The organism is Pseudomonas bharatica, assembly GCF_048586865.1.
Taxonomy (GTDB): Bacteria; Pseudomonadota; Gammaproteobacteria; order Pseudomonadales; family Pseudomonadaceae; genus Aquipseudomonas; species Aquipseudomonas bharatica.
The window spans coordinates 1-55,756 of the sequence record NZ_JBMAWR010000014.1 but is presented as its reverse complement, the minus strand read 5'-3'; the positions used below and the strand labels follow the sequence as shown (position 1 = coordinate 55,756).

Below are 55,756 nucleotides of genomic sequence, written 5' to 3'. Positions count from 1 at the left end.
CCCAGCGGCAAGCCGGCCAGGGCGGCCTTGTAGGTCATGCCCTGGGCCAGGCGGATGGCATCGCTCATGGCGCTGTTGTCATCCGGGTAGGCCAGGTAGCGACAACCACCCAGCGCCGGGCCCAGTTGCTCGTTGTGGATAGCGATCACCGCCTTGAGGCCGGTGGCCGGGTCGGTACAAAGGTGCAGTGATCGGGTGCGGGTGCTTTGCATGAGAGCGAACATCTGCGGGCCCTCTTGAACAGTGCTGCATCCAGTATAGGTGTGCCCTCGATGGCTGCCGCAGCACTGGACGAAACGCCGTGCCAGGGCTAAAACAGAAGCTCTTGACGGAGATCGCCATGAACCCACGCCACGCCTGCCTGGCCTGTCTGGAACGCACGCCCCCGGCCTTGTTCGAAGCCGGATTGTGGGTGGCTGCCGAGCATGACGCCAGGGTCGATCCGGCGCAGGTGATGCGCGGGCTGCGCGAGGTGCAGCATGAGGTCAGCAATGACCTGCCGCTGCTGCCGCTGAACGAGCTGGCCCAGCCACTGCTGCGCAAGCTGTGCTCGATGGGTTTCCAGGAAGACGAATACCACCCCTTGCGGCCCCAGGCGGCACTGCTCGATCAACTCATGCAACGTCGTCGCGGCCAGCCGCTGGCCCTGGCCCTGCTCAGCCTGGAGCTGGCGCGGGGGTTGTCGATTCCGTTGGAAGGGGTGAATTTCCCTGGACATTTCCTTTTGCGCGTACCGGGTGCAGACCATCTGCTCGACCCCTGTGGCGGTCGGCGCTTGTATCCGGCCGATTGCCGGGAATTGCTGGGGCGCCAGTTCGGCCCGCAAGTGCCGTTGACCGCCGAGCATCTGAAAACGGCCAGTGCACGGGAGATGATCCAGCGGCTATCGCGCAATCTGCGGCAGTTGCATTCGACCCACGGCGACGATATCGCGGCGCTGAGGGATGCCGAGCGGGTGATGGAGCTCGGAGCGCCACTGGCCAGCGATTACCTGGCCCGGGCCACGCTGTACCAGCATCTGGATTGCCCGCAGGCCGAGCGTCATGACCTGGAGCATGCATTGCTGCTGACCGATGACCCGATCCAGCGACTGCGGCTGACGGAGCGGTTGGGGCATTTGCCCAGCGGGAAACGATCCGTGCATTGACCGCCGGGTTTACGCGGACCTTGTGGGAGCGGGTTCACCCGCGATGACGATAGTGAACCCACCGACGTCATCGCGGGTGAACCCGCTCCCACAAGGCCCGTGGAGGCCGTTAGCCTGCAGCCGGTGTATCCGGCTGCCGCGAAGGATGCGCCAGCACGAACGCCGGATGCTCCTCCGCCAGCCCCACCACCCGCAGGATCCGCGGGTACCCGCCCAGATCGACATTGAAGCGCCTGGCCGCGTACACCTGCGGAATCAGGTAGACATCCGCCAGCCCCGGCTGCGCGCCGAAGCAGAAGCCTTCGTCACCGATCAACCGTTCCACCGCTTCCAGCCCCTGGCTGATCCAGTGCGCGATCCAGCGATTCACCGCATCCTCGTCCTGCCCCGTCTCGCGCAGTAGGTTCAGGACGCTGACGTTGTGCAGCGGATGGATATCGCAACCGATCAAGGCCGCCACTCCCCGCGCCCGGGCCCGTTGCACCGGATCGTGCGGCAGCAGTGCCGGCTGTGGATAAACCTCTTCCAGGTACTCGATGATCGCCGGCGATTGCACCAGCAATTCCCCGGAATCGGCCTTGAGCATCGGCACCCGGCCCTGGGGATTGAGCGCAAGGTAGTGTTCCGCGCGCTGCTCGCCCTTGAGCAGGTTGACCGGCAGCGACTGGAACTCCAGCTGCTTCAGCGCCAGGGCAATGCGAACCCGGTACGACGAGGTGGAGCGGTAGTAAGTGAAGAGTTCCATTGGGTTCAGGGCCCTTTCAGTTCGCCGCAACGACTTTCCCACGGCATTCGCCGAAGCCGATGCTGGCCATGCCGTCGCGTCTGGCGCGGGCGCGCAGGATGATTTCATCGCCGTCCTCGAGGAACTTGCGTACCTCGCCCGACGCCAGTTCCACCGGGTGCTTGCCGCCCTCGGTGATCTCCAGCAGGCTGCCGTACTGCCCGGGCTCGGCACCGGACAACGTGCCGGAACCGAACAGGTCGCCCGGCTGCAGCTGGCAACCATTGACACTGTGGTGCGCCACCAACTGCGCCACGGTCCAGTACATGCTCAGGGTGTTGCTCAGGCCCAGGCGATGCGCAGGCAGGTTCTGCTCGCGCATGCGCTCGGTGATCAGCAGCACTTCCAGTTCGATATCGAAGGCACCGGCCGCCTGGTCACGCGTGTCCAGAAGGTACGACAGCGGTTGCGGGTCGCCGTTCGGACGGGCTGGCTGGGCGCAACGGAACGGCTCCAGGGCTTCGGCGGTAACCACCCAGGGCGAAATGGTGGAAATGAAGCTCTTGGACAGGAACGGCCCCAGCGGCTGGTATTCCCAAGCCTGGATATCCCGCGCCGACCAGTCGTTGAGCAGGCAGAAGCCGGCGATGTGCTCGGCGGCGTCACCAATCGGTATGGCCTGGCCCATGTCGTTGCCCTGGCCGATCCAGATGCCCAGTTCCAGCTCGTAGTCCAGGCGCGCGCAAGGGCCGAAGCTCGGCTCGCTCTGCCCGGCCGGCAGGGTCTGGCCATTCGGGCGCCGTACTTCGGTGCCGGACGGGCGAATCGTCGAGGCGCGACCGTGGTAGCCGATCGGTACGTACTTATAGTTGGGCAGCAACGGGTTGTCCGGGCGGAACAGCTTGCCGACGTTGGTCGCATGCTGGATGCCGACGTAGAAGTCGGTGTAGTCGCCGATCCTGGCCGGCACGTGCAGCTCGCATTCGCCGGCCGGGTACAGCGCGGCCTTGAGCGTGGCCTGGTGCTCGCTGCCCTCGCCGAGCAGCGCCAGCAGGCGCTCGCGCAGGGCTACCCGGGCACTGCGACCCAGGGCGAAGAAGGCGTTCAGTGCACCGCCGCGAGTGGCTTCCACGGCCGCCCTGGCTTCGCCTTCGAACAGACCGGCAGCCAGTACCGCTTCGAGGTCAAGGATGGCGTCGCCGATGGCAACGCCGCTGCGGCGCTCGCCGCCGGCACGGCTGAAGATACCCAGCGGCAGGTTCTGCAACGGGAAGTCGCTATGCCCATTGGCGTGTTCGACCCAACTGCGGGCAATGGCGGTCTGGTTCATGCTTATCTCCAATTCGGGGTGAAGGTGCTCGGCAGCGTGGCCCAGCACCTATCGTAGTCGTTCTGCAACTGCGGGCAGTCCAGGGCATGGCGGGTCGGACGCAGCACCTGGCCGGTCTCGAACATGAAGGCCATGGTGTTGTCGATCTTGCTCGGCGCCAGCTCCGCGGCGATGGCCTTGGCGCAGGTTTCGGCATCCGGACCGTGGGCGCTCATGCAACCGTGCAGCGAGGCGCCACCAGGCAGGAAGCCTTCGGCCTTGGCGTCGTATTCGCCCTTGATCAGGCCCATGAACTCGTTCATCAGGTTGCGGTGGAACCACGGCGGACGGAAGGTGTTCTCGGCCACCATCCAGCGCGGCGGGAAGATCACGAAATCGATATTGGCCATGCCCGGCACGCTGGTCGGCGAGGTCAATACCGTGAAGATCGACGGATCGGGATGGTCGAAGCTGACCGTGCCGATGGTGTTGAAACGTCGCAGGTCATATTTGTACGGCACGTTGTTGCCGTGCCAGGCGACCACGTCCAGCGGTGAATGCTGCAACTGGCAGCCCCACAGCTCGCCAAGGAACTTCTGCACCAAAGGCACCGGGCCCCGGGCTTCCTCGTAGTGCGCCACCGGCGCGAGGAAATCTCGCGGATTGGCCAGGCCGTTGCTGCCGATCGGGCCCAGGTCCGGGATGCGCAGCGGTGCGCCGTGGTTCTCGGCGATATAGCCGCGGGCTTCGCCATCCGGCAGCTCGACGCGGAACTTCATGCCGCGCGGGATCACCGCGATCTCCAGCGGCTCAACCTCCAGCACGCCCAGTTCGGTGACCAGGCGCAAACGGCCCAGTTGCGGCACCAGCAGCAGTTCACCGTCGGCGTTGAAGAACACCCGCTCCATGGAACGGTTGGCGCGGTAGATATGGATACTGACGCCGGTCGGTTTGTCGCCGGCCGAGTTGGCAGCCATGGTCATCCAGCCATCGATGAAGTCGGTGGGCTCGCCGGGCATGTCCAGCGGGCTCCAGCGCAGGCGATTGGGGGTGACCGCGCCCAGCGGGCCACCGGCCAGTTGCCGCTCCAGGCGCACGAAGGCCGGGTGCAGCGCCGAAGGGCGGATGCGGTACAGCCAGGTGCGCCGCTGTTCATGGCGGCTCATGGTGAAGGCGGTGCCGGAGAGCAGTTCGGCGTACAGGCCGTAGGGTGCTTTTTGCGGGGAGTTCTGGCCGACCGGCAGGGCACCGGGCAGGGCTTCGCTGGCGAACTCATTGCCGAAACCGCTTTGGTAAGCGAGGTCGGACGGGTTGTCGATGTTCATCGAGCCTCCATGGGGTGGCAGATTGTCAACCCTGTCGCCCAGGCAAGAGGGAAGTGCTTCTGCATTGTTTATTCGTAAACGGATTACGCATAACGTAATTTGCTCGCACCATGACGTCAAGCTATAAAGATCGCCGTCCATTCCGGACCGCCGTGCGGTCCTTCGCGAGCAAGCTCGCTCCCACAGAGAAAACAGCGCCCATGAGTAAAGCTCCGTCCAGCACCGATAGCGGTAAACAGAAGGTTCGTTCGGCGGAGGTCGGTACCGACATTCTCAAGGCGCTGGCGGAGCTTTCCCCCGCTACCTCGCTGTCGCGCCTGGCCGAGCATGTGGACATGCCGGCGAGCAAGGTGCACCGTTATCTGCAGGCACTGATCGCCAGCGGCTTCGCCGAGCAGGACCCGGCCACCAACCATTACGGCCTGGGACGCGAGGCGTTGCGCGTGGGCCTGGCGGCGCTGGGCGGGATGGACGTTCTGAAAGTGGCGGCGCTGCCGCTGTCGCAATTGCGCGACGAACTGAATGAAAGCTGCTTTATCGCGGTGTGGGGCAACCAGGGCGCGACCGTGGTGAATATCGAACCGGCAGTGCGCGCGGTGACGGTGGTGACCCAGATCGGCTCGGTGCTGCCGCTGCTGAGTTCGTCCACCGGACTGGTGTTCGGCGCCTATCTGCCGGAACGGGAAACCGTGGAACTGCGGGATCGGGAACTGGCGCAGAGCGGACACGGCATCGCCCATTACGATGCCCTGTTCGCCACCATCCGCGAACACGGCCTGCATCATGTCCACGGCCTGCTGATGCCCGGTGTCGACGCCCTGTCGGCCCCGGTGTTCAACGCCATGGGCCAGATCGCCGCGGTAATCACCGTGGTCGGGCCAACCTCGATCTTCCATGCCGATGAACAAGGCCCGGCAGCGCAGCGCCTGGTTGCCACGGCAAACGCCATCAGCTGGCGGATGGGCTATCAGGCGACAGTGAACTGAATTGGTGCACTGTTGCCGAGGATGCAACAGTGAATGTCAGAAAGGGCTATTTTTCCGTGGGTTGCGCCTGACTATCCTTGCCTTGCCCTGACGATCCGGTGTTCGCCAGGGCGCGAAGTTGACGCTTCGGACCCCTTAATGGTCGGTTAATGCTTTTCCCCTAGAGTGCTCCCGATTGTTGCTCCGAAGCGTCCCCTTCAGTTCACCGACGTCGATTTTGAAGCTCCTTGATCTGCGTCTTTGTTGGCCGCTGCGTTTGCAGCGGCCTTTTTTATTTTTGGGGCTTGCACGGACCTTGTGGGAGCGGGTTCACCCGCGATTACGTCGGTGAGTCCAATATGGCAATCGCGGGTGAACCCGCTCCCACAGGGCCCGCGGTGTGCGATTAATCGCAATGAAACCGGTGCAACAGCCGATGCGCCACCGGCGCCAGGATCAGGCCGATACTGGCGACGAACACCAGCCCCACATACAGCCCGTACACCGCGAAGAACAACTTTCCGCCCTGGGTTTCCGGCAGCGCCACCGGCCCCATGCCGCCCAGCAGCAGGGTGGCGTTGAACGCCGCGTCGTACCACTTCACCCCTTCCTCGAAATGCAGGTGCCCGGCCACGCCGATCAGGATCGAGCCCAGCAGCAACAGCAGCGCACCCAGCGCATGAAGCAAAAGCCGGCTGCGGAACTGTTCGGCCGAGATGACTTCTTCGTTCTTCGATTCATACATGTGCGCGCTCCTTGTCGCGATGACGGGCTAGCCAGCTTAGGAAAGATCCGCCGATCGCGACAGAAATCAGCGCCGGGCAAATCGTTGCAAATTGCTCATCATCTGCTCGAGGGCTTGCAGGCTGTCCTTCGGATGCACGGCGTTGTCGAAGTCGCCGATTTGCCCCCAACTGGCCGCCACGTCTTCGACGCTGAAGCCTTCATGGGGATCGAAGCCGGCGCCGAGGCTGCGCTCCCAACGCACCTGGCCGATCCAGCCACCGCCGACCTCATAGAGGTTGCCGCTGTCCTGGCAGCGGTCGCTGCCCAGGTAGACCACCAACGGACTGATCAGCTCGGGCTTGAGTTGCTCGAACACCTGCGGCGGGATCAGCCCTTCGGTCATGCGCGTGCCCCCGGTGGGGGCGATGGCGTTGACCAGCACGCCGTTCTTGCGCCCTTCCAGGGCCAGGGTGCGGGTCAGGCCGTAGAGGCCGAGCTTGGCCATGCCGTAGTTGGCCTGGCCGAAGTTGCCATAGATGCCCGACGTGGACGAGGTGAAGATCACCCGGCCCCAATTCTGCTCGCGCAGGTGCGGCCAGGCGGCGCGGGTCACTTTCCAGGCACCTTCGACGTGCACCTTGTAGACCAGGTCCCAGTCGGCGTCTTCCATCTTGTGGAAGGTCTTGTCACGCAGGATCCCGGCGTTGTTCACCACGACATCGACCCGGCCGAAGCTGTCCAGGGCCTGTTCGACGATGCGCTGGCCATCGGTCACCGAGTCATGGTTGGCCACCGCCTCGCCGCCCGCCTCGCGGATCTGCGCCACCACCCGGTCGGCCGCCGAGGCGTTCGCCCCTTCGCCGTGGGTCGAGCCGCCCAGATCGTTGACCACCACCTTCGCCCCGTGCCGGGCGAACAGCAGGGCATGGGCGCGGCCAAGGCCACCGCCGGCCCCCGTGACGATCACCACTCTATCTTCCAGGCGTACCGAATCGGTCATGGCTCAACTCCAACTGAACAGGGAACGGAGCCGCCAGTGTCGGCCAGCACCCGTGCCCGGACAACGAACCGGGCGGGCGCTGAATGGCGGATGATAAGTGACGCTTGGGTCAGGACCAGGCCACCTTCTGCAGGCTCCAGGCCAGCGGCTGGTGACGGAAATCCAGGTAATGGCGCAGCACCTGGGCCGGCGACTCGGTGTGCGGATAGTGCCCGATGCCATGGAGCAGAACGGTATCGGGCTCGGGGATCAGTTCCTCGTAGCGCTCGACCATGTGCGCGCCCGACAGCGGGTCTGCCGCTCCGTTGATGAAGCGCAGCGGCAGGCTCGCGTTCTGCAAGGCCCCGACCCAACGCTGGCGATGTGCCTGGTGTTCGATCAGGTATTCCGAAAGCCGATGCAGGATGCGATTGCCGCGATTGGCCACGATCAGGCTCCAGCAGTCGTCCAGCGCGCTTTCGCTGGGCTGGGTACCCGGCCCGTAGATCTGTCCGGCATTGCGCACCAGGTCGTCACGATCGAAGACCCGCGCCACCAGCCAGCCGAGCCGGCTGATCAGCAGGCGCTGAAGCAGCAACGGGCGATGGCACTCGGGAAACAACCCGGCATTGAGAAACGCGCAACTGGCGATCCGGCCCTGCCCTTCGTGATGCCGCGCCAGCAGTTCCTGGGCGACGCTGCCGCCATAGTCATGGGCCAACACATGCACGGGCTCATGGATATGCAAATGCTCCAGCAACGCCTGCTGCAGATCGGCCTGCTCCAGCAGGCTGTAGCGATGCCCCGGCGGTTTGGCCGAATCGCCGAACCCCAGCATGTCGCAGGCGACTACCCGAAAGCGCTGGGCCAAGGGTTGCCAGAGGTAGTGCCAGTCCCAGCTGGCGGTAGGAAATCCGTGAATAAGTAGCAGTGGCTCTCCCTGCCCTGCCGTCCAGTAGCGAATGCTCTGGCCGCGGAACGTGTATCCCAGGCTCCGTGTCCGCCAGACGCACAAAGGTATCTCTGCCAAAGGCATAGCGAGATCTCGGCTGGTGGTTGTTATCAGTGTTGGTCACGGCGGCACATGATTGTGCTCTGTCGCTGAGCATAGTCAGCCGCCGCCAGGGCGGGAGTTGCCTTGGCAGCCAGCTTGCTGACCTTGCGGGTCACGCGCCGAACGGCTTATAGCGCCATCGTCAGCAACGGCGCGGCGAACAGGTTGAGCAGACCGGTCAGGACCATCACCAGCCCCGCCACCGAGCCCTCTTCGCCGCCCACCTCCCGCGCCCGGCTGACACCGGCGCCATGGGCACCGACACCGAACAGCGCGCCCCGGGCCAGCGGCGTGCGCAGCGGCAGGTAGCGCAGCAGCACGCCACCGAACACCGCACCGAGCACCCCGGTGAACATCACGAACACCGCCGTCAGTTCCGGCACACCGCCCAGTTGCTGCGCCAGCGGCATGGCGAACGGCGTGGTGATGGAGCGCGGCAGCAACGACAGGCTCACCGAACTGTCCAGCGCCAGCAACCGTGCCAGCACCCAGGAACTGGCGATGGACGCCGTACTGCCCATCAGCATCCCCAGGCACAGGGCCTTCCAATGCCTGGCCAGCAGGCGCCGCTGCTGCCAGATCGGTACGGCGAAGGCCACGGTCACCGGGCCGAGCACTGCCATCAGCCAGTGGGTATCGCGAGAGTATTCGGCGTAGGCGGTATGCAGCGGCACGGCAATGGCCAGCAGCACCGCCGGCACCAAGATCAGCGGCGACAACAGGTAGCGCCCGGTGCGCCGGTACAGCCAGCGGCTGCCCAGGTAGGCCAGCAGGGTCAGGGCCAGCCAGAACAGCGGCATCGGTTCAAGACTCATGACGCAGGCTCCGGCGGCACACCCATTCCACGGTAAAGGCGGTGACCACCATTACCAGCAAGGTACTGACCGCTATCACCAGCAGTATGCGCCAGCCGTCGTCGCGCAGCAGCGTGCCGTAGTCCAGCAGGCTCATCAGCGCCGGGATGAAGAACAGCAGCATCTCGGCCATGAGCACCCCGGCGCCGCGCTGCAGGGCGGCAGGCTTGAGCCAGCCGAGGGCGAACAGCACCAGCAGCAGCGCCAGGCCCATCACACCGCCGGGTATGGGCCAGCCGAACCAGGCCACCAGTTGCCCGCCGAGCAGGTACAGCGCCAGCAGCACGCCCAGCTCGGCAAGCAGGCGCGCAAGGCATTTGAGATTAGCGAAAGTCATGGACGGGGTTCCTCTGCAGGTCCCCATTTTAAAATTGCGCTCACCCATGCAAAAAGCGAATTGTTAGACTGCACGACATTCCAGAATGGAATTCAAGAGCATGGACTTCAAGCAACTGCGCAGCTTTATCGAAGTGATACACCGCGGCGGCTTCACCCAGGCCGCGCAAACCCTGCATATCAGCCAGTCGGCAGTGAGCAAGCAGGTGGCCCAGCTGGAGCAGGACCTCGGTGTAACGCTCCTCGAACGGCACGCCTCGCGCCTGCACCTGACGGCCGCCGGCAAGGTGGTGCTGGAACGTGGCGAAGCCATCCTGCACCTGAGCCAGGCCCTGCATAACGAACTGGACGACCTCAGCCAGCTGGCCCGCGGCGAGCTCAGCCTCGGCCTGCCGTTGCTGGGCAGCGACGCGCTGTTCGCCGGGCTGTTCGCCGAATACCGGCGGCGCTATCCGAATATCAAGGTGCAAATCCTCGAAGGCGGCAGCCGCACCATCGAACAGGCGGTCCTCAGTGGCGAACTGGAGCTGGGCGGCAGCCTGACGCCGAACGATCCGGCCTTCGACTGGCAGCCGTTCTGCAACGAACCGCTGGACGCCCTGCTGCCGCTGGACCACGCATTGGCCGGCAATGCCAGCGTGCACCTGGGAGAATTGGCAGACACGCCCTTCCTGCTCTATCAGCGCAGTTTCGTGCTCAACGACCGGCTATTGAGTGCCTGCCAGGCCCTGGGTTTCACGCCCAGGGAAGGCGGACGCAGTGGACAGGCGGATTTCCTCGCCGCGCTGGTGGCAGCCGGCCAGGGCGTGGTGCTGTTGCCGCGGATCGTGGCGAGGGCGCTGGAACGGCCCGGCGTCGTGCGCCTGGCCCTGCGCGAACCGCAGGACCTGCGCTGGGACATCGCCTTCATCTGGCGCCGGGGCGCCTACCTGTCGGCGGCGGCCCGGGCCTGGCTGGACCTGTTGAAAGAGTCTCCGCAGGGGCAATGAATCAGCCGCGCAGCCTGTCGGCAAACCCGGCGAGCCACGGTTCGGCGTCGACTTCGGGGGTCACGGTCTCGCTGGCATCCAGGCGCAGCATTGGCTGGATCTCGTTGACGCCCAGCTCGGCGAACAGCTCGCGCAATTGCTCGCCGCCGCCGCAGTAGGTATCGCCGTAGCTGGAATCACCCAGGGCGATGACCCCGCCCGGCAAGCCGCGCCAGGCGGCAGGCAGGATGTCGCGGATTTCGCTGTACAGCGGCAGCAGTGCATCGGGCAGTTCGCCCATGCCGGTGGTGGAGGTCACGGCAAGCAGCGCTTCGGGCTCGAATGCCTGGATATCGGCAAGGGTCGCCCGGGCCGCGTGCCAGGCTTCGAAACCGGCGGCCTTGAGCAGCGACTGGGCGTGACGGGCGACTTCTTCGGCGGTGCCATAGACCGAACCGGACAGGATGACCACTTTCATGAGGGATTCCATTACTTGAGCGAACGCGCAGGATACTAGGTTCTGTACGAAAAGCCTTGAGACGAAGGTCAGACTGTTTTCAACGCAGCAGGAACGGGTATCGAGGCTTTTCGTGCAGCGCCTGGCACCCTTGGCTGGCACAAGGCCTTATCCCCTGCTCGCACATGCACTAGAATCGCTCATCCGAAGCCTTGGACCGGTCCCGCCGATGATCAACGCCAAACTGCTGCAACGCATGATCGATGCCTCCAACGATGGCATCGTGGTCGCCGAACAGGAAGGCGACGAAGACACCATCCTGATCTACGTGAATCCGGCCTTCGAGCGCTTGAGCGGTTACCAGGCCAGCGACATTCTCTATCGCGACTGCCGCTTCCTCCAGGGCGAAGACCGCGACCAGCCGGCCCGGGCGCGTATCCGCCAGGCCCTGGACAGCCGCCAGCCGTGCCGGGAGATCCTGCGCAACTACCGCAAGGACGGCAGCGCGTTCTGGAACGAGCTGTCGATCACCCCGCTGTTCAACGAAGCCGACCAGCTCACCTATTTCATCGGTGTGCAGAAGGACGTCACCGTTCAGGTCGAAGCCGAGCAGCGGATCGCCGAGCTGGAACGCGAACTGGCCGAGGCACGGGCGCGGATCCGAGCGCTGGAAAGCGACCAACGGTCTTAACAAAGGCACTTATCCGCTGTCCATTCAACACCCCGTAGACTCGCAGTATTCACGACCATGCAAGCCGACGCCCTTTTGACCCAGGATGAGCTGGACTATATCCAGAGCGTGCACCGCTCGCCCCAGCTCAACCGCGTGGACCCGAACTCCAGCCTGCGCCTCAATGGCCGCAGCGATGTCCAGCAATTGCTGACCCGGCTGGTGGCCAACGAGCAGGTTACGGTGCAGGCAAAGGTGGACAACCAGCACATGAGCTTTCCGCTGTTGCTGGTGGAAGACGAGTTCCATGCCCTGCACCTGCAACTGGGGGCGCCTAGCATCTATGAGGAAGGTGCGGTGGTCCGGCCCTGGCGCCTGAGCCTCGACCAGCCGGTGATGCTGGAAGACCAGCTGGGGCTGAGCAGTGGCCTGAAGGTGCGGGAGATTTCCTTCAAGGGCGTGCTGGTGGAACTACCGCAAGGCAAGAAGCCGCCGAAGTCCTTCAACCTCTGGTTCGCCCCCGACGGCATCGCCCCCATCGCCCTGCGCGGCACCTTGCAACGCATCACCGCCGAGGGCCTGGCCGCCTACCGGCTGAGCCAGCGCCCGGCTGAAGAAATCGAACGGCTGCGCCAGTACATTTTGCAGCAGCACCGGCGCGCTCACCCCGAGCTGCATGCCGGTTAACTGTCGAGGTGCCCGTCGAGGCACTGCTGCAGGCGTCGACGCATAAGGCGCCCTTCCCCGCCGAGACACACCACCTGTGACCCGACCAGGCTGTCCTGGGCCATTTCCGACGCCTCGCCGGCGAACAGCAGCGGGCAGTCCAGACCAAGACAGAGGCGCGCCAGGCGCTTGGACAGGTCCGCCGCCGGGGCGTGATTGGAGAACAGCACCACGGCATCCGGCGCCATGCGCTCGCAGATCAGGCTCAACTCTTCCAGGGGGTGTCCGGGTGCCAGCAGCGATACCGCCACCTCGCTGCTGCCGAGCATCAGGGCGCACACCAGCAATTCGAGTTCCCGGCACTGCTCCGGCAGCCCGGCGAGGAGCACGCGCGTAGGCTGTTCGTCCCGGGTCAGTTGCAGGCGCTGCCAGGCCCGGGCACGGAGGAAGGTGTCGAAGAACAGCCATTCGCTGAGGCGGCCGAAGCCGTCATGGGCAATACGCAGCTCCTGCCACAGCGGCATGACGATCTCCTGGAACACCACTTCCAGCGGGTAGCTGGCGAAGACCTGGCCATAGATGCGCTCGAGCCGCGCTTCATCGAAACCCTGCGCGGCCTGGCGCAGCAGGTTCTGCCAGTGCTGGTGGTCCTTCGCAGGCGGTTGCGCGGCCTCCTCGGGCCGGGCGTGCGCAGCCCTGTTGCGAGCGAGGATCTTGCCGACCTTGCTCACGGCCACGCCCCGCTCGATCCAGCCAAGGATCGTACGGACCTCGTCGATATCGGCGCGGGAATACAAACGGTGCCCACTTTCGGTGCGAGTCGGCTGTACCAGCCCGTAACGGCGCTCCCAGGCGCGCAGGGTCACCGGGTTGATCCCGGTCAGCCGTGCGACTTCCCGGATGGGAAACAACTCCTCGTGATCCAGGGTACGTTCGCCGGGTGGCGGCGGGGAAAATTCGATCATCGCCTTGTACGCTGCGGATTGTAGGAAAAAGACCCGCATTCTACCCCGCTCGTCAACGGCGGGAACAAACCCTTGGTCAACTTGAGAGAAAACTGACACTGACGGGTCACATTATTTACGGAATAATCCTTGCTTGAGTTCGGACGCCACCCAACACCCCGAGTGGTATCCAGGATCGAGGCTACCCGCCGCGACCCGTTTGCCCGGAGATACACGATGTCTACCTCACCCGTCACCCTGATGGTCGCACGGCGCGTTGCCGAAGGCCGTTACCAGGACATGATCGCCTGGCTGCACGAAGGCGAGCAGCTCGCCACCGACTTCCCCGGCTACCTCGGTTCCGGCGTACTGGCCCCGCCGCCCCAGGGCGACGAGTTCCAGATCATCTTCCGCTTCGTCGATGAAAAGACCCTGCACGCCTGGGAATTCTCCGCCTCGCGCAGTGCCTGGCTGGCACGCGGCAACGGCCTGTTCAAGCAACCCACCGAGCAGCGGGTCAGCGGTATAGAGGGCTGGTTCGGCAACAGTGCCGCGCAGCGTCCACCCCGCTGGAAGCAGGCGGTGGCGATCTGGCTCGCGTTCTTTCCCGTGTCGCTGGTCTTCAACCTGCTGTTCGGCCATTGGCTGGCGCAACTGGACCTGCTGCCGCGCGTGCTGCTCAGTACCCTCGGCCTGACGCCGCTGATGGTGTACCTGTTCATCCCGCTATCGACCCGCTGCCTCGCCAGTTGGCTCGATGCCCGGCCCGCGCCCGCTACGGCACGGGAAAACCGCGGCGAATCCCTGGAAAGCCGCTGACGCCCCGGGGGCGGTCAATACGGGCGAGTTCGGGTATGCTGGCACCTGACCGCGAACCTGAAAAAGTTGACCGTCCCCGCATATGAACAGCCCAATCCTAGTTACCGGTGGCAGCCAGCGAGTCGGGCTGGCGCTGGCCACGCAACTGGCGCAGGCCGGCCACACGGTGGTCAGCGCCAGCCGCAGCAAGATCCCCCCGGCGCACCCGAACATCATCCCGTTCCAGGCCGACCTGTGCAGCGAGCGCGATCGCGAAGCGCTGATCGAGCACCTGTGCACCCGGTACGACGGCCTGCGCGCCATCGTCCACAATGCCTCGCTGTGGCTGGACGACGACCTCGACAACCTGAACACCATGTTCAAGCTGCACGTCGAGGCGCCCTACCACCTCAACCTGGCCCTGGGCGAGCAACTGCTGAAGCTCGACAAGTCGGACATCATCCACATCTGCGACGAAACCTCCTCCCGCGGCAGCAAGAGCCATATCGGCTATGCCGCGACCAAGGCCGCGCTGCAGAACATGGTGCTGTCCTTCGCCGAAAAGTACGCACCCAGGGTGCGGGTCAACGGTATCCTGCCGGGCCTGCTGATCCTCAAGGAGGGCGGCGACGAACAGTATCGCCAGCAGACCCTGAAGAAGGCCCTGCTGGAATTCGAACCCGGTGCCCAGCCGCTGATCGAAGCGGTGCTGTTCCTTCTCGAAAGCCAGTACAGCACCGGCAGCAACGTGGTCATCAACGGTGGCCGCCACCTGAAGAACCGAATCGCCTGATCAACGAGACAGCCATGACCCCACAAGAGCAACTCGAACTCGAAGCGGCGGCGTTCCGTCGCCTGGTCGAACATCTGCGCAACCGTACCGACGTGCAGAACATCGACCTGATGAACCTGTCCGGCTTCTGCCGCAACTGCCTGTCCAAGTGGTACAAGGCCGCCGCGGACGAACGCCAGATCGAGGTAAGCCTGGATGACGCCCGCGAGGTGGTCTACGGCATGCCTTACGAGCAGTGGAAAAGCCAATACCAGAAAGAAGCCAGCGCCGAGCAGCAAGCCGCGTTCGCCAAAGGAAAAACCCATGACTGACCTGATTCAACTGCGTGCCAGCCTGGCCACCGGCGAACACCAGTTCGCCGATACCCTGGCCTTCGTTGCCGAGCACTACGACTACCAGCAGACCGCCTTCGACAATGGCGGCCTGGCCAGCGCCGCCGGACAGAACGAAGGTTCGTGCAAGACCCTGGGCCTGGCCCTGCTGGAAGGTTTGAGCGACCAGGAAACCTTGCTGGCGTTCGGCGAGCACTACCGCTCGGTGCTGGCAACGCCGGAAGGCACCGACCACGGCAACATCCGCGCCCTGATCGCCCATGGCCTGGCCGGGGTGAAATTCGAGGGTGAGCCGCTCAAGCGCAAGGCTTGAGCCTTTTGATGCAGCTGATGGCCTGATCGCTGGCAAGCCCTTCAGGCTGCGCTGTAGCGCAGAGAACAGTTCCTGTGGGAGCGGGTTCACCCGCGATTACTAAGGTGAATTCACTACAGCAATCGCGGGTAAACCCGCTCCCACAAAGTCACTGCAAATCAGAGAGTTATGTTTTGCTCTGGGCTCATCAGATCGACTCGTCCCGGGCCGGCGGCGGCATTTCCCAGACTGACGGCGGCATATCGAACAGCTTGTCGAAATCGAAGCGCAGGTTTTCATCGCGCAGGCCGATCACCATCACCACCAGCAGCAACAGCGCCAGCGCGCCTTCCGGCAGGCTCCAGCGCGGCACCTCGACATCGCGTCCGCGGCTGCACCACCAGGCCTGGCCGATGCAGAAGGCGGCGATGGCGAGCGCCCAAAGGTAATAGCCCGGAGCGAAGCCGATGACGTCATGGAAGCTGTAGTTGATGTTGTCCGGCAGGCGCTCGATGGCGTGGCTCATGACCGCCAGGTAAAGGGCCCAGGCACCGAGGAACAGTGCCAGCCAGCGCAGCCGCCGGCGCAGCAGCAGGGCGAGGCCGAACAGAGGATTGGCGAACCAGCCGAACAGACCGAAGACCACGCCCCAAGGGCCCTGGAACAGCGCCTGCTGGGCAGTGACCGTATTGCCGCCGCTGAGGTTCACAGCATCGAGGCACAGGGCCAGGAGATAGAGGAGAAGGCTGAGGGTGACGTAGAGACGCGCCATGCGGCGACCTTGGGTGGCGAGATTAAACCGGGACAATACAGCAATTTGATGGTTGACTTGAGGGCCTCATCGCTGGCTTGCCAGCGATGAGGCCCTCGAGTCAGACGCTTGTCAGAACTCCATGCTGAAGCTCACGGTCACCGCGTTGTCGCGGCTTTCGCTGGCCAACTGGCCGGAGTAACCCACGCCCACCTTGCTCATCGGGCCGACGTTCATGTCGACACCCAGCTCGACCACCGCTGCATCCTTGGCGATCGGTACACCGGAGTTGCTGAACCCGGCACCGCCTTCGATGAAGCGCAGGTCCGCGTCCGGCTTGGTGTCGCCGAAGGCATGCCGCCAGCCGAGGCTGCCGCGTGGCGTGACGGTCGCGCCGTTATCCAGGGTGAACGACTTGCCAACCCGCAGGCCGACGGTGGAGAACACGTTGTCCTGCTGGGTATCGCCCTCCAGGCGCCCTGCCCCGCCTTTCTCGCGGGCCTTGTCGCTGTCGTAGTTGACGTAGGCCAGGCCGGCGAACGGCTCCAGCGCCACGCCGTTGCCTGCATCGATGGCATAGCCCACTTCACCGAACACCTGGGCAGTGCGCGCCTTGTAGCTCGATTTCAGGCGTTCGCTGTAGCTGCCGGCCTCGACGTAGCGCTTGCTGTCGATGTCGTGCCAGGTGTAGCCGGCGCCCAGGCGTGCGGCGAGGGCATCCATCTGGTAGCTCAGGTAGGCCGCCAGGTGGTAGCTGTCCACCGAGGCGTCCTGCGGCTTGCCCTTGGCGCTGATGCTGCTGTTGGTGTAACCGGCAGCGATACCGGCGCGCAGCTGGTCGTTGAGGTCGTTGTCGAAACCGATCAGGAAGCCGGACAGGTCGCGCTTGACGTTGGCCGCATTGTGGCCGCCGTCGTAGTCACCCCAGCCGCCCACGGCACGGATCCAGCCTACCCCTTCACCGCCGCAACCACGACCGGTGGTCTGCTGGTTGCTGTTGGGTGCCAGGGTGCGGCGCGGGTCCTGCTCGTCGCTGCAGCCGGCATCGCGCATGCGGTCATTGACCGCGTCGCGGATGTAGCGCGAGTCCTCGATCAGCACGGTCGCGGTGCTGGCGTAGATCTCGCCGGACAGGCTTTCGAACGCCGCCACCGCATCGCCGGCACTGGAGCCAATGATGGTGCTGCGCAGGCTGGCCGGCGCCGACGCGCTGTCCAGGGCCTGGGCCACTTCACGCTGGTTGTCGGTCTGCGCCACGCTGGCGAAGGCGGTGCCGTTGCGCGCCACGTTCAGGGTCACAGCGTTGGCGCCATAGTTGAGCGTGGTATCGAGGAACGTCAGGTTGTCCAGGTTGTTGCTGGCAAAGGTGCCGTTGACCCCGCCGGTAGCCGACACCAGGGTGTATTGGCTGTCGCCGGTGTATCCGCCAAGGTTGCCCACCTGCAGGCTGCCGCCCAGGTTCGCCGTGCCACCCACGTTGAGGTAGTTGGTGGTGGCCGGCGACAGGCTCACGGCCAGGGTGCCGTCGGCGGCGTTGGTGAAGTTGCCCGCCACACTCAGGTTGGCGCCATTGGCCCCGGTGGCGACGGTGCCATGGTTGTCCACCGAGCCGACGCTACCGGTGCCGGTCAGGCCGGCGCCATTGGCGACGGTGACCTGGGCGCCGAACACGGTGCCCGGGTTGGCCGCATTGCCCACGGTCAGGCTGCCCTGGTTGACCGCGAAGGCCCCGTTGAACGGCTGGCTGCCGACGATCAGCAGGTCGCCGGTACCTTGCTTGACGATGCTGCCGTTGCCGCTGAGGATGCCGCGGAACTGGCCTGCGGTGGCCTGCTCGAACACCAGGTTGGCGTTGTTGGCGATGTTGCCTTGCAGGCTGGTGGTGTTACCCATCAGCGTGCCGCCACTGACGGTGGTGCCGCCGGTGTAGGTGTTGGCGCCGGTAAGTACCAGGGTGCCTGCGTCGAGTTTCTCGATACCACCGGTGCCGACCAGCGGCGCCGAAATGGTTGCGGTGCCGGTACCGACGCGGATCGCTGCCTGGCTGCCGCTGGCCGCCAGGGCTCCGCCCGCGCCTGCACTCAAGACATAGCCATCGGTCAGGAACTGCATGCCGGTGAAGGTCTGCTGGCCTTCCACAGTGACCGAGTACAGGGTGTTGACCGGGGCCGGGCCGCCGAACACCGCGAACTGGTTGGCCCAGGCGTTGCTGGTGGTGCCGGTGGTGTTGGTCCAGTTGGTACTGTTGCTGTTCCAGGTACCGCTGCCACCGCTGATGGTGCCGTCGGCCGCCGTCTTGCTGCCGTTCCAGAACTGCAGGGCGGTGTCGCTGCCCACCACCAGATTGATCTGGTTGGCAATGGCCGTCTGCAGGGTCAGGTCGGCCGGCAAGGTGGTGCTCGGCAGGCTGCCGTACACCAGGCCGTTGTCGGTGACGCTGCCGCCGTAGGTGAACAACTGATACACGCCAAGGCCGAAGCCACCGGCATTGCTGATGTTCAGCGTACCGTCGAGCACCAGGTTGCCCGCCACCGACACCAGGGTGGTGGAACCACCTGGCGCACCGAGGTCGAAGTTCAGGTTGCTGCCGGACGACAGGTTGAGGTTGCCCACGCTCAGCGGTGCGGTGGCGCTGCCGGCGTTCAGGTTGGCGCCATCGGCGATGGTGACGGTGCCGCTGTAGGTGCCGCTGCCGCCCAGGCTGGCGCCGCTGGCGACCTGCACGTTGGCGCTGGCCAGGGTGCCGTTGTTGACCAGGCTGCCGGCGCTGACCAGGGTATTGCCGGTAAAGCCGCTGTTGCCGGTGAGCAGCAGCCGGCCAGCGCCGAACTTGGTCAGGGTGCCCGAACCGGTGAGGCTGCCGCCGTAGGTGCCATCGGTATTCTGCGCGAAGGTCAACGCGCCGTTGTTGAGGATCGCGCCCTGCAGGCTGGTGGTGTCACCGGTCACGCTGCCGGCGTTGATGGTGGTGCCGCCACTGTAGTTGTTGGCACCCGCCAGGGTCAGCGAACCGTTGCCGTTCTTGACCAGGCTGCCGGTGCCGCTGATGACGCCACTGAGGCTGGTGTCCTGGTTGCCGGCGAGGGTCAGCTGCGAGGTCAGGTTGATTGCATTGGCCAGTTGCAACGCGCCCGTGCTGTCCAGCACGGAGGCGCCGGTCACGCTGAGGCCGCCGCTGCCCAGGGCGCCATCGTTGCCCAGCGTCAGGCTGCCGCCGTTGAGCACGGTGCCGCCGCCGTAGGTGTTGATGCCGTTCAGGGTCAGGTTGGCGCTGCCGTTCTTGGTCAGGCTGCCGCTGCCGCTGACCACGCCATCGAGGGTCAGGGCATGGCTGCCGCCGATGCTCAGGCCGCCGTTGAGCACGGTGTTGTTGGCCAGGACCACTGCGGTGTTGCTGTCCAGGGTGGTGCCGGCGGCGGCGGTCAGGTCGCCGCTGCCCAGGGCCGCGTTATTGCCGACCACCAGGGTGCCGCCGTTGAGTGCGGTGCCGCCGGTGTAGCCGTTGGCACCATTGAGCACCAGGGTGCCGCCATCCACTTTGGTCAGGGTCCCTGCGCCGTTGATCGCTACGCCCAGGGTCGCGGTATTGCCGCTATCGACCCGCACGTTGGTGGCGCCGGCGCTGGTAAGCAGTTCACCGCCGATGCCGCCGTTGAGGGTGTAGCCGTTGCCGGCGAACTGCAGGCCGGTGATGGCATGGCTGCCGTTGACCGTAACGGTACCGCCCGTGCCCTGGAACACCGCGAAGGTATTGTTCCAGGCCCGGTTGAGGGTGCCGTCGGCGCTGGTCCAGTTGCTGTTGGTGCTGTCCCAGACACCGAAGCCGCCCTGTACCGCACCGTTGCCGACCGTCTCGCTGCCATCCCAGAACAGCACGTTGCTGGCGCCGCCGACCACCAGGTTGACCTGGTTGCTGACAGCGGTCTGTACCAGCACGTCTCCCGGATTGACGGTGCCCGGCAGGCTGTTGATGGTCAGGCCGTTGTTGGTCAGGGTGCCGCCGTAGCCGGCCAGGTGGTAGACGCCGGCGCCGAAGCCGCCGAAATCGGTGACATTGAGGTTGCCGCCCAAAGTGAGGTTGCCGGCGACGCTGATCAGCGCCGGATCGCCTGCCAGTGCTGCGCCCAGGGCAGTGTTGAGGTTGGATCCGCTGTCCAGCACCAGCGAGCCGACGTTCAGGGTGTTGCCGCTCTGCAGGTTCAGGTTGCCGCCGCTGGTCACGGTTACCGCGCCGGCGAGGTCGCCGCTGCCGCCGAGGTTGGCCGCGTTGCCGACCGAAACCGTGGCGCTGTCGAGGCTGCCGTCCACCACCAGGCTGCCATTGCTGATGGTGGTCGCGCCGCTGTGGCTGTTGCTGCCGGTCAGGGTCAGGGTGTCGATGCTCACCTTGTCGATAAGGCCCGAGCCGCTCAACGAGCCGGCGAAGGCACCACCGCTGAGGGTCAGGGTGTTGCCGGCGGCCACGTTCACGTCACCGCTGCCTTGCAGGGCGCCGAGGTTGGTGTTGCCGTTGAGGTTGAGCAAGGCCCCGCTGCCGAGGTTGATCTGCGCCGGGTTGCCCAGGGCGCCGCCGTTGGTGGCGGTCAGGCTGCCGGAAAGGATGTTGAGGATACCGGCGAAGGTATTGGTACCGCCCAGGGTCAGGTTGGCCAGGCCGTTCTTGTTCAGGGTGCCGTTGCCGCTGAGCACACCGTTGAGGGTCAGGTCGTTGTTGCCAGCGAGCGAGAGCGTGCTGTCGACCTCGACATCGTTGGCCAGCACCAGGGCGCTGGTGTTGTCCAGCAGCGTGGTGCCGGTGATGCGCAACGCGCCGCTGCCCAGCGCCGAGGCATTGCCCAGGGTCAGGTCGCCGCTGTTGACGGTCAGGCCGCCGACGAAGTTGTTGGCACCGTTGAGGGTCAGCTTGCCGAGACCGTTCTTCAGCAGGCGACCGTTGCCGGAGATCACGCCGTTGAGGGTCAGGTCATTGCTGCCATCCAGGGTCAGGTCGGAAGCGCCGGAAGCCAGCAACACGTTGTTGGCCACGGCCATTGGGCTGCTGTTATCCAGTTGGGACGGCCCGGTGACGGACAGGGTACCGCTGCCCAGCGCCCCGGCATTGCCCAGCCTGAGTTGGCCGGCTGCCAGGTTCAGGCCTCCGGTAAAGGCATTCAGCCCGTTGAGGGTCAGGGTGTTGGCGCCCAGCTTGGTCAGGCTGCCGGCACCGTTGATCGGACCGCTCAGGGTCAGGTCGTTGTTGCCCAGTACCTGGAGGTTGCCGGCCAGGTTGACGGTGTTGCCCAGGGTGACCGCACCGAGGGTGTCCAGCGTAGTGCCGTTGGCCGCGGTCAGCGCGCCAGCGCCCAGCGCACCGTCGGTGCCGAGGACCAGGCCACCGGCATTGAGGGTGGTGCCGCCCAGGAAGGTGTTCACGTTGCCCAGGGTCAGCACCCCGGCGCCGTTCTTCACCAGGCCGCCGTTGCCGCTGACCACGCCATTGAGGGTCAGGTCGTTGCTGCCGGCCAGGTTGAGCTGGCCGGCGACGGCCACGGCGTTGCCGATGGCGACCGCCGTATTGCTGTCCAGCGTGGTGCCGGTGGCAGTGCTCAGCGCCCCCGTGCCCAGGGCGTTGTCGTTGCCAAGCACAAGGGTGCCGCCGCTCAGGGTGGTGCCGCCGCTGTAGCTGTTATCACCGTTGAGCACCAGGGTGCCGGTGTCCAGCTTGTTCAAGGTGCCAGTGCCGGTCAGCGGCAGGTCCAGGGTCGCCGTGACGCCAGCGTCGGTACGAACGGCGAAGTAGGTGCCGTTACGGTTGTTGATATCCAGCGAGCCATTGGTGCCCGCCACCAGTTGGTAGCCATCGGTCATGAACTGCATGCCGTTGACCGACTGCGGGCCATCCACGGTGACGGTGCCGGTAGCGCCCATGAACACCGCGAACTGATTCAGCCAGGTATCGTTGCTGAAGCCGTCGCCGAGCACCCAGTTGCTGGTGGTGGCGTCCCATACCCCGCTGCCGCCTTCGATCAGGCCGTTGTTGGTGGTATCGACACCGTCCCAGAACTGCATGATCAGGTTCGGCGAGTTCACCAGCAGGTTGACCTGGCCGGCGAGGCCGGTCTGCAGGGACAGTTCGGTAACGTCCACGCCGTTGGGCAGGTTGCCGAAACCGATGCCCAGGTTGGTCAGGCCGCCGCCGTAGGTGAACAGGCGATAGACACCGTTGCCCAGGGCACCGGCGTCGGCGATGTTGATCGAGCCGCCCAGGGTCAGTGCGCTGGCGACATTGAACAGCGAGGTGCCGCCGGTGACCGGCGAGCCGAGGTTGAGGTCGAGGTTGCTGTTCTGCGACAGCACCAGCGAACCGAAGCTCAGGGTCTCGCCGCTGTTGCCCACCAGGGTACCGCCATCGGCGATGGTGGTGGTGCCGGCGATGCTGCCGGTACCGGTCAGGCTCGCGCCGGCATCGACGTTCACACCGCCGATCCCGTTCAGCGCACCGGTTACCTTCAGGGTGCCCGCCTTCACGTTGTTGACGCCGGAGTTGGTGCTGGTACCGGACAGTTCCAGTACACCGGCGCCGAACTTGTCCAGGCCGCCGTTGCCGGCCAGCGAGCCGGCGAACAGGCTGTCCAGGTTGTTGCCGGCCACGCTCAGGCGTCCGGCATTGGACAGGTTGAGCTGGCCGGCACCGGTCAGGCTGCCGATGGTGATATCGCCAGCAGTGGTCAGGCCGCCGCCGGCCGCCAGGTTGGCAGACGCCAGGGTGTCCAGCGAGTTGGCGGCGATCGCCGTGATGTAGCCGCCCAGTACGTTGACGCTACCGGTGAAGGTACCGGCGGACAGCAGCAGCACTTCATCGCTGCCGGTCTTGGTCAGGGTGCCGTTGCCGCTGAGCGCGCCGGCGAGCTGGAGTTCGTTGTTGGTCTCCAGGGTCAGGTCGCCGTTGACCGCGACGGCATTGCCGAGAATGCGCAGTTGGTTGTTGCGCAGGGTGGTGGCGGCATTGGCGGTGATCGCGCCGCTGCCGAACGCGGCGTTGTTGCCGATTACCACCGTGCCACCGTTGAGTACCGTACCGCCATTCCAGGTGTTGACGCCGCTGAGGGTCAGGGTACCGGTGCCGGCCTTGGTCAGGCTGCCGTTGCCGGCGATGACACCGCCCAGGCTCAGGTCGTTGCTGCCGCCGACGGTCAGGCCGCCGTCGAGCTGAACGCCGTTGGCAAAAGCCAGGCCGTTGTTGGCTGCCACCAGGGTGGAGGTGCCGCCGACGGTCAGGTTGCCGGAACCGAGCGAGCCGTTCTGGCCGACCGCCAGGGTGCCCTGGTTGAGCACGGTACCGTTGGTGTAGGTGTTGTTGCCACTCAGGGTCAGGGTACCGGCACCGTTCTTGACCAGGCTGCCACCGGTACCGGCGAGCGTGCCGGCCAGGGTCAGGTCGGAGCTGCCGCCTACGGTCAGGGCGGCGAGCAGGTTGAAGTTGTTGGCCAGGGTCACGGCCGAGGTGCTGTCGAGCCTGGCGATGCCGGTGTTGACGGAGCCAGTACCGAACGCGGTATTGCTGCCGACGGTGGTGGTGCCACCGAGCAGGAAGGTGTTGCCGGTATAGGTGTTGCTGCCGGTCAGCAGCAGGTCGCCGGTGCCGGTCTTGGCCAGGTTGCCGGTGCCGTCGATCACACCATTGAGGGCCAGGTTCTGCGCGCCGCTGAGGGTCAGGCTGCCGACCAGGTGCACCGCGTTGCCCAGGCTGGCGCTGACGGTGTTGTTGAGGATACCGCCGGCGGCGGTAAGGTCGCCGTTGCCCAGCGCGGTGGTGGAGGCCAGGGTCAGGGTGCCGGCATTCAGGCGCACGCCACCGCCAAAGGTATTGTTGCCACCCAGCGTCAGCTCGGCCAGGCCGTTCTTGACCAGGCCGCCGGTGCCGGTGATGTTGCCGTTCAGCGTCAGTGCGTTGCCACCGCCAAGGGTCAGGGTGTTGCCGCCCAGGGCGATGGCGTTGGCCACGGCGATGCCGCTGTTGTTGGCCGCATCGAGGAAGGTTCCGGCGCCAGTGACGTTCAGGGCGCCGTTGCCCAGCGCCGTGTTGTCGCCCAGGCGCAGGGTGCCGCCGGCCAGGCTGGTGCCACCGCTGAAGCTGCCAGGGCCATTGAGGGTCAAGGTGCCCGCGCCGGTTTTCAGCAACGCACCGGTGCCGCCGATGGCGCCGTTGAGGGTGATGTCGTTGCCGCCGTTGAGGGTCAGCAGCGCCGCGAGGTTGACGGCGTTGCCCAGGTTGATGGCCGTGCTGCCGGCCAGGGTCGAAGCGCCACCGACATTCAGGCTGCCGGTGCCGATGGCCGCATCGTTGCCGAGGGTCAGGGTGCCGACGTTGAGGTTGGTCGGGCCGGTGTAGCCATTGGCGCTGGTCAGGGTCAGGTTGCCCGCGCCGTTCTTGGTCAGGCCCCCCGCGCCGTTGATCACGCCCGCCAGGGTCAGGTCGGAGGTGCCGGTGAGGTTGAGGTTGCCGCCGAGGTTGACCGCGTTGTTCAGCAGGGTCGCAGCGAGCGTGCCGAGGGTTACGCCGTCGGCGGTATCCAGGCTGCCGGCACCCAGCGCGGTGTTGCTGCCGACCACCAGGGTGCCACCGCTCAGGGTGGTGGTGCCGGTATTGCTGTTATTACCGGTCAGGGTCAGCACACCCGCGCCGCTCTTGACCAGGCCGCCCGCACCATCGAGGGTGCCGGCCAGGGTCAGGTTGTTGCTACCGAGCACGTTCAGGCTGCCCGCCAGGGTGATGCCGTTGGCGAGGCTGAGGGCGGTGTTGTTGTCGAGCGCCGTGCCGTTTGCGGCAGTCAGCTGGCTGCTGCCCAGGGCCGCGGCATTGCCGACGACCAGGGTACCCGCCGCCAGGTTGGTCGCACCTTGGTAGGCATTGGCGCCATTGAGGGTGAGCACGCCACTGCCGACCTTGTTCAGGCCGCCGGTACCGGCGATCACCCCGTTCAAGGTCAGGTTGGCAGTGCCCGGCAGGGTCAGGTCGGCACCGAGGTTGACGGCATTGCCCAGGGCAACGCCGACGCTGTTGTTCAGGCTGGCAGCACCCGTCACGTTCAGCGCGCCGCTGCCCAGCGCGGCACCGTTGCCGACGGTGATGGAGCCGGCCGCCAGGGTGGTTGCGCCGCCGAAGGTATTGAGACCGTTGAGGGCCAGGTTGCCCGCGCCATTCTTGATTAGCCCGCCTGCGCCGCTGACCACACCGTTCAAGGTCAGGTCGCTGGTGCCGGCCAGGGTCAGGCTGTTGCCCAGGTCGATGGCATTGGCCAGGGCCAGCGCCGGGCTGTTGTCCAGGCTGACACCGGCGCCGGCTACGTGCAGGGCGCCGCTGCCGAGGGCGGTGTCGTTGCCCAGCACCAGCGCACCCGCATTCACCGTGGTGCCGCCGACGTAGGCGTTGGCGCCATTCAGGGTCAGGGTGCCGCTGCCGTTCTTGACCAGGCTGCCACCCCCGGTGACCAGGCCGTTCAGGATCAGGTCGTTGCTGCCGGTCAGGTTGAGCGCACCGAAGGTACCGACGTTGTTGCCCAGGGTGACCGCGGTGTTGCTGTCCAGGGTGGTGTTGGCCGCAGTGACCAGGGTCCCGTTACCAATCGCAGTATTGCTGCCTAACACCAGGGTGCCACCATTGAGCACGGTGCCGCCGGTGTAGCTGTTGGCGCCGTTGAGCACCAGGGTGCCGCCGTCGACCTTGTTCAGCAGGCCGCTGCCGGTCAGGCCGAGGTTGAGGGTCGCGGTGGCGTTCGGATCGACACGGAAGGTGGTGTTGCCGCTGCTGTTGTTGACCAGTTGCAGCGCGCCCGGGCCGTTGAGCACATAGCCGTCGGTGGTGAACTGCATACCGGTGAGCGTTTGGGTGCCATTGACCGTGACCGTGCCACCCGGGGTCTGGAACACCGCGAAGTTGCTGCTCCAGTCGCGGTTGCCGGTGCCATTGACCGTGGTCCAGTTGGTGCTGGCCGCATCCCAGGTACCGCTGCCGCCCTGGATCACACCATCGCTGGCAGTGCCGGTGCCATCCCAGAACAGCACGCTGCCATTGGCGCCGCCCACCAGCAGGTTGACCTGCGCGCCGATCGCGGTTTGCAGTTGCAGGTCGCCCGGCTGGACGCTGCCCGGCACGCTGCCGATCACCAGGCCGTTGTCGGTGAGGGTCCCGGTGTAGTCGATCAGGCGATAGATACCGGCACCGAAGCCACCGATATCGCTGACATTGAGGTTGCCGTCGAGGGTCAGGTTGCCGCCCACCGAAAGCAGCGAAGTGCCGCCGGTGGATGGCGAGCCGAGGCCCACGTCGAGGTTGGAGTTGCCATTGAGCACCAGCGAACCGACGCCGAGTTGCGCACCGCTGTTCAGCGCCAGGTGGGCACCGTCGGCGATGTTCACCGGGCCGGCGATGCTGCCGCTGCCGGTCAGGGTCGCGCCGGTATTGACCTGCACCTGGCCGCCGGCCAGGGTGCCGCTGACGTTCAGCACGCCGCCATTGACCTGGGTATTGCCGGTATAGGTGTTGCTGCCGGCCAGTTGCAGGCTGCCGCTGCCGACCTTGACCAGGCTGCCGTTGCCCGAGATCGCACCGCTGAACAGGCCGCCGAGGTTGCCGCTGCCGACGCTCAGGCTGGTGTTGTTGCCCAGGGCGATCGCACCGCCGCCGTTCAGGCCACCGATCGTGGCGCTGGCGCCGAGGTTGAGTTGCGCACCGGTGGCGACATTCACACCCGAGGTATTGCCCAGCGAGCCGGTACCCAGGGTGGTCAGGCTGCCGGAGAGGATGTCCACCGTGCCGGTGAAGCTGTTGCCGCCGCTGAGGATCAGATCGGCGCTGCCGGTCTTGACCAGGCCACCGCTGCCGCTGATCACGCCGCCCAGGTTGAGGGCGTTGTTGCCGGTCAGGGTCAGGTCGGCGCCAAGGTTAATGCCGTTGCCCAGCGCGAAGGCCGCGCTGTTGTTCAAGGTGGCCGCACCGGTGACGTTCAGGTTGCCGTTGCCAAGGGCAAGGCCATTGCCCAGGGTCAGTGTGCCGGCATTGAGCGTAGTGCCGCCGAGGTAGGTGTTGACGCCGTTGAGCGTCAGATTGCCCGCACCGCTCTTGACCAGGCCGGCCGCGCCGTCGATGACGCCATTGAGGGTCAGGTCGCTGTGGCCGGTGAGGTTCAGGTTGGCGCCCAGGGTGACGTTGTTGGCCAGGGCAAGCGGCGAATTGTTGATCAGACTCGAAGCGCCGGTAACGGTCAGGCGACCGCTGCCGAGGGCGCCGGCATTGCCGAGGGTCAGGCTGCCGGCGCTGAGGAAGGTGCCACCGCTGAAGGTATTGACCCCGGTGAGGCTGAGGTTGCCCTGGCCGTTGGCGGTCAGGGAGCCGGCGCCGCTGAGCACGCCGCTGAGGGTCTGGTCGGCGCTGCCGCCCATGCTCAGCGCGCCATTCAGGGTGATGTCGTTGCCCAGGTTGATGACACTGAGGCTGTCGATCGTGCCCGGCCCGGTCACGGTAATTGCGCCGCCACTCAAAGCCTGGCTGTTGCCCAGCATCAGGGTACCGCTGGCCAGGGTGGTGCCGCCGCCATAGGTGTTGGCGCTGTTCAGGGTGACGGTCGAGGTGCCCTGCTTGGTCAGGCCACCGCTGCCGGTGACCAGGCCATTGAGCGACAGATCGGCGCTGCCGCCCAGGATCAGGCCGCCGTTGAGGTTGATCTGGTTGTTGATACTGACGGCCGTGGCGGCCTTGAGGATCGCGTTGCCGCTGGCGTTGAGCACGCCGAGGCCGAGCGCGGTGTTGCTGCCCAGGCTCAGGGTGCCGCCGTTGAGGTTGACCGGGCCGGCGAAGCTGTTGTTGCCCGAAAGGGTCAGCGTGGCGCTGCCGGTCTTGGTCAGGCCACCCGCGCCGGCAATGTCGCCGGCCAGGGTCAGGTCGCTGCCGCCGAGCACGTTGAGGTTGCCGGTCAGGGCCACGGCGTTGGCCAGGCTCACCGCCTTGTTCGCATCCAGCGAGGCGCCAGCGCCGGCAGTCAGCGTGCCGCTGCCCAACGCGGTATTGGAGCCTGCCACCAGGGTACCGCCGGTCAGCAGGGTGCCGCCGCCGTAGGTATTGGCGCCGTTCAGGGTCACGGTGCCGGTGCCGGTCTTGGTCAGGCTGCCGAGGCCGTCGAGCACGCCGTTGAGGGTCAGGTTGGCGCTGCCCGGCAGGGTCAGGCCGGCATTCAGGTGCACGGCATTGGCCAGGATCTGCGCGCCGCTGGTGGTCAGGCTGGACGCGCCGGCGATGGTCAGGTCGCCACTGCCGATGGCTCCGGCGCTGGCAATGTTGAGGGTACCGGCGTTCAGCGTGGTACCGCCGAGATAGTCGTTGGTGCCGCTCAGGGTCAGGGTGGTGTTGCCGCTCTTGACCAGGCTGCCCGTGCCGGTGATGGGACCGCCCAGGCCCAGGTTGCCGGTGCCGCCGACGGACAGCGCGCCATTGAGGATCACGGCATTGGCCAGGTTCACCCCGGCCAGCGCATTGAGCCCCGTGCCGTCCGCCGCGATCAGGGTGCCCGAACCCAGCGCGTTCTGGGCGCTGATCGCGATGAGACCGGCGTTCAGCAGGGTGTTGCCGCTGAACCCGGCGTTGACGCCGCCGAGCAGCAGGTTGCCTGCGCCGTTCTTGATCAGGTTGCCGCTGCCGCCCAGGGTTCCGTTCAGGCCCAGGTTGTTGCTGCCGGCGAGGGTGAGGTCGCCATTGAGCGTGACCTGGTTGTTGAGGATGACCGAGGCGCTGTTGTCCAGCGTTGCCGGCCCGGCGACGGTCAGGGCGGCGAGCCCCAGCGAGGTGTTGTTGCCAACCACCAGGGTGCCGGCATTGAGCTGGGTTCCACCCTGGAAGGTATTGGCACCGCCCAGGGTCAGCACGCCGGCGCCATTCTTGGTCAGGCCGCCGCTGCCGGTGACCAGGCCGTTCAGCGCGAGGTCGGCGCTGCCGCCGATGGTGAGGTTGCCGCCCAGGTTGACCTGGTTGGTCAGGGCCACGGCCGTACTGGAATCCAGCGTGGTATTGGCTGCGGCATTGAGCAGGCCGATGCCGAGTGCAGTGTTGCTGCCCAGCACCAGCGTGCCGCTGTTGAGGTTGGTCAGCCCGGCGTAGTTGTTGTTGCCGCTGAGGGTCAGGGTGCTGGCGCCGTTCTTGTTCAAGCCGCCGGTGCCGCTGATGTTGCCGGTCAGGGTCAGCGGGTTGCTGCCGCTCAGGTTCAGTTGGCCATTGACGCTCAGGGCGTTGCCGAGCGTCATCGGGCCGGCGGTATCCAGGGTGGTGCCGGCGGCGGTGCTCAGGGTGCCGCTGCCCAGGGCGCTGCCGTTGCCCACCGCCAAGGTACCGGCGGCCAGCACTGTGCCGCCGCCGTAGGTATTGACGCCATTCAGGGTCAGGGCGCCGCTGCCGGTCTTGTTCAGGCTGCCGGTGCCGTCGATGACACCATCGAGGGTCAGGGCGTTGCTGCCGACCGGCAGGTTCAGGACGGAGTTCAGGTGGACATTGTTGGCCAGCGCCAGCGCAGTGGTGCCCACCAGGGTGGACACGCCGCCGACGGTGATATCGCCGCTGCCGATGGCGCCGGCGTTGCTCAGGGCCAGGGTACCGCCGAGCAGCGTGGTGCCGTTGTAGGTGTTGGTGCCGGTGAGGGTCAGGTTGGTCGGACCGACCTTGACCAGGCTGCCGGTGCCATCGATCAGCCCGCTCAGGGTCAGGTCGGCAGTGCCACCGACGTTGACTGCACCGTTGAGGGTGATGGCCGTACCGAGGTTGAGCGCGGTGTTGGCGTCCAGGGTACTTCCGGCATTGGCCAGCAGCCTGCCCGATCCCAGCGCGCCGGCATTGCCGACGACCAGGCGCCCGGCGTTGAGCTGGGTATCGCCGCTGTAGGTGTTGGCCGCGTTGAGGATCAGGTCGGCCGTGCCGTTCTTGATCAGGCCGGCGCCAGCGACACCGTCGATCACACCATTCAGGCCGAGGGCCGAGGTACCGCCGATGGTCAGGGTGCCGGCGAGGTCCACGCGGTTGAGGATGGAAACGGCGGTGTTGGCATCCAGGGTGGTGTTGGCTGCGGCGGTCAGCCGGCTATTGGGGTTGCCCAGCGAGGTATTGCCGCCAAGGACCAGGGTACCGGAGTTAAGACGGGTACCACCGACATAGGTGCTGGCGCCGCCGAGGGTCAGGGTCGCCGAGCCGTTCTTGGTCAGCCCGCCGTTACCGGAGATGCTGCCGTTGATGGCCAGGTCGTTGCTGCCGGCGAGGTTCAGGTTGCCCAGCAACTGAACGGCGTTGTTGATGGTGCGCGAGGCATCGCTGTCCAGCGTGGTGTTGGCCGAAGTCCGCAGGCTGCCGATGCCGATTGCCGCGTCGTTGGCGATCACCAGCCTGCCGTTGGTCAGTTGCACGACGCCGTTGTAGCTGGCGTTGGCGCCAGCCAGCGTGAGGTCGCCAGCGCCGCCCTTGATCAGCGAACCGGTGCCGCTGAGCACGCCGCCCAGGGTGGTGGCGGTGCTGTTGGTCAGGGTCAGGTTGCGGGTCGCCAAGTTGATGTTATTGGCGAGCGAGAGCCCGCTGGCATCCAGGCTGGAGTTGGCGCTCAGGGTCAGTTGACCGGTGCCCAGGCCGGTAGCGTTCTGCAGGATGAGGGTGCCGCCACCCAGCGTCGAGTTGCCGGTGAAATCGTTGGCACCGCTCAGGGTCAGGGTATTGGTCCCGGCCTTGTTCAGCCCGCCGGTACCGGAAATCTTGCCTACCAGGGTCAGGTCGTTGCTGCCGGTCAGAGTCAGGTTGCCGTTGAGCTGGATCAGGTTGGTCAGGGTCTGGGCGGTGCTGGTGTCCAGCGCCCCCGTGCCGCCGACGCCGGCAGTGATGGTACCGCCGCCGGTGGCCCCGGCGTTGGCCAGGATCAGCTTGCCGGCGTTGATGTTGAGGCCGCCACCGAAGTTGTTGGCGCCGCTCAGGGTCAGGTCGGCGGTGCCGGTCTTGGTCAGCGAGCCGGTGCCGTTGATCGCCCCGCCCAGGGTCAGGGCAGCGCCGCTGTTCACCGTCAGGTTGGCGCCGTTGAGCAGGATGGCATTGTTCACGGACAACGCGCTCGAGTTCGCCAGGGTGCTGGCGCCGGTCACGTTCAAGCCTTGGGCTCCAAGCGCCGCGGCATTGCCGAGGGTCAGGGTGCCGGCGGCCAGGGTGGTGCCGCCGCTGAAGTCATTGGCACCGCTGAGGGTCAGGTTGCCGGTGCCGGTCTTGGTCAGGGCGCCGGCACCGGTGAGCACGCCGGACAGGACCAGGCCATTGGCGCTGTTGCTGACCAGCAGGCCATTGGTACCGAGGGTGATGCCGTTGCTCACCGTTGCACCCGCTACCGCAGCACCGAGGCCGCCGCCGTTGGCGGTAATGGTTGCGCCGGTGAGGGCCGCGCTGTCCACATTGAGCAGGCCGCCGTTGAGCGTGACCGCCGGGTTGACGGTGCCGCCCGCGAACAGTTGGTTGGTCAGGGACCAGGTACCGCTGGTGATATTCAGGTTGCTGAAATTGACGTACTTGCTGCCGTCGATGGTGCCAGAGCCCGTCAGCCCGACGCCGCCACCGATGGCGTTATGCAGATTGAGCGTGTTGCCGTTGTTGGCGGTACCGCCGTTGACGATACCCGCCGCAACGTAGGCGAGGCCAAGGCCGCCGAGCACACCCAGATCGACGCCGACCCCCGCCCCGCCGCTCATCACGGAACCGGTGATGGCATTGAAGGTGTTGGCGCCGGCACCGGCACCCAGGTTGATACTGCCGGTGACCGTACCGGCGTTGGTGAAGGTGTTGCCTGCGGCCGACGCCTGCATCGCCACGCGGCCGGTGATAAGGCCGGACGCATTGTTGGTCAGCACGTTCCTGGCCCCGCCGCGCAGCGCGATCACGGCCATGTCTTCCGGCAGTACAGCGGCGCTGAGCAGCGCAGCGCCGCTGATCAGGCCGGTGTTATTCACCGTGGTGGTGCCGCCCGCGCCGTTCTGCACCACCAGGCCGATCCCGCCGAGGCCCAGCAGGTTTGCTCCGAGCAGGCTGGACGTGCCCATGATCTGGCCGGTGGAGAGGTTGTTGACCAGCACCGTGCTGCCAGCGGCATTGCTGAGGTTAAGACCGGAAGCCAGGGAAACCAGGCCCGGCAGCAGCGAAGGGTCGATACGCCCGGCGTTGTTCACGGTAGTGCCGGTACCGGTGAGCGACACCGCATTGACCGTGTCGATAACGCCAGGATAGATCTGCGCGCCGTTCTGCACGTTGACCGTCAGGTTGCTGGTCGAGGTGACCAGGCCCACGGTAATGCCAGTACAGGAAATCGTCGAGCCGACTGTAGTACACAGGGCCTGCGCCTGTGGACTGAAGAATCCGGAAACCATCCCGGCTGCCGCCATGCTGACGGCCAGCGGCAAGGGTGCAAAACGAGCGGTAAAGGTTTTCTTGGCGAATCTTCTGTCCACGTGCGACTCCTTCGTGGATCAGGCAAATCCGTCTCTGAATGCGTGCTAGAGCTTGAGGAACTACACACACTGCATGTCGAAAAGCCTGACCTTGGCGAATACAGGTTCCATATGGGGAGAGATTTGTAGCCAAAAAATTGGATCCACGCCGGACAATTCGTACACGCGCTTAGTATTAATTCTTTAGTGATAACCCCTATGAACATGGGGTGAAACCGAGGTGTCATGCGGGTTTTAGCCGACGAACGGTAGGGGCTGAATGAAATTTCCTTCAGGCTTGTCGACTTAGGAAAGTATTTCAAAATGTTTCAAGGTGAACCCTTGATGAGCTTTCGAATGGCAAAACATTCGATCGGATAATCTCCATCCCGGCGAACGATCCAGACTCATTGACGACCCGATAGCCTTCTAAGTATCGTCCCGCCTCCCTCCTTCCCGGCCCCACTGTAGTGCACCGCCAGGCGTTGATTCGCGAAGCGGTCATCCATCTCGCCGGCACTTATGGCCGCCATTTACTGGCGAGCCTGGTTTTTCACATCAAGTGGACGAGGATGCTTTCATGCTCATTCGTCAGGCCACCAACGCCGACCACCCGCTGCTGCTCGACCTCTGGCTGCGCTCCGTTCGCGCCACCCACCACTTCCTGCAACCGTCCGACATAGACGCGCTGCTACCGCAGCTTCGTGACATCTACCTGCCTGCTGTCGAGTTATGGGTAGCGGTGGATGACCAGGACCTACCAACGGGCTTTATCGGCCTGAATGAAAACCATGTGGAAATGCTCTTCATCGAACCGGACCTGCGCGGCCAGGGGATTGGCCGCGCGTTACTGGATCACGCCCGCCATTCGCGCAGCGGGCTGAGTGTCGACGTAAACGAACAGAACCCTGAGGCGGTGGACTTTTACCTGCACTACGGATTCGTGCAGACCGGCCGCTCGCCGCTGGATGGCGAGGGGCGGCCGTTTCCGTTGTTGCATATGAGATTGGGGGGCTGAGGCCGGGGGTTGCTCCCGGGTTGTTATGCCCTTGTAGATCAGGAAGGCCCGCTTGGATGCGGGCCTTTTTTTGCGTTTGGTACCTGTTTCATCCTGCCCGAGCAGAAAATTAATCTGTCTCGTTTGCCCCTCGCCCGTCGCGAAGCCCCATGCTCACATCATCGATAAGTGCCTTCACCTGCTCGCCCAGATAATGGGCTGCCCAGACCGGAGCGCCGCCTTCGTCATCCACGCCACCGATTAGGGTCAAGCGGTTGATGCAGTCCATCAGCACGGACGCCTGAGCCAGCGCCTCAGTGCTCGGTACTCCAGGATTCACACGGAACAAGGGCTCACTGACGGCAGTGCAGTTACTGAACGTAGCGATGCCAGCGGTGGTGTTTACCGGGCTGAAATTCATTCGGGAATTCATGATGAGCATCGACCTATTCCATGGTGAATGCCCGAGCCTACCAAAAACCCGTTTTGGGATAAACCTGTTTCAGGTTTATTAGGTAGGTCGGCTTATCAACCGGCACACCACGATGAAGACGATTCACACCGCTGCTTATCAACGCTTCCTTCTCCTGCTGGTCAAGGCACGGAAGGAGGCCGGACTCACACAACAGGAGCTGTCGGAGCGGCTGGGAAGGCCTCAATCGTACGTTTCCAAGTTCGAGCGGGGGGAACGGAGACTGGATGTGATCGAGTTTCTGGAGATCGCGAGGAGCCTGGGGAGTGACCCACACAAGATGCTCGAAGAGATTGTTTTTGTAATGCCTACAGATACTTGATCCTTTTCGGCATCGCCTTGCGACTCTGCTTCTCCCCCGGCCCCATCAACGGCACCGCATGGGAATACCAGTGCCGGCGAATGCCGTTTTCCGAAATCGGCGCCTCGTCCCACGGCCCGAGCCCGACGCAGAGAAACTCGAACAACACCGTGCTGGGATGCCCGAAATCACGCCCGAGCTGCTGGCCCAGCCCGCTGTAATAGGCGTGAATCAGCTCATGGGCCAGGCCAATGGCAGGCGGACGGCTGAGATTGAGCGGATTGCTGGCATAGGGATTCCAGCCGATCACGGATTCGGCACCATTGGCGGACGGTGAAACATCGCGCAGCGCTGCGAGGGTCGCGACCAGCGCATGGTTCTGCGCCCGCGGCGACAGGCGTGCCGGCAGTGGATTGCCAGCGATCCAGCCGGCGACTTCATGGAGCGTGATGCCGATGTTGTAGCCCCCGGCGTCAAGCGAGCGGCCCAGGGTCTGGTCATTGAAGTAGCCCTCGTTGGAACTGGTCCAGCGCAGGTAACGGCGGTCGGCCAGCAGCCCCCATTGGTTGGCGTACTGGCGGGCTTTCTCAAGCCGGGCGAAGAACCCCGTACCGGCGCCCGGCACCGCATCCAGCAGAAGCTCGGGAGAGCTGTTGATCATATGGGTCAGCCAGCTCGCCTGGGCATAGTGCGGCACATTGATGCGATTGAGCGCCGCCTGGGTGACGCCGCCGATCATGCTCGCCGGGGTCAGCTCCTCGGCCACCAGGTTCATCGCCCCACCGCCTCGCGTCGCCACCGTGTTCCCTCCCTGCGACGGCAGGATCGACACCACGCTGGCTGCCGACAACGGCAGCAGGATCTGCCGACCGGCCGGGGTCGCATGGATGTAGCGCAGCGCATCGCCGACCAGGCCGCGGAACGTCGCGGGAAAGGTCATGAACTGTGCCACGCCAGTCACCGGATGGTTGCCGATGTAGTTGTCATCCCCCGTCACCACCGCAATCCCCGGCGGCCCCTGATGCCAGGACTGATCGGTTTCACGCCAGTATTCGACTGTCTGCACCATGGTTGCATCCTTGCTGGTGGGGGGCATGGGGATGGCGAAATAACATCGCATCCGGACCACCGATGGTTGTAGACGGCGCGGGCCCGGCAGTCAATCAGGGAAAGGGCCGGCACACCTTCTAGAGCCGAGGAAGAAGATGTCCGTAACCGGCGGCGCGAGTGAAGTCGCTCAGGCGCCAGAGACGCCCGTTCGCCCCCCATGTGCCATCGACGATGTCCACCAATTGAATCGACGTCATCAGCATCCGCTGATCATCACTTCCTCTGCATTGCTCGATAGCCTGGTGCAGGCCCGATACGTAATCCGCGCGCATCTGCTCGTCGAGGACTCCGGCCGGCACCTTGACCAGAACGATGCAGGGGATGGCCTGAGCGTGCACGTTCACACCACCACATAACCAGTTGGCAGCCTGGACCTCCTCGATAAGCACCCAGCACAGGCTACGCTGCCGCGGATCGTTGCCTATGCGCTCGTGCGCGATAGCCGCCTCGCTGACACGCTTCAACAGGTGTTCACGTTGCGCCGCGCTGAAAGCACCAGTAGGAACCTTGATAAGGATGTTGGGCATGGCTGAAACCTTGGCGATGAATTGAGCTTTATTTGGCCTGTCATTCGCTTCTGGCAAAAGTGTCCGATCCGTCCTTTTTCGAGCATAATCCGACAATGCATGATTTCACGATTGTGGTCGTACCCGGCGCATTCGCTTCTAGCGTGACCTCCACGCTGGACATCCTCGCCACCGCAGCAACCATCGCTGAACAACGCGACCTCGCCACACCACGCTGGCGGATCTGCGGCCCTCAGCCTGGACACGTGACACTGGGCCATGGCCTGGCGCTGCAGGTGGAACCGATAGAGCAGAGTGCCGAGGACAACTCCTGCTGGGTCATACCAGGCATAGGTATCAGTGATGTCGAGCACCTTGAAGAGCGCCTCGCGGAACACTGGTCAGCGCCCTTCCTCACTGCGTTGACCAATCACGTCCGGAACGGCAAGGAAGTTGCCGCATCCTGCTCGGCCGTCTTTCTACTCCACGCAGCAGGGCTACTTGACGGGAGGCGGGTTACAACTTCCTGGTGGCTGGCTCCGCATCTGCAGGCCCGTGCTCCAGGCTGCCGCGTAGACCCGGACTTCATGGTGCTGGCCGATCCCCCGCTAACCACAGCGGGGGCCGCCTTCGCGCAAACCGACCTGATTCTGCACCTGCTGCGTCGGCGCCTTTCACCTGACATCGCTGACAGGGTGGGCAAGGCACTCCTGCTGGACCGCCGGCAACTGCAGTCGCCTTTCGTCATCCCCGCCGTGCTGGTGCAGGGTAATGCCCTGGTATCGCGCCTGACCGCCCAGATCGAAGACTCGCTGCCGGAGCTTACCGGCGTGAGGGCGCTGGCCGAGAGCGTCGGCATGTCGGAACGAACCTTGTCGCGCCACGTGCACAAAGCGACGGGGCACTCGACCCGACAGCTCATCCAGCGGGTGCAGCTCAACAAGGCAAGAGCGCTACTGGAATCCGGCCAATATTCTGTCGAGGAAATCGCGACACGGGTGGGCTATCGGGACTCAACGGCGCTCAGGCGTTTGATGCGTCGTCTGTTGGATGTAACTCCGCGGCAATTGCGTCTTGGTTGATTGGTTTGCAGGGGCGCTGGTTTTTCCGACTGCTGTGGGTCAGTGGAAATGGGAATCGGAATAGGGACGGATTTATTTCTCTTTGCTCCATCCAACCAGTAGTTCTAACTTCGCCCCCTCCTGACGGAGGAGAGAATAAATCTGCCCCCTTTTCCCCTTTTCCCTGCCACTGGCGTTCGCGCCACCGAGCTGGCCTTGCTAGAAGCCGCAGAAGCGCTGTATCTAAGTGGGGCCACTTCAAAGGAGCTTAAACATGACGAAGTCATTCGAGCAGAGAGTCCAGGACGAGCTAGACAAGAAACCTCTGGGAAAGCGAGAAACCGATGTTCGGTTGACATTTCAAGAGGTCGAAACCCTGCTAGCTCTGTGTGAAGATGTGCCAATAGACGTAAAGCAATCTGAACTCTGGTGGCATATGAACAACTTGGAAGTAAAGCTGCTTGATGCCAAAAGCCGAATTCAAGGGGACGTCTATGGGGACGCGATTGATAACAAGGCAAAGGAAGAAAGGAAGAACTAGGCAGGCATTTGGCCAGAAAGGGGACAGATCTATTTTTGCCCTAAGCCCCTCCAGCCCCTAAAACCCAAAAAGGCCTGCATTCACTGCAAGCCTTGATTTTTCTGGTGCCGGAGACAGGAATCGAACCTGCGACCTTCGCGTTACGAGTGCGCTGCTCTACCGACTGAGCTACACCGGCGGTGGCAGCAACGCTACCACTGCCGCGCGGGTTACGCAATTCACTGTTTCCTAACGACTATTGAGCCGTGCTGGTACACCCCTTCGGCGCGAGATCTTCGCTGGCGTCGGTGCTGCAGGCCCAGCCGCTGGCGGAGCGGGTCAGGGTGAGGACCTTGCCTTGCACCGGGGCCGGGGCGTCGAGCAGGGCGCAGGTGATGCTGCCGGTGCCGGCGGAGGCGGTTCCCGTGGCGGTGATGGTGCAGTGGGCGGTGCGCTCCTGGCCGCCGAGCTGGGTCGGGCCGGTAACGTCCTGGGCCTGGCTGAGGCGCACTTCGAAGGCGGTCTTCAGGGCGCTGATCTCGGCAAGGCCGGCCGTGGCCTTGGTTCGCGCCTGGTGGTCAGTGTAGAACGGCAAGGCAATGGTCATCAGCAGGCCAATGATGGCGATCACGATCATCAGCTCGATCAATGTAATACCGCGTTGCATCCTCATGGGCATGCTTCCCCTCTCGAATTCCAGGTCATTTCGGCCGGGCGGGCCGGCAAGCGCGCCAGTAGGCCCGAACCGACATCTTTTGTCACCTCGCTGAACAGGGCCGCCCGGCGTGGCTCGTCTACTCTAGTGCGGGCCGGGTAACGCTGCCGGCTGGAGCTGTAACGGAAATTGTGTTTGGCCAATTGCGACAAGGACGTGGCATCACATGAAAACCAGAACCTATAGCTGGCAGGGCGTCGACCGTAACGGCGCCCGGGTCAGCGGCCGCAGTGACGGGCAGAGCCCGGCGCTGGTCAAGGCCATGTTGCGCAAACGCGGTATCCATACCACCCGCATCCGCCATTCGCGGCGGCTCGCAGCCCTGCGCTGGTCGCGGCAACTCGATGCCGCACAACTGACCCAGCTCAGCCGCCATCTCGCCACGCTGTTCCAGGCGGGAATTCCCTTGCTGCACGGCCTGGACATCATCGCCGACGGCAGCCGCCACCCACGCATGATCAAGCTGCTGGCCGACCTGAAGCGCGACATCAGCGCGGGCAACAGCCTGGCTGAATCGCTGCGCAAGCATCCGCGCTATTTCGATGCCCTGTATTGCAACCTGGTGGCGGTGGGCGAAGCGTCGGGACGCCTGGATGTCCTGCTGGACCAACTGGCGACCTACCAGGAAAAGCGCGCCGCCCTGCGCTCGCGCATGCGCAAGGCGATGCTCTATCCGCTGCTGGTGTTGATGGTCGGACTGGGCGTTGCCAGCCTGCTGCTGTTGCAGGTGGTGCCGCAATTCGAGGTGCTGTTCGCCGGGATGGGCTCGGAGCTTCCACCCTTTACCCGGATGGTCATCGGCCTCGCCGACTGGCTGTCCGCCCACATCCTGGCCCTGAGCCTGGCGTTGGCGCTGGCAGCCGTCGGTGTGCGCCAGCTCTTTCGTCATCACCAGGCGTTTCACCTGTGGGTGCTGGGCCTGGCTCACCGCCTGCCGCTGGTGGGCAGGTTGTTGCAGCATGCGGCGATGGCGCGTTTCGCCCGCACCCTGCACACCTGCCTTGCCGCAGGCATACCGCTGACGGACGCGCTGGTACCGGTGGCGAAGGCCAGTGGCAATGCACTCTACGAACGGGCGATCCGCCGCCTGCGCCAGGACCTCGGCAATGGCCTGGCGCTCAGCACGGCGATGCGCGCCAGCCCGCTATTTCCTCATCTTTGCGTGCAGATGTGCAGTATCGGCGAGACATCCGGCACCCTCGACGATATGCTCGATCGCATCGCCAATCACCATGAGCAGTCCATCGATCAACTGATGGAAAACCTCACCAGCCTGCTCGAACCGGTGATCGTGCTGGTCCTCGGTCTGTTGATCGGCAGCCTGGTGATAGCCATGTACCTGCCGATCTTCCAGTTGGGTAGCGTGATCTGACCATGAGCCTGTGGGACCTGTTCGCCAGCCATCCGCCCCTCTATCTCGGCAGCGCTCTTCTGCTGGGGTTGATCGTTGGCAGCTTCCTCAATGTGCTGGTGTATCGCTTGCCGTTGATGATGGAGCGGCGCTGGCAGGACGAAGCCCGTGAAGTCCTGGGTTTGCCGGCGGCCCCGGCCAGGCAGCGCCTCGATCTGTTTCTCCCGCCTTCCCATTGTCCGCATTGCCAGCATCGGATCCGCCCCTGGGAAAACCTTCCGCTGCTCGGCTATCTGTTGCTGCGCGGGCGCTGCTCTGCCTGCAACAGCCGCATCAGCCGGCGTTACCCGCTGGTGGAGCTGGCCAGTGCCGTGCTGACCCTGATCGCTGCCTGGCACTTCGGGGTCAGCGCCCATGCGGCAGCCTTCATGCTGTTGAGCTGGGGCCTGCTGGCCTTGAGCCTGATCGACATCGAGCACCAGTTGCTGCACGACGTGCTGGTGCTGCCGCTGCTGTGGCTGGGCTTGATCGTCAACGCGTTCGGTCTGTTCGTGCCGCTGGACCAGGCGCTATGGGGTGCGGTTGCCGGGTACCTGGTCCTGTGGTCGATGTACTGGCTGTTTCGCCTGGTCACCGGCAAGGACGGCATGGGCTATGGGGACTTCAAGCTGCTGGCGGCCCTCGGGGCCTGGGGCGGCTGGCAGATCCTGCCTTTTACCCTGCTGTTGAGCTCGGTGACAGGGGCGCTGGTCGGCCTGATCTTGCTGCGTACGCGTGGCCAGCAGGCCGGCACGCCGATACCCTTCGGTCCCTATCTGGCGCTCGCGGGGTGGATCGCGCTGCTCTGGGGTGGTCAAATACCCGCTTCCTATCTGCATTTCGCTGGATCCTGATGACAACGCCCGCTTTCACCCCCTGGATTCTCGGCCTCACCGGAGGCATCGGCAGCGGCAAAAGTGCGGCCGCGCAACGTTTCGTCGAGCTGGGCGTGCACCTGGTGGACGCCGACCAGGCCGCGCGCTGGGTGGTCGAGCCCGGACGCCCGGCCCTGGCCAGCATCGTCGAACGCTTCGGTCCCGGCATGCTGCTGGAAGATGGCCAGCTCGACCGCGCCGCCCTGCGCCAGGTGATCTTCGCCGACCCGGAGCAGCGCCGCTGGGTCGAAGCCCTGCTGCATCCGCTGATCGGCCAGGAGATCTTCAGCTACCTGGCCAAGGCCGAGTCGCCTTATGCGGTATTCGTTTCACCCTTGATGATCGAGTCGGGCCAATACAAGCGCACCGACCGCCTGCTGGTGATCGATGCGCCGCAAGACCTGCAGATCGAACGCACCCTGCTGCGCGACCAGACCAGCCCCGAGCAGGTCCAGGCCATCCTCAAGGCCCAGGCCAATCGCGAGGAACGCCTGCGCCACGCCGACGACATCCTGGTCAATGACCGCGACATCGCCTGGCTGCACGCAGAGGTCGACCGACTGCACACTTTCTACCTGACTTTACGAGGAGGCCGTGAATGAGCCAGCCCATCACCGTTGATTGCCCGACCTGTGGCGCACCCGTCGAATGGAGCAGCGCCAGCACCTACCGGCCATTCTGCTCGGATCGCTGCAAATTGATCGACCTGGGCGCCTGGGCTGCCGAAGAGCACAAGATTCCGGTGGCACCGGACGCCGAGGATGAGCTGTTTTCCGGCGAACTCATGCCGCGCGACCACCATTAAGGTTCATCGTCCTTCCACGGGGCCTGCAGATAGCGGGTCCTGTTGAAGGTTTCCAGCCATTCCGGGCGGAACACCACCAGCGCACTGATCACCATGCCGTTGATAAAGGCTTCGGGGAACATGATCAGCCACAGGTAGCCAATAAAGTCCTCCAGCCATACCGGCATCGCGAAACGCCCGTCCAGCCACAACACGCCAAGACTCGCCAGCAGGCACAGCAGTGCCGACAACGCCGCGGCGAAGAATCCCGAACAGAAGATGTACACGAACAGGTTGCGCGGCTGCGCCCGCTCGACAAGGATCGCGCAGCATTCGGTGACCAGGACCGGAACCCCGATCAGCAGCACACCGTTGACGCCCATGGCGGCAAGGTCCTGACGGCCCAGGGCGATAAGCCCAAGCTGGGCGAGGAAAGCGCCGAGCACCGCCAGTGGCCAGTCCAGCAGAAGGGTGACGGCGGTCATGCCGATAAAGTGGTAGGACACACCGGTATCGAAGTCACGGCGTACCAGCCACAGGGCGAACAGCGCGAACACCGTGCCGAACAGCAGATGCTGGCGCCGGCTGTCGGTGAACAGCTCGACCCAGCGCGTGCGCGCCACTGCCCACAGGAGCAAGGGCACGAAGGCCAGCCAGCCAAGGGTCAGGCTCAGGTCCGATAGCAGATGCGCAGAGATCACGGCAGGCAGCCCTTGTTCACGGGGAATCCTCGAAGTCTACACCCGCCCCGCCCTCCTGCCCTGCGCTGGGGCAGGCAAACCCGACCAGAATCAGCCACTTGCTCCGCGCAAGCGGGCGATTGGGCGCTAAGCTTGTTGCCATGGACGACTCAGACTACCTGCGCCTGCTCACCCTCCAGGCCGAACAAGCCAATGCATTCCTGTCCAATGCCCGCAAATGGGAACGCGAGCGTTGGGTCTGCCAGCGCCTGCTGCAAGGCTTGAACATTCCCTACCGTAGCGAGGACTTCACCCCCGCCGGGCAAGAGCCGCCGGATGTTTTGTTCCGCGATGCCGCGTTCGAGGTGTTTTTCGTCCTGGATGAGGGGCGTCGCTTGAACGACGAATGGCGCGAGGAGTTGCAGCGGCGGCGCAGTGCGTTTTCCCTGGCGCAACTGGTGCGCCGCGAAGCCCGGCCACGACGGATCGGCGCACCGGAGCTGTTGCAGCGCCTGGCGCCGACCTTGCGCAAGAAGGCGCACAACTACCGCGAGCGCGGGCTGGACCTGGGCGAGCTGGATATCATCGCCTTCACCGCCCTGAAGCGGGAAACACTGGACCTGAACAGTCACTTTCCGGCGCCGACCGAGTATTTGCGACAAGGGTGGCGGTCGTTGTCGCTGGTCGGGCCGACCTTTGCCCGGGTGATCTTCGCCCATCCGGATGCACCGGATTTCCTGCGCAGCAATCTGGGGCGCAGCATTGTTTTCGATGTGGGTATCAGTCTCTAGGTCCTCATCGCCCCCCTGTGGGAGCGGTTTCATCGGACCGCCGAACCGCCGCGATTGCGGTAGTGAAGTCACCATAGCAATCGCGGGTGAACCCGCTCCCACAGGGTACGCGTCGTGCTTTCGTTTGCTGTTCTCACAAAGCAGGATTGGCAGAAACCCGACAGCGGTGATACAAAACGCATCATTCCGCTCCCGAGCAGTTGCCGGCAGGTACGCCAGTGGCAAACGGCTACAGTGAACACTGTAGCTTTCCCACAGTCACAAGCGTCTACCTTGCCGAGGCCACCATGACCAGCCGCCTGACCCCTGAAGACCAGCGACGTGTCGATCAATACCTGCAAGCCCCCCATCATCAAGTCGAGCGCAAGCCTTTCCGGCCCTGGCTGCTCCTTGTCCTGGTGGTGGGCGTGACTGTGGGTCTGGGCCTGTTGAGTCGCCTCCTGAGTTTGCTGGTGCTATGAGCTGCCTTGCGCTCGCCCGCTCCGTCCGCCCTGCGCGGACGGTCACTCAGGCCACGAATCCGAATTCCGTAAACCTTATGAGATATCTCCATGACTCACCGTATCGTGATTGTCGGCGGCGGCGCCGGCGGCCTGGAACTGGCGACCCGCCTGGGCAAGACCCTGGGTAAAAAAGGCAGCGCCGAGATCACCCTGGTCGACGCCAACCTGACCCACATCTGGAAGCCCCTTCTGCACGAAGTGGCCGCCGGCTCGCTGAACTCCTCGGAAGACGAACTGAACTACGTGGCCCAGGCCAAGTGGAATCACTTCCAGTTCCAGCTCGGGCGCATGAGTGGTCTCGATCGCGCCAGCCAGCAGATCCAGCTCGCCGCCACCCTCGACGAAGAGGGTCGCGAGCTGCTGCCTGCACGTACCCTGGGCTACGACACCCTGGTGATCGCCGTTGGCAGCAATACCAACGACTTCGGCACCCTGGGCGCGGCGCAGCATTGCCTGTTCCTCGATACCCGCAAGCAGGCCGAGCGTTTCCACCAGCAACTGCTCAACCATTACCTGCGCGCCCATGCCGGTGACCAGGCCAAGGAAAAGATCAGCGTCGCCATCGTCGGCGCCGGTGCCACCGGTGTCGAACTGGCCGCCGAGCTGCACCATGCTGCCCATGAACTGGCGGCCTATGGTCTGGACCGGATCAAACCGGAAGACATGCACATCACCCTCATCGAGGCCGGGCCGCGGGTACTGCCTGCGCTGCCGGAACGCATCAGCGTGCCAGTGCACCAGACCCTGGAAAAACTCGGCGTGAAGGTGATGACCAATGCCGCCGTCAGCGAAGTCAATGCCGACAGCCTGAAGACCGCCAACGGCGACGTGATCGAAGCCGGCCTGAAAGTCTGGGCGGCGGGGATTCGCGCTCCTGCCTTCCTCAAGGATATCGACGGGCTGGAAACCAACCGGATCAACCAGCTGGTGGTACGCCCTACCCTGCAAACCACCCTGGACGACAATATCTTCGCCTTCGGCGACTGCGCGGCCTGCCCGCAGCCCGGCAGCGACCGCAATGTGCCGCCACGGGCGCAGGCAGCGCATCAGCAGGCCTCGCTGCTGGCGAAAAGCCTGAAGGCTCGCCTGGAAGGCAAACCGCTGGCGACCTACGCCTACCGTGACTACGGCTCGCTGGTATCGCTGTCGCGGTTCTCGGCAGTGGGCAACCTGATGGGTAACCTGACCGGCAGCGTCATGCTCGAAGGCTGGCTGGCGCGGATGTTCTACGTATCGCTATATCGCATGCACCAGATGGCGCTGTACGGCACGTTCCGCACCTTGATGCTGATGCTCGGCAGCCGGATCGGACGTGGGACCGAGCCGCGGTTGAAGCTGCACTGATGGCGGTGAGTCATTCAGCCTTTGAGTGACTGACACGGCCTCATCGCTGCGGTGCGGCGTCCCGACAAGCCAGCTCCCACAGGTTGCGCGTGCGCCACGGACTTTGTGCGATGAGGCCGGAAAGAACAAAGAAAAACCGGGCCCATCAGGGCCCGGTTTTTTTAATGCCCGCTGTGGGCATCGCCGGATTTGCCATCCAGCGAGATCCGCACGTTCTGCATCATGCCCTGGTCCTCGTGGTCGAGGATGTGGCAGTGCAAGACGAACTCGCCGATGTAGCGCTCGTAGCGGGTGTTGACGTAGACGGTGTAGTAGTCGAGCTTGTTCGGATCAGCCTTGTTCTTTACCCCGGGCTTGACGAACAGGGTGTCTTTCCAGACGCCCTTGAGGCCCGCGTACTGCGTATCGCCATCCACGTCCACGGCGCCCGGCTCGCTGAGGTCGGTCTTGCCGTCCGGGCCGATGATCTTCTCGATCTGGAACGGGTTCACGTGGATATGGAACGGATGCCCGGCCAATGCCGACTGCAATTGCCATTGCTGGGCGTTGCCCAGTTTCAGCTCACGGTCAACCACACCCGGCTGGTAGGCCTTGGCGGTTTCCGCCGTTTCGCCGATGGCGAATTGGGTCACCTTTTCCTTGTTCTGGAAAATGTTGAACACCAGTTTCTGCACTTCAGGCTGCAACTCGCTTTGCTCGACGGTGCGATGCGGCACGAAGCTGTTGAGCTGAAGACCGTCCTTCAGGTCCGCGACCACCTTGCTGCGTACCGCACCTTCGGGCATGTTCTTCTGTGCCGCCGCGATCAGGGTGTTCTTGATGTGCTCCTTGCCATCAGTGACCGCCTTGCCTTCGACCTTCACATAACCCAGCAATTGAGGCGTGTTGTTTTCCTGGGAGACGCTGCCCGCCTGTGGCGAAGATTCGTCGATCAGGCAGTATCCGCCGTCGCTCGGGAAGGACACCAGCAGATCATGGCGGTAGCCTGGCTGCAGCGTCACGGTCTCCTTGCCCTGGGCCTTGGCGTAGGTCAGTCCATCGGCGGCAATCACCTCGTACGGCACGGTCTCGCCGGTGCAACTCTGGTCGATGAAGGCCTTGGCCGCGTCGATGGCGTCGCTCTGCGGCGTCTCGAGCGTGCTCAACTGCTTGTTATCCTTCAGCTTGACGATTTTCAGGGTGATGGTGTCGCGGATGCCGGCATGCACCAGGCGCCAGCGCTGGACCTCACCGGTCCGCGCCGTGAACACCGGTTGCACCAGGCCATTGATGCTGGTGTAGCGGCCGGAGCGCTGCCACTCTTTCGGGCTGAACTGGTCATAGGACTTGACCACACCGATCTCGCCCTCCTTGCAACTCCAGTCGACCACTTCGATTTCCTGGCCCTTTTCCACGATCTTTTTCTTCTTGACCGGGCCCTCGCCCTTGTCACCGACGCAGGCATAGGGAATCTGCTGCATCACCAGCAGCCGCTCAGGGAATTCCTGCCCCTTGATCGGCTTCAACAGCGTGTCGATGTCACCGTTACGCACGATGGCGCCGCTCTTGTCGGCCTTTGGCAAGCGGTCGCCACGAATCACCAGGGCGCCAGCCATGCCGCTGCCCACCTGCAACGCCGTGGAGCCGTGCAGATGCGGGTGATACCAGAAGGTACCGGCCGGATGGTCTGACGGGATGTTGTATTCGTATTGGAATTTTTGCTCGGGATTGATCTTGAGCAGCACGTTATCGCTATTGCCCGCCGGACTGACCCACAGGCCATGGGAGTGCAGGTTAGTGCCGTTGAAACAGTGAGGATTGTTCATTTTCGCCGGATCGGTGGCCGTGCAGGTCTCATCCGGTGGAAGACGGTTATCCAGGTTGATACGCACCGTGTCACCCGGTGTGACGTCGATCGTCGGCGCGACGAACGGCACCTGCGGGTCGACATCGGTACCGGTGTAGCTGCGCAGGTACACCGGCACGTAGGTCCTGGTACCCGGGTTATAAATGGTGTTGTGGGTGTACTGGATCACCAGGTCGAGCAATCGCTCGCGACCGGCGTGGGGTTGCGGAGCAGCATTGACCGGCTGTTCCGCACTCATCAGCAGTGTTCCACGGGCCGCCTCCAGGGTCGGCGCGGCCTGTTCGAGGGAGGGCGGGTTATTGAACGCACGTTCCTGCGCAGCCTGAGCCGTCGCTGCGGCGCACATCAACGCCAATGTGCTCAGGGCGAGGTGCCTGTGTCGGTGAAGTCCTGTCATGCCAATGCTCCTGCATAGTCGAAATAAGGCGAACCAGACAGGCTCCCCGCCTGCCAGGATTGGCCATGGCGCAGGGAAAGGCACGGAAAGGAGTCCGTGAAAGAAATGGCTAAGTGCTATCCCTGCGCAGCCAACCCTAGTGAAGGTCGGTGCAGGAGCGCAACAGGAAGGGGCAGGAAAAGGTCATTGCAAAAACGAAAAAGGGCACCCTTGCGAGGTGCCCTTTTTCTGAAGATGGTCGGGGTAAGGGGATTCGAACTCCTGACATCCTGCTCCCAAAGCAGGCGCGCTACCGGACTGCGCTATACCCCGGTAAAAAAAAGGCACCGATGAAGGCGCCTTTTTTACGACTGGACGCTAATGGCGTTCCAGTCTTTTAAGATTCGAACCCAGCGAACCGGATTCGAAAATGGTGGGTCGTGTAGGATTCGAACCTACGACCAATTGGTTAAAAGCCAACTGCTCTACCAACTGAGCTAACGACCCAAAAATGGTCGGGGTAAGGGGATTCGAACTCCTGACATCCTGCTCCCAAAGCAGGCGCGCTACCGGACTGCGCTATACCCCGGCTTGAAATTTGGCTCCGCGACCTGGACTCGAACCAGGGACCCAATGATTAACAGTCATTTGCTCTACCGACTGAGCTATCGCGGAACATCAATTTCATCTACTGCAATTTCGAATGCTGTATCACTACCGCTTCGAACCCATCGACCTTGTGCATCGCTGCGTTCATGTCTCTGAGGCGCGTCATTCTACAACCTTCAAAACCTTTGTCAACCCCCAATTTGCATTCAACTTACTGATTTGCAACTTGTTTTCAGATTTCCAAAACTGCCTGGAAACCGGGATGACTTACAGCGGGGCGCACTTTACAAGCACTCGAAAGAAAATGCAAAGAAAAAAGGCCCCGAATTTCGGGGCCTTCATCCAAGCGGTGGAAAATCAGGCGAAAACGATCTCCTCGCCTTCCACTTTCGCCGTGATCGCAGTACCCGGCAGGAAGCGGCCCGCCAGGATCAACTGCGCCAGCGGGTTCTCGATCCAGCGCTGGATCGCCCGTTTCAGCGGCCGAGCGCCATAGACCGGGTCGTAGCCGACGGCGATCAGCTTGTCCAGGGCTTCCGGGCTCAGCTCCAGGCTCAGCTCGCGCTCGGCCAGTCGGCTGCGCAGGCGTCCGAGCTGGATTTGCGTAATGCCGGCAATCTGGTCGCGGCCCAGTGGCTCGAAGACCACCACTTCGTCGATCCGGTTGATGAACTCCGGCCGGAAGTGCGCGCCCACGGCATCCATCACCGCAGCACGCTGCGCCTCACGGTCGCCCACCAGATCCTGGATCTGCGCCGAACCGAGGTTGGAGGTCATGACGATCACGGTATTGCGGAAGTCCACCGTGCGTCCGTGGCTGTCAGTCAGGCGACCGTCTTCCAGAACCTGAAGAAGCACGTTGAACACATCCGGGTGAGCCTTCTCCACCTCGTCCAGCAGCACCACCGAATACGGTTTGCGCCGCACGGCCTCGGTCAGGTAACCACCCTCTTCATAACCCACATAGCCTGGCGGGGCGCCGATCAAACGAGCCACGGAGTGTTTCTCCATGAACTCGGACATGTCGATGCGCACCATGGCCTCCTCGGTATCGAAGAGAAACTCGGCCAAGGCCTTGCACAGTTCGGTCTTGCCGACACCGGTCGGGCCGAGGAAGAGGAACGAGCCACTCGGACGGTTCGGGTCGGACAGCCCGGCGCGGGAGCGCCGTACCGCGTTGGCGACTGCCACCACCGCCTCTTCCTGGCCGATTACCCGCTCATGCAGAAGGCTTTCCATCTTCAGCAGTTTTTCCCGCTCGCCTTCAAGCATCTTCGACACCGGGATACCAGTCCACTTCGAGACGACTTCGGCGATTTCCTCCTCGGTCACCTTGTTGCGCAGCAACTGGTTATCGGCCTTGCCGTGCTGGTCGACCATCTGCAGGCTGCGCTCCAGGTCGGGGATGACCCCGTACTGCAACTCGGCCATGCGGCTGAGATCGCCCTTGCGCCGGGCGGCTTCCAGCTCCTGGCGGGATTGCTCGATCTTCTGCTGGATCTGCGCCGAACCTTGCACTTCAGCCTTTTCGGAGGTCCACACCTCTTCCAGATCAGCGTATTCGCGCTCCAGGCGGGCGATTTCCTCGGTCAGTTTCTCCAGGCGCTTGAGCGCGGCTTCGTCGTCTTCCTTCTTCAACGCCTGGGATTCCACCTTGAGCTGAATCAGGCGGCGCTCCAGACGGTCCAGCACTTCCGGCTTGGAGTCGATTTCCATGCGGATGCGGCTGGCGGCTTCGTCGATCAGGTCGATGGCCTTGTCCGGCAACTGCCGGTCGGTGATGTAGCGATGGCTGAGCTTGGCCGCAGCAATGATGGCACCGTCGGTGATCGCCACCTTGTGGTGCACTTCATAGCGTTCCTTGAGGCCACGAAGGATGGCGATGGTGTCTTCCTCGCTCGGCTCCTCCACCAGCACCTTCTGGAAACGCCGCTCCAGCGCCGCGTCCTTCTCGATGTACTGGCGGTATTCGTTCAGCGTGGTGGCACCGACACAATGCAGTTCGCCACGGGCCAGGGCCGGCTTGAGCATGTTGCCGGCATCCATGGAACCTTCGCCCTTGCCGGCGCCGACCATGGTATGCAGTTCATCGATGAACAGGATGATCTGGCCTTCCTGCTTGGACAGCTCGTTGAGCAACGCTTTCAGGCGCTCCTCGAACTCACCGCGGAACTTGGCGCCCGCGATCAGTGCGCCCATGTCCAGGGAGAGCAGGCGCTTGCCCTTGAGGCCATCCGGCACTTCGCCATTGATGATGCGCTGGGCCAGGCCCTCGGCGATGGCGGTTTTACCCACGCCGGGCTCGCCGATCAATACCGGGTTGTTCTTGGTACGCCGCTGCAGGACCTGGATGGTGCGACGGATCTCGTCGTCACGGCCGATCACCGGATCGAGCTTGCCGTCCTCGGCGCGCTTGGTCAGGTCGACGGTGTACTTGTCCAGGGCCTGGCGCGACTCTTCGGCGTTAGGGTCATTCACCGCCTCGCCACCGCGCAGGTTGCTGATGGCATTCTCCAGGGCCTTCTTGCTCACGCCCTGGCTCAGCAGCAACTTGCCGAGCTTGCTGTTCTCGTCCATGGCGGCGAGCAGCACCAGCTCGCTGGAGATGAACTGGTCACCCTTCTGCTGGGCCAGGCGATCGGCCTGGTTGAGCAGGCGCGCCAGGTCCTGCGACATGTTCACGTCGCCAGTGGGGTTCTGGATCTTCGGCAACTGGTCGAGTTCCTTGCTCAACGCAGCCCGCAAGCCATTGACGTCGAAACCGACCTGCATCAGCAGCGGTTTGATCGAACCGCCCTGCTGGTCGATCAGGGCCTGCAACAGGTGGACGGGCTCGATGGCTGGATGGTCCATGCCAACGGCCAGGGATTGGGAATCGGATAACGCCAGCTGTAACTTGCTGGTCAAACGGTCTATACGCATGAGTTACCTTCCTATAAAGGGCAGGCCGGAGCGATGGACACACCTGATGAAGAAAAGCCTGCCTGAGATACCCTCTAGATAGGGATCATTCTGGAAGATTCAAGCGTAGACGGGTTGACGCAGGTCAGCGTGATTCGAGCCAGACCAGGGAGGCGAAGCGACCGGTGGTGGAAGCGCGGCGATAGGAGAAGAAGCGCGGGTCGCTCACGGTGCAGTAACCGCCACCATGAACGGCAGTGACGCCGCGCGCCGCAAGGCGGATGCGCGCCAGCTGGTAGATATCGGCCATGAACTTGCCCGGCTGCGCGCCTGCAACGAAGGCTGCATCGGCATCGGGATGGGTTGCGATGAACGCCTCGCGAACCTCGGCACCCACTTCGAAGGCTTGCGGACCGATGGCCGGGCCGAGCCAGACGAGCACATCGTCAGGATCGGTAGCGAGGGTGTCGAGCGTGGCTTCCAGCACACCACCTGCCAGGCCGCGCCAGCCGGCATGGGCTGCGGCCACCCGGGTACCGGCGCGATCGCAGAACAGGGCGGGAAGGCAATCGGCGGTCATCACGGCGCAGGCGATGCCGGGCGTGTCGGTCCAGCTGGCATCCGCCTCGTCGATCACCTGCGGGTTGGCATAGGCGACGGCAAGGCCGTGTACCTGCTTGAGCCAGGCCGGACGGGCGGCACATTCATCGGTGAGACGGCGACGATTTTCGGCCACCGCGCCTGGCGCATCGCCGACATGGTCACCCAGGTTGAAGGTGTCATAGGGAGCAAGACTGACCCCACCCGCGCGCGTGGTCACGCACGCACGGACTCCGGCTGGCGCAGGCCAGCCCGGAATCAGCAGGCTTGGGGCCAGGTCGCTCATCCGATGAAGGCCTCGCGATCCTGCTTGAGCAACGACAGCAGCCAGACGAAATCATCCGGCAGCGGAGACTCCCACTTCATGCGCTTGCCGGTCTCCGGATGCTCCAGTTCGAGGAAGCGCGCGTGCAGGGCCTGGCGCGGGAAGGTCTTGACCGCCTCGACCATGGTCGGGCTGGCGGCCGGCGGAATGCGGAAGCGCCCGCCGTAGACGGGGTCGCCAACCAGCGGAAAGTTGACGTGGGCCATGTGCACGCGGATCTGGTGGGTACGACCGGTTTCCAGCTTGACCCGCACGTGGGTGTGGGAGCGGAAGCGCTCGAGCACGCGATAGTGGCTGACCGCCGGCTTGCCGCCCTCGGTCACCGCCATGCGCTGGCGCTGGCCGCCGTGGCGGCCGATCGGCGCGTTGACCTTGCCACCGGCGGTGACCACGCCAACCACGATGCATTCATAGATGCGGCTGACCGTGCGGCTCTGCAACTGGGTAACCAGGCTGGTCTGCGCTTCCAGTGTCTTGGCCACCACCATCAGGCCGGTGGTGTCCTTGTCGAGGCGGTGCACGATACCCGCGCGCGGCACGTTGATGATGCCCGGGACATGGTGCAGCAAGGCGTTGAGCAGGGTGCCGTCGGCATGGCCCGCAGCCGGGTGGACCACCAGGCCCGCAGGCTTGTTGATCACCAGGATCTGCTCATCTTCGTAGACGATGTCCAGCTCGATATCCTGGGCCACCCACTCGCCCTGGGCTTCCTGTTCGGCCTGCAGCGCCAGCACGGAACCGCCGTGGACAATGTCACGGGGCCGCATGACGTTGCCGTCGACGGTCAGCAGGCCGTCCTTGATCCAGGCGGACAGACGCGAGCGCGAATGCTCGGCGAACAATTGGGCGGCGACCTGGTCGAGGCGTTGCCCGCCCATTTCGGACGGCACCTCTGCGCTAAGTTGAATGATCTCGGACATGCTCTGACAAGGCGACGGCACAGCCTTTGGTTTCGGCTGCGCGCTTGTGGTTAAATACGGCGTCTTTTGCCCCGGGTGTGCTCCACGGGGTGCTCATCATAACAGGACGGCCGTGCCCAAGACAGCGGCCGTCATAGGGACGCAAGCCGCCATGCAAGTGAAACACCTGCTGCTGATCGCCATCCTCGGACTCACCGCTGCTTGTTCTTCGAAGGAAGTCGTCGACGAAAACCTGAGCGAAGCCGAGCTGTACCAGCAGGCGCAGGCCGACCTGGACAACCACAGCTATACCAGCGCCACTTCCAAGCTGAAGGCCCTGGAGTCCCGCTATCCGTTCGGTCGCTACGCCGACCAGGCGCAGCTGGAGCTGATCTACGCGAACTACAAGAACGCCGAGCCGGAAGCAGCCAAGTCCGCGGCCGAGCGCTTCATCCGCCTGCACCCGCAGCACCCGAACGTCGATTACGCCTACTACCTGAAGGGCCTGACCTCGTTCGACCAGGACCGCGGCCTGCTGGCGCGCTTCCTGCCGCTGGACATGACCAAGCGTGACCCGGGTGCCGCCCGCGACTCCTACAACGAGTTCGCCCAGCTCACCAGCCGCTTCCCGAACAGCCGCTACGCGCCGGACGCCAAGCAGCGCATGATCTACCTGCGCAACCTGCTGGCATCCTATGAAATCCACGTTGCCGACTACTACCTGACCCGCCAGGCCTATGTCGCCGCCGCCAACCGTGGCCGCTACGTGGTCGAGAACTTCCAGGAAACCCCGTCGGTCGGTGACGGCCTGGCAGTGATGACCGAGGCCTACCAGCGCCTGCACCTGGACGACCTGGCCGCCACCAGCCTGGAAACCCTGAAGCTGAACTACCCTGACCATCCGAGCCTGGTCGATGGCCAGTTCGTTCCGCGTCAGGAAGAGGCCGACAACCGCTCCTGGCTGTCCAAGGCCACCCTGGGCCTGATCAACACTGCCGCGCCGCTGCCACCGGGCGAAACCCGCGCCAACCAGGACGTGATCAAGCAGTACGAGGACGCCAAGGAAGCCATTCCGGAGGAGTTGCTGCCGAAGGACGGCGACGCCGTGGAGGAGGAAAATCATGAAGCCGAAGGCAACAATGACGACCGCTCCTGGTTCAGCTACATGACGTTCGGCGTGTTTGACTGATCGCAACCGAATACAAAAAAGGGAAGCTTGGGCTTCCCTTTTTTATTGGCCGCGACTGACGGCTCTTCTACACTGCCGCATCTTCACTGAATAAGCTGGACATCATGGTTCGCCTACTTTTCTGGATTGCCCTGATCGCCGCCGCCTTCTGGCTGTGGCGCAAGTTCAAGGCCGGCAATGCCTCCTCGTCGAAGCCACAGCAGGACGCCACGCTCAAGATGGTGCGTTGCGCCCATTGCGGTGTGCACCTGCCCAACGACCGCGCGCTGCACCGTGGCAACGAGTGGTATTGCAGCACTGCACACCTTGAGCAAGGCCCCGCCGAAAAGCGCTGAGGCCTCAAGGGGCTCAGAGCGCCTGCAGACGCCCTTGCGGCGCGTAGGGTGCCGGATCGATGATCGGCTCGCGCCCGGCCAGCAGGTCGCTGAACAACTGGCATGAAGCCGGGGCCAGCACCAGGCCATTGCGGTAATGCCCGCAGTTCAGCCACAGCCCTTCGCAACCAGGGACCCGGCCGATATAGGGCACACCCTCCGGCGAACCCGGACGCAACCCGGCCCAATGACCTGCCAGTTGGGCGCCAGCCAATGCCGGAACCAGCTCGATGGCAGAGGCCCGTAGACTGTCCAGGGCTTCGTCGGTAGGGGTTTTATCGTAACCGGCATGCTCCAGCGTGCTCCCCACCAGGATATGCCCGTCTCGTCGCGGAATCGCGTAGCGTCCTTTGGCCAGGACCATGCTCGGCAGGAAATCTTCCGCGCACTTGAACAGGATCATCTGCCCTTTCACCGGTACCACTGGCAACTCGAAGCCCAAGGGCCGCAACAGGTCGCCGCTCCAGGCGCCGGCAGTCAGCACCACCTCATCGGCGGCGATGACACCTTCGACCGTTTCCACGCCAGCGATACGTTCACCTTCGCGGATGAAACCGGTCACCGGGCAATGCTCTTTCAGGATCACGTTCGGCAGTTTCTGCAACGCCGCCTTGAGCGACTTGAGCAAGCGGGGGTTGCGCACATTGGCGACCCCGGCCATGTAGACGGCGCTGGCGAAACCGGGCCCAAGGACTGGCACGGCCGAATAGGCTTCGGTTACCGCCACCTTGCTCAATGGCCGCCCTTCCCTTCTGGCCCAGGCCAGCGCTTCGGCCTCGTCGTCCAGGTCCAGCCAATACAGGCCGGTCACATGGACCTGTGGATCGATACCGGTGGCAGCATGCAGGCGATCGCCGAGCTGTGGATAGAAATCCTGCGACCAATGCGCCAAGGCCGTGACCGCCGGGCTGTAGCGCCACGGGTAGAGCGGCGACACGATACCGCCGCCGGCCCAGGACGACTCGCCGCCCAGATCGCCTTTGTCGCAGACGACGACCTGATCCACTTCCGCGGCCAGGTTGAATGCCGTCAGCAGGCCTATCACGCCGCCCCCCACAATCACTACTTGCTTGCTCATCTGTAGATCCAGTACCCGAAATGAACCGCGACGCCACACTGGCGCCATGAATGCCTTCAACCACCCCAGCAGCCGTTGCCGGCATCTGCGTCGCTACCGGGATTGCCGCGCACGCCACGATGATCCAGCTCGAAGTCACCACACACATCGAAAGCCATCGCACCATCCGGGCGCCGGGTGGCGCTCAGCAGGAAGCTGTCGGCTTCGCGCCGGGCATTCAGGCGGTAGTGGGCGTTTCCGTCCGGCAGCGGGACAATCGACGCATCGGTATCGAGGTAACGGCCGGTACGGGAATGATGCTGCTCCAGGTGCTGCGCGCTTTCGTACAGGATTGCGCTTATTTCCGTGCGCGCGGCCTTGCGAACCATCTCGCTGTAGCCGGGGTAGGCAATGCCCGCCAGCATGCCGACCAGCGCGACGACAATCAACACTTCGATCAGGCTCAGGCCGTTCTGCATGCGCTGCATCAAGACTCTCCCGGTAGCTGGCGCCAGAGGATGCGGCGGGCGGGGCCGTGGTCGGGCGAGAGTGGCCAGGCCACGACGCTTTCCAGGGTGATCCGGGCCTGGCGCTCTTCGGTGATGGCGGTGAGGCGGAACAGGATGACGGGGAGGTTTTCCGGCATGTGCGCGGCCTGGTGGGTCTGGCCAAGGTGTTCGATGAGGTAGCGGCCCGTGCCGAACTGTTGCCAGCCGGATGGAGGCGTTCCGGTGAGGCGGGCTTCGGCTGTCGCCAGGAGGTTTTCTGCGGCTTCGAAGGCCTGGAGCGAGGCCAGGTGGTTGCTGGCCATGCGGGTTTGCTGGGTGCTGGCCTGGATGGCGAAACAGCCGAGGATGCCCAACAGGACCAATAGAATCATGACCAATGCCAGTACTGCGCCTCGTTGCCTACGCGGACCTGGGGGGGGGGGGGGGGGGGGGGGGGGGGGGGGGGGGGGGGGGGGGGGGGGGGGGGGG

Annotated in this window: 47 protein-coding genes and 5 tRNA genes (1 of these 52 cut by a window edge); 22 read left to right on the top strand and 30 right to left on the bottom strand. The window is 64.3% G+C overall.

The features are described 5' to 3' along the window. Positions 1–224, bottom strand: the beginning of a protein-coding gene (locus tag ACKLLE_RS16705; RefSeq protein ID WP_064302398.1) for a Leu/Phe/Val dehydrogenase. 802 nt of this gene lie to the left of the window's left edge; 224 of the gene's 1,026 nt are visible here — the first part of the coding sequence; the start codon lies at positions 222–224; the stop codon falls past the left edge of the window. A gap of 116 nt (positions 225–340) precedes the next feature. On the opposite strand from ACKLLE_RS16705, the gene ACKLLE_RS16700 reads away from it, so the two are divergent. Continuing rightward, positions 341–1,147 carry a transglutaminase family protein gene (locus ACKLLE_RS16700; protein ID WP_420058567.1) on the top strand — a complete coding sequence of 269 codons (807 nt, stop codon included), beginning with the start codon at positions 341–343 and terminating at the stop codon, positions 1,145–1,147. A gap of 109 nt (positions 1,148–1,256) precedes the next feature. Here the strand turns inward: ACKLLE_RS16700 and maiA are convergent, their stop codons facing one another. From maiA to hmgA, 3 genes are read right to left on the bottom strand one after another with little or no spacing between them, the layout of a single operon-like run. Continuing rightward, complete coding sequence (gene maiA / locus ACKLLE_RS16695; protein WP_064302396.1) at positions 1,257–1,892, bottom strand: maleylacetoacetate isomerase; 636 nt, start codon at positions 1,890–1,892, stop codon at positions 1,257–1,259. 16 nt (positions 1,893–1,908) lie between these two features. Further along, complete coding sequence (gene fahA, locus ACKLLE_RS16690) at positions 1,909–3,201, bottom strand: fumarylacetoacetase (RefSeq protein WP_420058566.1); 1,293 nt, start codon at positions 3,199–3,201, stop codon at positions 1,909–1,911. A gap of 2 nt (positions 3,202–3,203) precedes the next feature. Further along, the gene (hmgA, locus tag ACKLLE_RS16685; protein WP_420058565.1) at positions 3,204–4,505 is read right to left on the bottom strand and encodes a homogentisate 1,2-dioxygenase; all 1,302 of its coding nucleotides are present in this window, start codon (positions 4,503–4,505) and stop codon (positions 3,204–3,206) included. Between the two features lie 200 nt (positions 4,506–4,705). Here hmgA and ACKLLE_RS16680 point away from each other — a divergent pair, with 200 nt between their 5' ends. Beyond that, complete coding sequence (locus tag ACKLLE_RS16680) at positions 4,706–5,491, top strand: IclR family transcriptional regulator (RefSeq protein ID WP_420058564.1); 786 nt, start codon at positions 4,706–4,708, stop codon at positions 5,489–5,491. A gap of 385 nt (positions 5,492–5,876) precedes the next feature. On the opposite strand, the gene ACKLLE_RS16675 is transcribed toward ACKLLE_RS16680, so the two are convergent. From ACKLLE_RS16675 to ACKLLE_RS16655, 5 genes are all read right to left on the bottom strand, one after another. Then, on the bottom strand, positions 5,877–6,215 hold the full coding sequence (locus ACKLLE_RS16675; RefSeq protein ID WP_064302392.1) for a hypothetical protein: 339 nt from the start codon (positions 6,213–6,215) through the stop codon (positions 5,877–5,879). A gap of 66 nt (positions 6,216–6,281) precedes the next feature. After that, entirely contained in the window at positions 6,282–7,196 is a 915-nt protein-coding gene (locus ACKLLE_RS16670) for an SDR family oxidoreductase (RefSeq protein WP_064302391.1), read from the bottom strand. 109 nt (positions 7,197–7,305) lie between these two features. Continuing rightward, positions 7,306–8,211: an alpha/beta fold hydrolase gene (locus ACKLLE_RS16665; RefSeq protein ID WP_037058698.1), complete on the bottom strand. Its 906-nt coding sequence runs from the start codon at positions 8,209–8,211 to the stop codon at positions 7,306–7,308. Between the two features lie 146 nt (positions 8,212–8,357). Further along, positions 8,358–9,044 (bottom strand): LrgB family protein, encoded by a 687-nt coding sequence (locus ACKLLE_RS16660; RefSeq protein WP_064302390.1) that lies wholly within the window; start codon positions 9,042–9,044, stop codon positions 8,358–8,360. Beyond that, positions 9,034–9,420 (bottom strand): CidA/LrgA family protein, encoded by a 387-nt coding sequence (locus ACKLLE_RS16655; protein WP_420058563.1) that lies wholly within the window; start codon positions 9,418–9,420, stop codon positions 9,034–9,036. The genes ACKLLE_RS16660 and ACKLLE_RS16655 overlap by 11 nt, the downstream gene beginning before the upstream one ends. Positions 9,421–9,520: 100 nt before the next feature. Here ACKLLE_RS16655 and ACKLLE_RS16650 point away from each other — a divergent pair, with 100 nt between their 5' ends. Further along, positions 9,521–10,408, top strand: coding sequence for a LysR family transcriptional regulator (locus tag ACKLLE_RS16650; RefSeq protein ID WP_420058605.1), 888 nt, complete (start codon positions 9,521–9,523; stop codon positions 10,406–10,408). Between the two features lies 1 nt (position 10,409). Here the strand turns inward: ACKLLE_RS16650 and ACKLLE_RS16645 are convergent, their stop codons facing one another. Beyond that, complete coding sequence (locus ACKLLE_RS16645; RefSeq protein ID WP_420058561.1) at positions 10,410–10,865, bottom strand: flavodoxin; 456 nt, start codon at positions 10,863–10,865, stop codon at positions 10,410–10,412. Positions 10,866–11,073: 208 nt separating this feature from the next. Here ACKLLE_RS16645 and ACKLLE_RS16640 point away from each other — a divergent pair, with 208 nt between their 5' ends. Together ACKLLE_RS16640 and ACKLLE_RS16635 are read left to right on the top strand one after the other, a co-directional pair. Beyond that, positions 11,074–11,535, top strand: coding sequence for a PAS domain S-box protein (locus ACKLLE_RS16640; protein ID WP_064302387.1), 462 nt, complete (start codon positions 11,074–11,076; stop codon positions 11,533–11,535). Positions 11,536–11,592: 57 nt separating this feature from the next. Then, positions 11,593–12,201 (top strand): hypothetical protein, encoded by a 609-nt coding sequence (locus tag ACKLLE_RS16635; protein WP_009395101.1) that lies wholly within the window; start codon positions 11,593–11,595, stop codon positions 12,199–12,201. Here ACKLLE_RS16635 and ACKLLE_RS16630 read toward each other — a convergent pair. Beyond that, entirely contained in the window at positions 12,198–13,145 is a 948-nt protein-coding gene (locus ACKLLE_RS16630; protein WP_064302386.1) for a MerR family transcriptional regulator, read from the bottom strand. The two genes, ACKLLE_RS16635 and ACKLLE_RS16630, sit on opposite strands and share 4 nt — an antisense overlap. Before the next feature lie 216 nt (positions 13,146–13,361). Between ACKLLE_RS16630 and ACKLLE_RS16625 the strand changes: the two genes are divergently transcribed. The 4 genes from ACKLLE_RS16625 to ACKLLE_RS16610 all read left to right on the top strand — a co-directional run bounded on the left by ACKLLE_RS16625 (position 13,362) and on the right by ACKLLE_RS16610 (position 15,360). Continuing rightward, positions 13,362–13,943: a putative antibiotic biosynthesis monooxygenase gene (locus ACKLLE_RS16625; protein WP_009395098.1), complete on the top strand. Its 582-nt coding sequence runs from the start codon at positions 13,362–13,364 to the stop codon at positions 13,941–13,943. Between the two features lie 82 nt (positions 13,944–14,025). After that, a complete protein-coding gene (gene folM, locus ACKLLE_RS16620; protein WP_420058560.1) occupies positions 14,026–14,715 on the top strand; it encodes a dihydromonapterin reductase in 690 nt (229 codons plus the stop codon). A gap of 14 nt (positions 14,716–14,729) precedes the next feature. Next, complete coding sequence (locus tag ACKLLE_RS16615) at positions 14,730–15,026, top strand: DUF1244 domain-containing protein (protein ID WP_064302383.1); 297 nt, start codon at positions 14,730–14,732, stop codon at positions 15,024–15,026. Beyond that, positions 15,019–15,360, top strand: a complete 342-nt coding sequence (locus ACKLLE_RS16610; protein WP_009395092.1) for a HopJ type III effector protein — start codon at positions 15,019–15,021, stop codon at positions 15,358–15,360. Before ACKLLE_RS16615 ends, ACKLLE_RS16610 begins: the two co-directional genes overlap by 8 nt. Before the next feature lie 187 nt (positions 15,361–15,547). On the opposite strand, the gene ACKLLE_RS16605 is transcribed toward ACKLLE_RS16610, so the two are convergent. Together ACKLLE_RS16605 and ACKLLE_RS16600 are read right to left on the bottom strand one after the other, a co-directional pair. Further along, entirely contained in the window at positions 15,548–16,111 is a 564-nt protein-coding gene (locus tag ACKLLE_RS16605; protein WP_420058558.1) for a hypothetical protein, read from the bottom strand. Positions 16,112–16,222: 111 nt separating this feature from the next. After that, the gene (locus ACKLLE_RS16600) at positions 16,223–32,494 is read right to left on the bottom strand and encodes an autotransporter-associated beta strand repeat-containing protein (RefSeq protein WP_420058604.1); all 16,272 of its coding nucleotides are present in this window, start codon (positions 32,492–32,494) and stop codon (positions 16,223–16,225) included. A gap of 640 nt (positions 32,495–33,134) precedes the next feature. Here ACKLLE_RS16600 and ACKLLE_RS16595 point away from each other — a divergent pair. After that, entirely contained in the window at positions 33,135–33,572 is a 438-nt protein-coding gene (locus tag ACKLLE_RS16595) for an acetyltransferase (protein ID WP_420058557.1), read from the top strand. A gap of 109 nt (positions 33,573–33,681) precedes the next feature. On the opposite strand, the gene ACKLLE_RS16590 is transcribed toward ACKLLE_RS16595, so the two are convergent. Beyond that, positions 33,682–33,993: a DUF3077 domain-containing protein gene (locus tag ACKLLE_RS16590; protein ID WP_420058556.1), complete on the bottom strand. Its 312-nt coding sequence runs from the start codon at positions 33,991–33,993 to the stop codon at positions 33,682–33,684. A 103-nt stretch (positions 33,994–34,096) separates the two neighbouring features. Between ACKLLE_RS16590 and ACKLLE_RS16585 the strand changes: the two genes are divergently transcribed. Further along, positions 34,097–34,345, top strand: a complete 249-nt coding sequence (locus tag ACKLLE_RS16585; protein ID WP_420058555.1) for a helix-turn-helix domain-containing protein — start codon at positions 34,097–34,099, stop codon at positions 34,343–34,345. Here the strand turns inward: ACKLLE_RS16585 and ACKLLE_RS16580 are convergent. Both ACKLLE_RS16580 and ACKLLE_RS16575 read right to left on the bottom strand, forming a co-directional pair. Then, a complete protein-coding gene (locus ACKLLE_RS16580) occupies positions 34,332–35,393 on the bottom strand; it encodes a type III secretion system effector protein (RefSeq protein ID WP_009402721.1) in 1,062 nt (353 codons plus the stop codon). The genes ACKLLE_RS16585 and ACKLLE_RS16580 overlap by 14 nt on opposite strands. Before the next feature lie 118 nt (positions 35,394–35,511). Then, positions 35,512–35,961, bottom strand: a complete 450-nt coding sequence (locus tag ACKLLE_RS16575; RefSeq protein ID WP_420058554.1) for a tautomerase family protein — start codon at positions 35,959–35,961, stop codon at positions 35,512–35,514. A 95-nt stretch (positions 35,962–36,056) separates the two neighbouring features. Here ACKLLE_RS16575 and ACKLLE_RS16570 point away from each other — a divergent pair, with 95 nt between their 5' ends. Then, on the top strand, positions 36,057–37,022 hold the full coding sequence (locus ACKLLE_RS16570) for a GlxA family transcriptional regulator (protein WP_420058603.1): 966 nt from the start codon (positions 36,057–36,059) through the stop codon (positions 37,020–37,022). Between the two features lie 253 nt (positions 37,023–37,275). Further along, positions 37,276–37,542 (top strand): hypothetical protein, encoded by a 267-nt coding sequence (locus tag ACKLLE_RS16565; RefSeq protein ID WP_420058553.1) that lies wholly within the window; start codon positions 37,276–37,278, stop codon positions 37,540–37,542. Positions 37,543–37,644: 102 nt separating this feature from the next. Here ACKLLE_RS16565 and ACKLLE_RS16560 read toward each other — a convergent pair. Together ACKLLE_RS16560 and ACKLLE_RS16555 are read right to left on the bottom strand one after the other, a co-directional pair. Further along, a tRNA-Thr gene (locus ACKLLE_RS16560) sits at positions 37,645–37,720 on the bottom strand. 57 nt (positions 37,721–37,777) lie between these two features. After that, complete coding sequence (locus tag ACKLLE_RS16555) at positions 37,778–38,194, bottom strand: pilin (protein ID WP_420058552.1); 417 nt, start codon at positions 38,192–38,194, stop codon at positions 37,778–37,780. A 208-nt stretch (positions 38,195–38,402) separates the two neighbouring features. Between ACKLLE_RS16555 and ACKLLE_RS16550 the strand changes: the two genes are divergently transcribed. The 4 genes from ACKLLE_RS16550 to yacG are packed head-to-tail and all read left to right on the top strand — an operon-like array spanning position 38,403 to position 41,306. After that, the gene (locus ACKLLE_RS16550) at positions 38,403–39,608 is read left to right on the top strand and encodes a type II secretion system F family protein (RefSeq protein WP_420058551.1); all 1,206 of its coding nucleotides are present in this window, start codon (positions 38,403–38,405) and stop codon (positions 39,606–39,608) included. A 2-nt stretch (positions 39,609–39,610) separates the two neighbouring features. Continuing rightward, entirely contained in the window at positions 39,611–40,480 is an 870-nt protein-coding gene (locus ACKLLE_RS16545; RefSeq protein ID WP_420058550.1) for a prepilin peptidase, read from the top strand. Continuing rightward, positions 40,480–41,103 (top strand): dephospho-CoA kinase, encoded by a 624-nt coding sequence (gene coaE, locus ACKLLE_RS16540; protein ID WP_009403495.1) that lies wholly within the window; start codon positions 40,480–40,482, stop codon positions 41,101–41,103. Before ACKLLE_RS16545 ends, coaE begins: the two co-directional genes overlap by 1 nt. Further along, complete coding sequence (gene yacG, locus ACKLLE_RS16535) at positions 41,100–41,306, top strand: DNA gyrase inhibitor YacG (RefSeq protein WP_009403497.1); 207 nt, start codon at positions 41,100–41,102, stop codon at positions 41,304–41,306. The genes coaE and yacG overlap by 4 nt, the downstream gene beginning before the upstream one ends. Here yacG and ACKLLE_RS16530 read toward each other — a convergent pair. Continuing rightward, the gene (locus ACKLLE_RS16530; RefSeq protein ID WP_009403499.1) at positions 41,303–41,986 is read right to left on the bottom strand and encodes an energy-coupling factor ABC transporter permease; all 684 of its coding nucleotides are present in this window, start codon (positions 41,984–41,986) and stop codon (positions 41,303–41,305) included. The genes yacG and ACKLLE_RS16530 overlap by 4 nt on opposite strands. A gap of 140 nt (positions 41,987–42,126) precedes the next feature. On the opposite strand from ACKLLE_RS16530, the gene ACKLLE_RS16525 reads away from it, so the two are divergent. From ACKLLE_RS16525 to ACKLLE_RS16515, 3 genes are all read left to right on the top strand, one after another. Continuing rightward, positions 42,127–42,756: a DUF1780 domain-containing protein gene (locus ACKLLE_RS16525; RefSeq protein WP_009403501.1), complete on the top strand. Its 630-nt coding sequence runs from the start codon at positions 42,127–42,129 to the stop codon at positions 42,754–42,756. Positions 42,757–43,043: 287 nt separating this feature from the next. Continuing rightward, positions 43,044–43,217 carry a DUF3094 family protein gene (locus tag ACKLLE_RS16520; protein WP_009403502.1) on the top strand — a complete coding sequence of 58 codons (174 nt, stop codon included), beginning with the start codon at positions 43,044–43,046 and terminating at the stop codon, positions 43,215–43,217. A 90-nt stretch (positions 43,218–43,307) separates the two neighbouring features. Then, entirely contained in the window at positions 43,308–44,603 is a 1,296-nt protein-coding gene (locus tag ACKLLE_RS16515; RefSeq protein WP_009403504.1) for an NAD(P)/FAD-dependent oxidoreductase, read from the top strand. A 161-nt stretch (positions 44,604–44,764) separates the two neighbouring features. Here the strand turns inward: ACKLLE_RS16515 and ACKLLE_RS16510 are convergent, their stop codons facing one another. The 8 genes from ACKLLE_RS16510 to rluD form a co-directional block, all read right to left on the bottom strand. Further along, entirely contained in the window at positions 44,765–46,846 is a 2,082-nt protein-coding gene (locus ACKLLE_RS16510; protein ID WP_420058549.1) for a multicopper oxidase family protein, read from the bottom strand. A gap of 235 nt (positions 46,847–47,081) precedes the next feature. Then, positions 47,082–47,158: transfer RNA gene (locus tag ACKLLE_RS16505), tRNA-Pro, on the bottom strand. A gap of 98 nt (positions 47,159–47,256) precedes the next feature. Next, a tRNA-Lys gene (locus ACKLLE_RS16500) sits at positions 47,257–47,332 on the bottom strand. A gap of 5 nt (positions 47,333–47,337) precedes the next feature. Then, positions 47,338–47,414, bottom strand: a tRNA-Pro gene (locus ACKLLE_RS16495). Positions 47,415–47,424: 10 nt separating this feature from the next. Next, a tRNA-Asn gene (locus tag ACKLLE_RS16490) sits at positions 47,425–47,500 on the bottom strand. Positions 47,501–47,791: 291 nt separating this feature from the next. Then, entirely contained in the window at positions 47,792–50,356 is a 2,565-nt protein-coding gene (gene clpB / locus ACKLLE_RS16485; RefSeq protein ID WP_009403508.1) for an ATP-dependent chaperone ClpB, read from the bottom strand. A gap of 124 nt (positions 50,357–50,480) precedes the next feature. Continuing rightward, positions 50,481–51,221, bottom strand: a complete 741-nt coding sequence (gene pgeF / locus ACKLLE_RS16480) for a peptidoglycan editing factor PgeF (RefSeq protein WP_420058548.1) — start codon at positions 51,219–51,221, stop codon at positions 50,481–50,483. After that, on the bottom strand, positions 51,218–52,180 hold the full coding sequence (rluD, locus tag ACKLLE_RS16475; RefSeq protein ID WP_420058547.1) for a 23S rRNA pseudouridine(1911/1915/1917) synthase RluD: 963 nt from the start codon (positions 52,178–52,180) through the stop codon (positions 51,218–51,220). Before rluD ends, pgeF begins: the two co-directional genes overlap by 4 nt. Before the next feature lie 151 nt (positions 52,181–52,331). Here rluD and ACKLLE_RS16470 point away from each other — a divergent pair, with 151 nt between their 5' ends. Both ACKLLE_RS16470 and ACKLLE_RS16465 read left to right on the top strand, forming a co-directional pair. Next, on the top strand, positions 52,332–53,348 hold the full coding sequence (locus tag ACKLLE_RS16470; RefSeq protein WP_420058546.1) for an outer membrane protein assembly factor BamD: 1,017 nt from the start codon (positions 52,332–52,334) through the stop codon (positions 53,346–53,348). A 104-nt stretch (positions 53,349–53,452) separates the two neighbouring features. Then, on the top strand, positions 53,453–53,683 hold the full coding sequence (locus ACKLLE_RS16465; RefSeq protein WP_420058545.1) for a PP0621 family protein: 231 nt from the start codon (positions 53,453–53,455) through the stop codon (positions 53,681–53,683). A gap of 13 nt (positions 53,684–53,696) precedes the next feature. On the opposite strand, the gene thiO is transcribed toward ACKLLE_RS16465, so the two are convergent. From thiO to ACKLLE_RS16450, 3 genes are read right to left on the bottom strand one after another with little or no spacing between them, the layout of a single operon-like run. Continuing rightward, positions 53,697–54,800 carry a glycine oxidase ThiO gene (gene thiO / locus ACKLLE_RS16460; RefSeq protein WP_420058543.1) on the bottom strand — a complete coding sequence of 368 codons (1,104 nt, stop codon included), beginning with the start codon at positions 54,798–54,800 and terminating at the stop codon, positions 53,697–53,699. Positions 54,801–54,856: 56 nt separating this feature from the next. Further along, a complete protein-coding gene (locus ACKLLE_RS16455) occupies positions 54,857–55,267 on the bottom strand; it encodes a type IV pilin protein (RefSeq protein ID WP_279899580.1) in 411 nt (136 codons plus the stop codon). After that, entirely contained in the window at positions 55,267–55,671 is a 405-nt protein-coding gene (locus ACKLLE_RS16450; protein WP_420058602.1) for a PilX N-terminal domain-containing pilus assembly protein, read from the bottom strand. Before ACKLLE_RS16450 ends, ACKLLE_RS16455 begins: the two co-directional genes overlap by 1 nt. Positions 55,672–55,756: the final 85 nt, after the last annotated feature.

What these genes read in the sequence shown, in the direction of transcription:
- ACKLLE_RS16700 (WP_420058567.1), top strand. Translation starts at nt 341, where the DNA reads ATGAACCCACGCCACGCCTGCCTGGCCTGTCTGGAACGCACGCCCCCG.
- maiA (WP_064302396.1), bottom strand. Translation starts at nt 1,892, where the DNA reads ATGGAACTCTTCACTTACTACCGCTCCACCTCGTCGTACCGGGTTCGC.
- fahA (WP_420058566.1), bottom strand. Translation starts at nt 3,201, where the DNA reads ATGAACCAGACCGCCATTGCCCGCAGTTGGGTCGAACACGCCAATGGG.
- hmgA (WP_420058565.1), bottom strand. Translation starts at nt 4,505, where the DNA reads ATGAACATCGACAACCCGTCCGACCTCGCTTACCAAAGCGGTTTCGGC.
- ACKLLE_RS16680 (WP_420058564.1), top strand. Translation starts at nt 4,706, where the DNA reads ATGAGTAAAGCTCCGTCCAGCACCGATAGCGGTAAACAGAAGGTTCGT.
- ACKLLE_RS16675 (WP_064302392.1), bottom strand. Translation starts at nt 6,215, where the DNA reads ATGTATGAATCGAAGAACGAAGAAGTCATCTCGGCCGAACAGTTCCGC.
- ACKLLE_RS16670 (WP_064302391.1), bottom strand. Translation starts at nt 7,196, where the DNA reads ATGACCGATTCGGTACGCCTGGAAGATAGAGTGGTGATCGTCACGGGG.
- ACKLLE_RS16665 (WP_037058698.1), bottom strand. Translation starts at nt 8,211, where the DNA reads ATGCCTTTGGCAGAGATACCTTTGTGCGTCTGGCGGACACGGAGCCTG.
- ACKLLE_RS16660 (WP_064302390.1), bottom strand. Translation starts at nt 9,044, where the DNA reads ATGAGTCTTGAACCGATGCCGCTGTTCTGGCTGGCCCTGACCCTGCTG.
- ACKLLE_RS16655 (WP_420058563.1), bottom strand. Translation starts at nt 9,420, where the DNA reads ATGACTTTCGCTAATCTCAAATGCCTTGCGCGCCTGCTTGCCGAGCTG.
- ACKLLE_RS16650 (WP_420058605.1), top strand. Translation starts at nt 9,521, where the DNA reads ATGGACTTCAAGCAACTGCGCAGCTTTATCGAAGTGATACACCGCGGC.
- ACKLLE_RS16645 (WP_420058561.1), bottom strand. Translation starts at nt 10,865, where the DNA reads ATGAAAGTGGTCATCCTGTCCGGTTCGGTCTATGGCACCGCCGAAGAA.
- ACKLLE_RS16640 (WP_064302387.1), top strand. Translation starts at nt 11,074, where the DNA reads ATGATCAACGCCAAACTGCTGCAACGCATGATCGATGCCTCCAACGAT.
- ACKLLE_RS16635 (WP_009395101.1), top strand. Translation starts at nt 11,593, where the DNA reads ATGCAAGCCGACGCCCTTTTGACCCAGGATGAGCTGGACTATATCCAG.
- ACKLLE_RS16630 (WP_064302386.1), bottom strand. Translation starts at nt 13,145, where the DNA reads ATGATCGAATTTTCCCCGCCGCCACCCGGCGAACGTACCCTGGATCAC.
- ACKLLE_RS16625 (WP_009395098.1), top strand. Translation starts at nt 13,362, where the DNA reads ATGTCTACCTCACCCGTCACCCTGATGGTCGCACGGCGCGTTGCCGAA.
- folM (WP_420058560.1), top strand. Translation starts at nt 14,026, where the DNA reads ATGAACAGCCCAATCCTAGTTACCGGTGGCAGCCAGCGAGTCGGGCTG.
- ACKLLE_RS16615 (WP_064302383.1), top strand. Translation starts at nt 14,730, where the DNA reads ATGACCCCACAAGAGCAACTCGAACTCGAAGCGGCGGCGTTCCGTCGC.
- ACKLLE_RS16610 (WP_009395092.1), top strand. Translation starts at nt 15,019, where the DNA reads ATGACTGACCTGATTCAACTGCGTGCCAGCCTGGCCACCGGCGAACAC.
- ACKLLE_RS16605 (WP_420058558.1), bottom strand. Translation starts at nt 16,111, where the DNA reads ATGGCGCGTCTCTACGTCACCCTCAGCCTTCTCCTCTATCTCCTGGCC.
- ACKLLE_RS16600 (WP_420058604.1), bottom strand. Translation starts at nt 32,494, where the DNA reads ATGGTTTCCGGATTCTTCAGTCCACAGGCGCAGGCCCTGTGTACTACA.
- ACKLLE_RS16595 (WP_420058557.1), top strand. Translation starts at nt 33,135, where the DNA reads ATGCTCATTCGTCAGGCCACCAACGCCGACCACCCGCTGCTGCTCGAC.
- ACKLLE_RS16590 (WP_420058556.1), bottom strand. Translation starts at nt 33,993, where the DNA reads ATGCTCATCATGAATTCCCGAATGAATTTCAGCCCGGTAAACACCACC.
- ACKLLE_RS16585 (WP_420058555.1), top strand. Translation starts at nt 34,097, where the DNA reads ATGAAGACGATTCACACCGCTGCTTATCAACGCTTCCTTCTCCTGCTG.
- ACKLLE_RS16580 (WP_009402721.1), bottom strand. Translation starts at nt 35,393, where the DNA reads ATGGTGCAGACAGTCGAATACTGGCGTGAAACCGATCAGTCCTGGCAT.
- ACKLLE_RS16575 (WP_420058554.1), bottom strand. Translation starts at nt 35,961, where the DNA reads ATGCCCAACATCCTTATCAAGGTTCCTACTGGTGCTTTCAGCGCGGCG.
- ACKLLE_RS16570 (WP_420058603.1), top strand. Translation starts at nt 36,057, where the DNA reads ATGCATGATTTCACGATTGTGGTCGTACCCGGCGCATTCGCTTCTAGC.
- ACKLLE_RS16565 (WP_420058553.1), top strand. Translation starts at nt 37,276, where the DNA reads ATGACGAAGTCATTCGAGCAGAGAGTCCAGGACGAGCTAGACAAGAAA.
- ACKLLE_RS16555 (WP_420058552.1), bottom strand. Translation starts at nt 38,194, where the DNA reads ATGAGGATGCAACGCGGTATTACATTGATCGAGCTGATGATCGTGATC.
- ACKLLE_RS16550 (WP_420058551.1), top strand. Translation starts at nt 38,403, where the DNA reads ATGAAAACCAGAACCTATAGCTGGCAGGGCGTCGACCGTAACGGCGCC.
- ACKLLE_RS16545 (WP_420058550.1), top strand. Translation starts at nt 39,611, where the DNA reads ATGAGCCTGTGGGACCTGTTCGCCAGCCATCCGCCCCTCTATCTCGGC.
- coaE (WP_009403495.1), top strand. Translation starts at nt 40,480, where the DNA reads ATGACAACGCCCGCTTTCACCCCCTGGATTCTCGGCCTCACCGGAGGC.
- yacG (WP_009403497.1), top strand. Translation starts at nt 41,100, where the DNA reads ATGAGCCAGCCCATCACCGTTGATTGCCCGACCTGTGGCGCACCCGTC.
- ACKLLE_RS16525 (WP_009403501.1), top strand. Translation starts at nt 42,127, where the DNA reads ATGGACGACTCAGACTACCTGCGCCTGCTCACCCTCCAGGCCGAACAA.
- ACKLLE_RS16520 (WP_009403502.1), top strand. Translation starts at nt 43,044, where the DNA reads ATGACCAGCCGCCTGACCCCTGAAGACCAGCGACGTGTCGATCAATAC.
- ACKLLE_RS16515 (WP_009403504.1), top strand. Translation starts at nt 43,308, where the DNA reads ATGACTCACCGTATCGTGATTGTCGGCGGCGGCGCCGGCGGCCTGGAA.
- ACKLLE_RS16510 (WP_420058549.1), bottom strand. Translation starts at nt 46,846, where the DNA reads ATGACAGGACTTCACCGACACAGGCACCTCGCCCTGAGCACATTGGCG.
- clpB (WP_009403508.1), bottom strand. Translation starts at nt 50,356, where the DNA reads ATGCGTATAGACCGTTTGACCAGCAAGTTACAGCTGGCGTTATCCGAT.
- pgeF (WP_420058548.1), bottom strand. Translation starts at nt 51,221, where the DNA reads ATGAGCGACCTGGCCCCAAGCCTGCTGATTCCGGGCTGGCCTGCGCCA.
- rluD (WP_420058547.1), bottom strand. Translation starts at nt 52,180, where the DNA reads ATGTCCGAGATCATTCAACTTAGCGCAGAGGTGCCGTCCGAAATGGGC.
- ACKLLE_RS16470 (WP_420058546.1), top strand. Translation starts at nt 52,332, where the DNA reads ATGCAAGTGAAACACCTGCTGCTGATCGCCATCCTCGGACTCACCGCT.
- ACKLLE_RS16465 (WP_420058545.1), top strand. Translation starts at nt 53,453, where the DNA reads ATGGTTCGCCTACTTTTCTGGATTGCCCTGATCGCCGCCGCCTTCTGG.
- thiO (WP_420058543.1), bottom strand. Translation starts at nt 54,800, where the DNA reads ATGAGCAAGCAAGTAGTGATTGTGGGGGGCGGCGTGATAGGCCTGCTG.
- ACKLLE_RS16455 (WP_279899580.1), bottom strand. Translation starts at nt 55,267, where the DNA reads ATGCAGCGCATGCAGAACGGCCTGAGCCTGATCGAAGTGTTGATTGTC.